We start from the raw sequence: 56,659 nt of genomic DNA on the forward strand, positions 1-56,659 counted from the left end.
ATAGGTGTGTCGAACAACTCGTCACAGCCCCAGACGATACCGAAACGGCTTGCCTTATCCACCACCCCGTGATCTGGCCTTACCCTGTCCCTCAACCTGGCAGAAACTCCATGGCGGTGTATCTCTCGAAAGAGATAACGCCCTTCGCGACCCCGACTTCGACGAGGGCTTCCAATTCCCACACATTCGAGTGCGTCAGCTCGTCAAAGGCGACTAATTCTTTGTGATCGAGTTTATTGGCCATATAGTTAGCTTCATACGAGGGCATCTACCACAGCATAAACAAGGGGCACTACAATACTCACCACGAAATATCCATCTACTCCACTTTGATTTTGGGCTAAAGGGGCGTCTTCTGGATGGGTTCACGGACAGAACACGCACAATTTCATTCAGCGCCGCAGCGTGCAGGTTGTTGGTCGTGGCCGATAACGGTTGGTGTTATGGTATGAGTCTTCATCGACGACAGCACACGAAGTTCGTCCACGGCTGATTTACGCTGCCCACATGAAGGGGCTCTCATTGCGTCCCTTTTTCGAATTTAACTATCATGGGCAGTCTCCTAGTCCAGGTGATTCTAAATCGACGGCGGATTTTCAACGAGAGCGGCAAGCTTCACATATTCGATGCTCGGCCGGACGCCGTAGATTTTGGCGACCCCATCAATCATTTGCGGCGAGTAAAACTTCCGTGCAGCGTCTTCTGACTCCCAGACGTAGAAGTTGAGAGCTTGGCGCTTAGCTGCATCAACGGTAAATGCCTTAGATCGTAGACCTGACATGCCTTGAAACTTGCCGCGAGCACCTTCGGCGATTTGCTGTAGACGCGCCTCGTTGAATTCATTCGCGTACTGGAACCGCACCATGACAGCGATCATAGGAACCTCCCCGGTAGCGAAGTCCGTTGGAATTGCCATATTAGGCCAATGCCCTCCTGGCTCAACGGCTCTCAGACCCACTATTTCAGGAAATCGCGTCTCGCCTTAAAAAGATCGGACAGACCACCTCAACCTGGTAAGACTATTGGATATCAAGAGAATACAGGCGTGAGCGACGAGTTCGAATTGGTCATTCACGGAGAAATGAACGTGCGTCTATGCGCGACGTCACTAAGCCAGTGCGGCCGTTCAATATTGGAGCAAAATGCTTGAGGATACTGTTTAGGGCCATGTTAGCTATCCGTTAGCTAAAAGCGCCTGCAGCATGGGTCACCAATCCAGCACCCCCCCGGCGACTCGAAAAAACGGTCCCTGCAATCGATTTCACGCGGTTTTGAAATTTATACCTTCAGGGTGGGGATGTACCTCCCAGATTAGATGACTATATGACCTGTATGAGAGACCTATTTTGCAGGCCGTGTTCAGAGGCAAGGTTTAAGACGTTGGAAGGGTAGCCTGCGGAGTGGGGCGGTCCCCCTTTTGAAATGAGTGTGCCGGCTCTGCCCCGCCTCAATGATGGTCTGCCGCAAAATGCGGGACTGCCAAACTATTTCGCCTTAATCATTTGTCAGCCTGGCACCGAACGCTATCGCCTCTTGTTCGAAATGGGGCAATCCGTACTCGCTTTATATTGAACTCGGCTCGTACCGCTCGGCGGGTGTCTCCGCATAAGGAACTGAGAAACGTTGACCGCCGTCGGAGATCATCCGGGCAACAGTCGCTGGGCTTCAATCTGTAAAGGCCAGGACTCACCGCCTAGCCACCTGCGTTCTTCTCTTCTTCTTTCTTTTAGAACAAGGCAAGAACGTGACAGCTATGCTCGGACACACCCCGAAAATTTTGCCAGGCTCTGTTTAGAAATAATGCCGACTTCGTAAGGACCTTCGTAGGCAGTTATGTATGCGAAGTAGTCTAGTGACTTGCTTCGGTCCGTGGTAAACACCGTGCTAAGTCGTGCTCTGTAAAGAGGCGGGAAAGCGGTTCTTTCCCTTTTCGCACTGGCGGCGGTCGGGGTTCTACTTGACGTAGACCCGAAGAGAATTGTGCGAATCATCAAGGGCATGAGACTCGGCATTATTCCAATATTCGTGTTGGTTTTTGTGCTGGACTGTGTCACGCCGCTTGGAATCGCAGTGCCAGTTCTGTATGTGGTCCCCGTCCTGATGACTGCTCTAACAGCAAGCCTAGAATGGTCCTTTGGAGCCGCCCTGATTGCGACCATCGTGACCTATTGTGGTTATCTGTACTCGCCTTCGGGAGGTAACGTCGATGAAGGGACTACCAACCGCTTAATTGCATCCGTTCTGATTTGGGCGTGTGTCTTGCTTGGGTGGTTACTGGGCTATGTTCGTGAAGAGATTCAGAGATTCTATAATGAAAATAACCAAACTGACTAACAGCAGATCTGGCCCCTGACATTCCTATCGTCCCTAGACCGTTCTTTTCCTAAAGACACACGCCGCCGCAGCTAGCCCCGTCACAAGGAGCAAGGCTGTCCTTGGCTCAGGAACGGCTGTGAAGCTGCTTGCTATTGATGCACTGGTTACAAACGAGCAACCCCCGAGTGGCACCGGGCTAGGCCGCCCGATGCTACAACCGCCAAGAGGAAGGACATCTACCCTTTCATCAACGTGAAAGAATGAGGCCGAGATATTTTGAGGTTCCGACGAGGACTGACCGGAGTCAGGGAAGAATGTTCTTACAGATTGAGGCCCAGAAGTTAAAAACACGCCAACAGCAGTTACTGAGCGGGGGTCAACAACAGCCCCTTCCATTCGTCTGAGAGTTTGAGAACCTTCAATCGTGACATCGTACCCCAACAGAAGTTGATACCAGAGTTGACTTGGACTTCCCAGCGTGGAAGCAGTGGACCATGAACCGGATAGTTCGATTCCATTGATGATGAACCCTGTGCGTGTACCTGGTTGGATAGTGATGTCAGCTATTGTCGGAAAGCGGCAACAACCTTCGGGGGGAATCAAGCTCGAAGGCGCACGCCCGAACGTTCCAGTAAAGTTTGAGAACGTCACATCGCCTGACGTGACACTGCCTCCATTGTTGATTAGCTCAGCGAGCGAGACTGCGTATGCTTGCCCCATTAGGCTCGCATAGATACAGAAGGCCAAGCAGACTGTCTTCCGGTCGAACATTATTGCCTCCTTCAAGGGGACAGCAAGTGTTGATGTCATGTCCTCGTCACCTCTCTCCTGAAACCCACGCCGCTCCGGCTAAGCCTGTGGCGAGTAGTGAAAAGGTTGATGATGCGTACGAGGTTACTCTACCGGGTACAAACAAGCCATAGGTTCAGCCCTTACGCATTCTCACTTTGAAGTAGGCAGCTACCATCCCTTTGGGATGCCTTCTTAAATGCAGAGACAAGATTAAGAAAGGCGGGATAGATATTGGTGTAAGACAAACTGCTCAGTGGCTTCGACTCGCACGAACTTTACGCCAAAATATTTCCCCTTAATCGTCCAACCTACAACCCCGGCATGGATCTTCACCGGATCAGCGTTATGCGACACATGAAGTTGTAACGTGAGGGACGCACCAAGTGGAGGTGGATTGGTGCAGCCTACCTTACATCCGCCCGGGGAGAGATCATACAGGGTGCCGGTGCCTTTTGCTTCGCCAGAGAAAGCCACGGGGATGTCGGAGACGGCTCTCTGTGCAATGCGGGCATGTCTTCGCCGCTCCATCAACGGTCCTCTTAATTTGATCTAACGTCAGCTAAACACTCATGGCAGAAACGGCGGAACGAAGAGGTTATAATTTACCCATGTCAGTAGCTGCTCTCATCGGGCATACGCCTTTCTACGGCCTGGCTGCTGTGGCGCGTTTTGATGCCGGAGGATGATTGAATCAATCATATTGCCACACGCGAAACAACGCCATGCCCAGAGCCAGCGCAGACCGGAGTCATGCTTCTCTAAGGCAACGCGAACGAGTAAATTGTGACAGCGTGAGCACATCGGGCTAGCTCCGTTTAGCATGATAGCCTCCAGGTTTCGGACAGCGAGCAGTAAATCGACCACCGCGATTATGTAGGATATATAACTACAGTCAAGACACGGAGTATAAGTAGGCATACAGACGTAGTGTTAATAACTACATAGAAGCCTACGAAGAGGCAGGCATTAATACGGCAACGGCTGCTGAAACACTTCGTCCGTCTCCGCGGCGAGCCTTCGCATGAGACAACCCAATTCTAGCCCCGATTCAACCAGCGTTCGCCGCAGCTCAGCAACTTCCTGCCGGAGACGATAGCATTCAATGGCCTGCTGGACGAGCGGAATGAATGTGGCGCGGTTGAGCGGCTTATTGACTAACGTGAATATGCCCAGCCGCAAGCCTTCTATCAGCATGTCGTCTGTGCTGTCTCCCGTCATGAGGATGAATGATGCTTCCGATCCAGCTTCCCGTGCCGCTCGGAGTAAACCGAGACCGTTCATGTCGGGCATATTAAAATCCGACAGCACAACCGCGAAGGATTCACGTTCTAGTTTCAACAGTGCAGAGACCGGGTTCACGCTTGTCTCAAGAGAGAGGGTCGGGAGAAAGTGCCGGAGGGTATGTGAGACCGCTTGTAAGGCGAAAGGATCATCATCGACGAGCAGAAGCCGAACAGTCATCGACGCACCCGCCTAACCGGAACTACGGAGGGACGATTAAGTGCCAGGCCAGATCGGAACCTAGTCCCTTTGGCAGTATTCTGTCAAGTCCGTTAATCCTACGTATCCAGACTTACGCCAGGCTTGGGCGGCGTCGTTTTAGTACATAAAGGCTGGGCGTTCGGTCGCTAAGGAGAGCGAAGAGAGCGATGCGTGTGGTGTAAGGTCCAGGCTTACATAATACCATCGAGGTATCGGTTCACCGATATACACAACTCCATACTGACCCAACGGTAACCCATCCGGCGCTAATCTATGCCAAGCAAAAAATACATATTGACCTATATCTTGTGGTCACGACTTTCAAACCACAATGCCTAAATAATGTGCAAGGTGCTATTTGCATTGAGCGGAGCCTCGTTCAAACACCGAAGGCGATGTTATCCACAGGATATTCCCCAGACCATCTGCATAACCATTCAACAGGCCATGCCTACAAAAAATACGATGACGTCCCTTCTGCTAACGTAGGACGGTCTTCCTATTTGTTTTTGTCGCCTTGACGGAGCTTACGTAACAGTGTAACCAATGGATACATGATTGAACGAGAGAAAATTCGGCAAGGTACTAGGCTCAGACTCCTACGGCAAAGAGATAGCGTAGCGTTTGGCACGCTGGGCCGAGTGGATACGGTACGGGAAGAGAACTGGGGGACAGCGTGGGGCTTCAGCGTATATTGGGAGGATTATCGAAAGAAGAATCGCTACAGCCTCTTCTTTACCGAAGCTGACTTGGATTGCTTTGAGCTGGTCGCAGAGGCTGCTGCTCGTCCTTTCGTTGAACGCCTACGCTTATCCAAGTCTTCCCCCCTGCAATTAGCATTGCCCTTTACAGAGGTAGCACTCTATCGCGGAACGCAAATGATTGGTACCTTTGAGACGCCGATCGATTAAAATGAAGTATCAAGTCGGACCAGAGTCGGACGCTTCCGAGTCAACACTTTCAGCAGGCCTAAATCCTACCTCTTACGGCTTCACTTCAATTTCCCATATTCCCCTTGCTGACTTTCCAACCACTAGATCACGTACCGTTCCCTTAATCTGATACTTACCAGATGGATCAGTCGGTTCGATCATCCAATCTAAGGCGGGATCAGCAAGGATGAAACTCCGTTCCGCTGGGACACTGCGTTTGTGCAACGCCCCAGTCTTTTTGTTGCAATATAATCCGTCTCTTTGAGCCTATGATTTCCACGTCAACCGCGAAATTGACCCCTCGATTTTCCTGTTGCCTATATCCCGTCACGATAAAAGCCCGCGTGTGCTTGTTGATTAAAGCGCAGTTCCCGAAGTCGGCGGATCGTTGGCCCGTGGGATGATGGAGTCGTCAACCATTCCTTTATAAAGGCGGAGACTCAGCGACAAACACGCTTATCGCAAGATTGCCAGGGGCATCAGGTGCGATGGCACTCAGCAGAGATGGCTCAATCAATCTTAGAACTGCGGCTATCGTCAACAATGACAATAACGAGCGGGCAAAAACGTTGAGTTTATTTATTACCTTGTGTTGCTCTTGTACTCATCAGTGAGCACCCTCTAATGCCCGAGACAAAGGACCTATCCTGACCGGCTGCCCGTTGGAGAGCTATATCAGCCCAGATTCTGTAATTCTTGATCTTAGCAATGCAATACCAAGTTCTAGGGCCACTGGAGGCGCATCAGACGGCCAGAAGTGAAGGGCTGGGTTACATACTATCGCCTCTGGAGCCCCCTTATTTCGTCATATGCTCGTTGCCGCGAAACCGAAGCGTCGAGGGATGGCCTACGCCTGATCCGGCATGGACCTGCTCTAGTTCCTGTCTCACGATTCCATAGCATTCACACGCTGCGGACTCTAAGCCGAGGTGGTTTCGAATCCGTATCCTCTTCCGACGTAATTCAATAAACCCCTTTTGTTCGAGACTCGCCAAGACAATAGCGGCTGTCTGGCGCCGCACACCCAATAGATCGGCGAGCGCTTCCTGCGTGATAATTAGATCGTCTGTTGCGGTTCGATCCCGCGTCATCAAAAACCACCTTGCGCACCGCTCTTCCACAGAGTGGAGTCTGTTACACCCTGACGAACGCGCAATGAGAATCAAAAAAGCTTGTGCGTACTTGCGAACACGAGAGAGGAAGGCGGGACGTTGCATCAATTCCCTCTCAAACCCTTCCGCCGACGCACGCCACGCCGATCCCGGGGCGAGCACAACAGCCCGGGCCATGGCTTTTTCCTCCCCTATCAGGCGGCCCACTCCCAATACGCCTTCATTGCCTACCGTGGCCACTTCAACCATCTCGCCTTGACCGGTTACGACCAATAATGAAATCACGGCACTGAAAGGAAAATAGACCCGTGCTATGACGTCCCCCTGTTCATACAGCATTTGGCCCCTATTGAGCTTTACTTTTTCCCAGGAATGAGGAACACAGTCGGTGATGTCTTGGAGCAGTTTGTTCATAATTGTCATAGTCTTGGATCTAACATTACTTAAGACATTTTGGGCATAGGCAGGACTAGAAGCTGATCCCTGAAGCTGTCTGACAGTGCAGAACGGACAAATATATGCCGCAAAGTTCCAGGTACATGGCAGACAAGGCTCCTGATGTCCCGTAGGATTTAGCGGCATGAAGACAGCCAAAATACTCGTCATTGATGATGAACAGGCGGTCTTAGAGGCGCTTCCTGATCTGTTACATCGCCACTTGTATCGCGTCTATGTCGAGGGTGCGGACTCAGGCTATCAGGCTCTTGAAGCCGCTGGGCGCGTGGATTATGACGTCATCCTCAGTGATTTAAGAATTTCTGACGTCAAAGAACTGGAACTGATTCGCCAGCTGCACGACCTGCGACCTCGCACGCCTCTCATTCTTATGACGGGACACCGTGATGACAACGTTGTCCAAGCCGCGATTGCGCTTGGGGTGTTCGCCATTCTTGATAAGCCGCTAGATCGCCACTTACTTCTCCGGGAAGTTAGGGCTGCCCTCAAAGCGCGAATCATGAGCATTACACCAGACCTGCGGGATCACCTCTCCGACTAAAAGTAACCTTACGAGCCATGGTGCTTGTCCCGGGACTTCTCCATTCATGCTGCACGCAGTGTTGTGGCCCATGCATCGAAGGCCGTGTCGGCGAATTCGGGGCCATTGTTTGAGGATCAAGGTGTCTAGCCTCCGTTAGAGTGAAAGCTCAACGACCGCAGAACCTCAAACTAACAAGATTTTGACCTTTTTGTGTTTAGTCCCCACCATCCCTGCCGAAAGCCCGAGAACATAACCCTACAGTATAGGGCTGATCACTTACGGTAAGGACAATCCCCATAACGACGCCATGGGCAGAAATACGATGGCTTGGCAAGGCATGCAGCCTGCCAACACTACGCCTTATCCCTATCTAATCTTTAAGATTGCGCGGTCTGATTAACGGGGGCAGATCATCTGGTTGGCTGGTCTGGTTGACATGTCTCCTTGCGACGAAGAGCTCGAATGTATCAACCAGAGACGTCTTTAAAGTGGCCGGACGCATTCCCACATAAGGTGCCAAAATTATTACCCTCTTCTCGGCGGCAAAGTTTGTGAGATGGCAGGCGGCTTCTTTCTGCGGCGTCCGAATGCGTGTTATCGGTGATGTTCGGGTGCCGTGTTTGATAAGAATTGTTTTCCATGGCAGAGCCTTGTAGACATCACCCCTGCCTCCACCCGTCCGGCACGAGCGCCGGAGGTTTCGTCCATGGCGGCTCCACTAGGGCCTCCTGAAACCACTGCTCACGAAGGTTTGCGTGCTCGGTCACTATTAACTGGAAGCCGGGCGCGTCCTCCTGCGTGAACTTAAGCAGAACCTCAAACAGCCGCCGGACGGCGTTCAGATCGGCGTCGGCCTCTGTTTTTTGGATAGAGCCATCGGCTTCCTTGTAGACCTGCTCGGATGGGAAATAGACTTGCGTTGGCTGATCAATTAACAAGAACCGCGGCATCGGGCGGTTGTTTCTGACCGCGAATAGGTGGAGGGCAAGTAGCGCAGAGATATGGTACGCGAGATGGTTTTCCCCGCCGCCGGTTCGGCTCATGGGGACCGGACGTTCGGGACGATCGAAGGTAATGGTGATGTTGGCCAAGTCGAATCGCGCTGGATAGTCTCGGAACTCGGCCTCAAACTTTCGGATGTACTGCGTCACATGTGCGGAGATTACATTCAGGATGGAATTCAAGCGTTCGCTGCTGTCGTCGGTGCCCATCCGCTCTTCCAGATCCGCGACCCTCAGCTTTAGGCGGCGGTGCTCGGTCTCGAGCATGGCGAGTTTCTCGTTCGGAGAGAGGCTTTCCAAGAACAGGCTGATCCGGCCCACGACACGTGCTGCGGCGTTGTTGCGGGTCCTCATCTGAGCCATTAGATCGTTAGCCGCTATTGCTGCAGCGAGCTCGGCTTCTTTCTCTTTAATGGTGCTGACGATTTCCTGTGCCTTGCGATGCAGATCGGACAGGTATGCGTCGAGCTTGGGGCGCTGACCGGTGGCTATGCGTAGTTCAGTGTCGAGGGATTGAAGCTCGTTGAGCAGAGCTGTGGCGATAGGTGATTCCAGCGCCAGATTCTGCTCGCTAAACGGCCACTGCCACTCGCCAGTTTCCGGATTCCTCGGTAGCGCCCTGATAGAGGCCAACCGGTTCAACTGTTCGGTCGCCTCGGTTTCGTAGCCGCCGGCACGTTTAGAGAACTGCCGGGCCGCGTCAATCCTAGCCTGCGCTTCGCGGCGGTCTTTGCGCAATTGGGCCAGCTCCTCTTCGAGACGGGAAATCCTGCTACCATCGTCTTCGGGAATCTGATCAGGTTCCCAAGAGAGAGCAGCCCTCAAGGCTTCGATGATCCCATCCGCATTGATGTCGTGGGCTGCGCCACCGATCACGCCAACCGCTTTGGCCTCAGAGTAAAGGGTGAGCGCTTTCTCGCGGGAGGTGTCTATGGCATCGCGGGCCTGTTCCAGCAGTTTTGCGTTAAGCCTGAGATCACGCTGTGCAATGCGCAGCTTGGATTCGAGTTCGTAGCGGTTAGAGGAGTAGACGCCGAGCAGGATCGGCAAGGTGTCGCGGATCGCCTGCGGCTGGAACTGCTCGTTCTGGCGATAGAGGAGCTGATCTTTGTTGGCCACCAGCCCTTGCTTCTGGAACAGATAGTAGTACGTGTGCTTGATGGTGGCATCGTAGCTGTCCCGGCTCTGTTCAAGCGGAACATCGGTGCGATTCTCGGGAATACCGAGGAGGCGCGAGAGTAGGTTGACGACTGCTTCATCGTCGGAGTTGACGGCCAGCTCTTTAAACGAAGGCGCCTGCAGGTTCGTGCCCCGACGCAGCATCACAGTGCTGCAGCTGGCTCCGCCGCCGGGCGGCGTGGGTTTGGCAATCAACACCTGCTCCCGATCGAACTGATAGATTATGGCGAACCAAGCCACTTTGTCCCGAATGATGCCTTCCGGAACGTTGAATGAGGAGCGTCCCATCAAGTATTCGACGATCTCTGACAGTGCCGATTTGCCGGTAGAGGACCGGCCAGTAATCACGTTCAGACTGTCTAATTTAAAGTCTAAGTCCCGGCGCTGCTCGTCGTGGCTATAGATGTGAATCGATTTAATTTTCATGGGCGGACCCCGAAAGTCGTATAAACAGTAACTCGGTCGGCAATGCGCGCGAACTCCTTTCCGAGAAAGCGCGCCACGCGCTGACAGGATTTTGTTTCGTCGGTTCCTACGACTGACTTCCGAACCTTGTTCGGGACGGCTCGGAGGCGCCCGTTATCCCCGAGCGAGATGCATTTTCTTTCCATAAGCAGTCCCAAGCCCTCGAAAGCATAGGGAAGCATCGCCGTGGCCCTCTCGGCGAAACCCACCTGTACTTGTGGGTTGCTCTCTGTGATCTTCAGCAAGTAGGTTCGGGTGCTGCCGGCCAACGTTTCGCGTGAATCCTTGTGCAGGCAAAGCGGTAGGATAAGCAGGCAGAGCGAGAACGGCATCCCGCGCAGGTCTTCTTCCTCGTACCCTTGCATGGCACGGAAGAGGACCAAGCCGCAGAAGGCGGGGTTAAACAGGTTCCGTATCTCGAAAGGGCGTTGGTCCCAAGGCTTCACCTAGATACCTCCAAGACCTTACTGAGGCGGTGGAGGAACAAGGGATGCCAGTAGACTCTAGGTTCAGGCGCTGCATCCGCAAGAATGTGGAAGGAGCCGCGGGTGACATAGGGCTCGGTGACGCGTGCCCGGATGCGTAGAGATTCTATATTCCCGCTCTGCTGCTCCGCCCACTTGTATAGTTCCTTGCCAGCCTGCTGCAGCACCTCTTCGGCGCTGTTCTCGTCAAGACCTTCGAATACGACGTCCCTGTAGCGGCTCCATTCGTCGACAAGGCGGGCTTCGTAATCCTCGATCTCTCTAAACAGAAGTAGATTTTCTCGCGCCCATTCCGAGCGCTGTTCAAACGCCCTGTAATAATCCAGGATCGCGTTCCGGATGCGGCTGGACGACACTCCGATCTCTCGCAGTTGCACCACAAAGGCCCGGGGGTCGTTCTCGGTATCGATTTCGGCGGGAGGCTCCTTCCCACGGAAAGTGATGGGAAGATTGTCCAGCTTGTATTCGTCAGATAGAGCCGACAGCTTGTCCGATATCTCGAAGCCGAAAATCCCTTCGCCCCTGATACCGGTCAGCTGCTTGATAACCTCGTCGTTCCACCATCCCTCAAGCCGCTCGAATATGGCGTTGCGATGCTCCCGCCTAATGCTGCGCATGTATCTGTCTTTGATGGTCTTTGGAATGTCTTCAATCCGAGGGCTGCCGTCTAGGATCAGAATGCGGCCTAGGAAATCGTTTTTTTCGTTAGGGGTCAGGTCATTAAATTCCTCCGCGATGTGGCCAATCACATCAGACTTCGACCTGCTGAGAGCTTCTTCCGCGTGTTCAATCAGTGTCTTCGTCTCATCGCTCGAGAAGATCTGGCCTGGCAGGAAATGCTTCAGAAACGATGTGCCTGAGACTGTGCTGGTCGTGAATAATAAGAAGCGTAAGTTAGATGCGCTGCGGCCATCTCGTTTGTACCGCGCCAACCATATGCGAACGGATTTCCAGAAGTCGGTCGACAAGTCGGTCAGGCGGTCGCCGACAGCCTTGTGCTTGAGCGATGCGAGACTTCCTACCGCCCTTGTCCGCGAAATCTAGGTCGTCGTCCTTCTCCAAGATGACCGCAGTGTCCTCAGGAAGCTGAAGCAATTGGAGCAGGGCGACGCGAGGCTGGTAGATGTATCCCAGACCTTGTTCAGAAGCTGAGTATTTATCGTATTTCCGATCTATCGTCGACACGTCCAAATTTAAACCCGATTGCGGTATTCCATGGTCTCGCCGTTGATCAGACAAGACATCTGCCAGCGTTGATCTTCTGTTCTCGATCTTCTCCTGTGTCGCAAGCCCCGCATCCCGCCAATGGTAGCTCCTTACAAGGGCCGATGTGCCTCCACGGTGGTGAGGCAGTTTGCTAGGTAACAATACGACATGTCATCGCTCTGTTCAATTGGTTGCGATTGCCGCACTTTTCTAAAGAGGAATCAAACGTAGATGGAAACCCATGAGAACAGATAGGACCGGATAGTTCTGCCATAGCCTCCGAAGGGGTTCATAGAGAGGGCATCTCGGTTATCACAAGTTGACCCATTTTGAGCACAAAGGCCCGCTGGCTTTCGGCGTTTCGATTGTAAGTCAGCAGGCCTTTGCTGTGATAAACCGTGATAGAAAAGGTCGAAAATCAAAATTGAAAGAACGGGGAAACCGATAACCGATCAAACCCTTGTTGAAATGGACCTGAACGGCCTCTTAATCAGCGGGCCATTGATTCAAAGTACCACCTGAAAAGCGCATCAAACCTCTGACGTTTGCCGGGCTTTACAGATGAAAGGAAAGACGATGAGGCATTCCGTTAGCAAACGGTTAGCAAGAGCTAAGGGAAAGAGGAGAAGTGTTTGATAAGTGAGGCGGGAATAAAAGATGGTGCCGAAGCCGGGATTTGAACCCGGACACCCGTGAGGGCGCTAGACCCTGAATCTAGTGCGTCTGCCAGTTCCGCCACTTCGGCCTGCAGGTTGCTGAAAATGCCCTTCAGCGGTGCTCCCAGTGTTATTAGTCCGGCTCAACGTACCGCGACGTACGCCTCGCCGTCCTGATCCCTTCCAGCCTGGCTGAAGACCATTTTGAGCGACTTGCTTCAGTGAACGGTCGCATTATCCACGATCATTCACTGGCGGGTCAAGATTGAGGCATCGAATTGTGCGGTTTAGCTGAGTGAAGGCTGATAGCTGAGCGTTTTCTGGGGTGCGGGCAGCGGCGAGGCCCACGCATCGGGGCTTGGGATATCTTCTGTGTTGCCACTCAGGATGATTTTTTCGCGGATGAGCGCGGCGGCGGCTAACAGGTACGGGGCGGGGATGAACGGGGCTTCGTCCGCCAGCATCACGTCGAATCGCACTTTGCTAAAGAGCGGGTCCGATACGATGCGGGCTGCCGTTGTGACGACGATTCGCTTGTTCTGAATAAAGGCCTGTCGATTGGTCCCTTCTTCTGCCGCGAGCAACTCTCTGATCTTTTTGGTTCCGCCCAGCCGCGTGACGTCTTCTTTCAGCTCCTGGTACTCGGGCCGCAGCTCTTTGGGAATCGCGGCTTCCGGTTTGAGGTCGGCGATGCGTTGTTGCGCCGTTTCCAACTCCGTCATGAGACCTTGGATGGTGGCGTTATAGATCGTCCGGTATTCTGCCAAAGACTCGACGTTCTTTCCCACTGTTTGCAGGGCCAGTCGTTTCCAAATGGGAATCGCCTGGTATTCAGCGAGCGTCGTATCAATTTCTTTGATCTTGGCCTGTAGATCGCCGACCTGTGTCAGGAGCCGCCACTCTAAGAGTTTCACTTCGTCCAAGTCCCGCTGTTTCTCCGCTTTATAGGCCAATAGCGGCGTGAGCTCCCTGAAACGTTCATATTTCTTACGCAAGGTCGCTTTCTCAGCCCTGGACTTGGCGTAGAACTGGTGCATTTGGGCTTCGAACCCAAGATCACTCAACGGCATTCCGGCTGCCTGTGTCTCGGCCGCCATTTCATAGCGGCTCAGCAAGCTTTTAAACGTTAAACCAGCGGCACGCAGTGTTCGTGCGATCATTCCGGACAGTTCATCTGCAGCGCGATGGCCGGGGCAGATGAGCAGCATCCGCTTATTCGCACGAACGAGTTCGGCTACCGTGGCGGCGACTTTTGCGCGCCGAGCGGTCAGATCGTCTCCCCACAGGGTGGTGAGCACGGCCGAGGAGGTCCGAACTTCCCGTGCGCTCTCGGATTGTTCTTGAGTTAACCATGGCAGCAAACGTTCAGCAGGACCGAGCGAGTAGGTCTCGGATCGGTGGATGATATCGGAGAGCCGGTTCATCACGGTGTCGAAAAACCCTTCGGCATCCGGGACAATCGTGGCGGATGTAACGGTCTTCCCCAGGCTATCGAAGGTTTGAACGATGATAGTTCCCCCTCTGCTGCCTACGACAAAGCCCTCCGTCGGTTCCGTACCATCCGGCAGAAGAATGGTCACAGGCAGATCTTCAAAGGGGACGTGATCGCTCGGAAGACTGGAAGGCAGAGTCAATTCATAGAGATAAAGGGTCCCGACGGTGGCGACAAGCCGCCCGGCTGATGGGGAAATCGGCGTCCCGAGCCCTTGGACGAGAGGACTGTGGCGGACGACCTTGACATAGTCTGCCTGCTGCTGCAGAAGTTTGAGAAGTTTCATGAGCGTGTTTGAACGAGGTATGACTCGGCCGTGCGCCGCTGTAAATTCGGTGTCATCTTAGACAGGTAAGGATGGACTGTCCAGCGGCATGCTGCCTCAATTCCTCGGCCAGATCAATTGACATTTGAGTACGCGGTCAGTATGCTTTTCGCTCTTCAAAGCCCGGATTAGTGCTGATGGCCGGCGAGGCAGGTGATAGGGAACGCCGGGTCTCTTCCTGAGTAAGGGAGCGATGCAGTCGTTGTTGCCGGGCGAGAGGATCGACTGTTGTAGGAGACATTCTCCGATTATCTGGGCTTAAAGGAGTTAAGTGCTATGAAAGTCATTTTACAGGAAAACGTCGAGGGAGTGGGGCATACCGGGGATCTCTTGGACGTTTCCACCGGGTTTGCACGCAACTATCTGCTGCCACGCAAGAAAGCGCTGGAGGCGAATACACGAAATGTGAAAGCCATCGAGCATGCCAAACGCGCGATGGCAGAAAAGGCCAAGAAAGAGCGCGTAGAAATCGAAGGCGTCGCCAAGCAGATGTCGGCTGTTTCCTTAACCATGGAAGTACAGGTCGGCAAAGACGACAAGTTATTTGGATCGGTTACCGCGAAGGACATTGCAGAAGGGTTGGCCGCCAAAGGGTTCACAGTCGACCGTAGAAAAATTCAGCTTGCTCAGCCGATCAAAGAACTCGGAACCGTCGTGGTACCAGTAAAACTGCATCATCAGGTGACGGCAAGTGTGTCTGTCACCTTGGTAAAGAAGCAGGACGCCGCCGCGGAAGAGGGACAAGCTTAACCGCAATCAGCCGTCACCATTCAGGTCCGATCGATTGTACTTTGATAATGCTGAAAGCTGACCGCTGAAGGCCTACCGTTTAACAGCTCATCTGAACAAGGAACCAACCTATGAGTGAAGCCGTTGGATCATTGAAAGCGCTTCGAGCGACCGACCCGGCTGTCTATGCCGCCATTCGAGCCGAGGAAAAACGTCAGCGAGAAAAGCTGCTGCTCATTGCTTCTGAGAACTTTGCCAGTTCTGCGGTCTTAGCGGCGCAGGGTTGCCTGATGACAAATAAGTATGCCGAAGGCTATCCCGGCCGGCGTTATTATGGCGGCTGTCAATTCGTCGACACGGTGGAAGATCTGGCGATTCAACGCGCGAAGCAAATCTTTGGCGCCGAACATGTGAACGTGCAACCCCATTCAGGCTCGCAAGCCAATATGGCGGCCTATCTCTCGGTTCTCAAGCCGGGCGATGTCATTCTCGGTATGGACCTTGCGCAGGGCGGCCATTTGACTCATGGCAGCAAAGTTAATTTTTCAGGCATCCTGTTCCAGGCCTTTAGCTATGGTGTCGATCCCCAGACGGAAGTCATCGACTATGACGCTGTCCAGCGACAAGCCGAAGAGTGCCGTCCCCGGATGATCGTTGTCGGTGCCAGCGCCTATGCCAGGACGCTGGATTTTCCACGATTCCAGGCCATTGCCAAATCCGTCGGCGCCTACCTCATGGTGGACATCGCACATATTGCCGGGCTCATCGCTGCCGGGTTACATCCGAATCCCATTCCCTACGCGGATTTCGTCACGACCACGACCCATAAGACTCTCCGCGGTCCTCGGGGGGGGATTATCATGTGCAAGGCGGAACACCAAAAGGCCGTTGACAAGATTATCTTTCCGGGTCTACAGGGCGGTCCGCTCATGCATGTCATCGCCGCAAAAGCAGTCGCACTCAGTGAAGCGCTGTCTCCGGCATTCAAGGCCTACCAGCAGCAGGTGTTGGCCAATGCCCGAGCGCTTGCTGCCGGACTCATCGAACGCGGCTACAAAGTCGTTTCAGGCGGGACGGATACGCATTTGATGCTGGTGAATCTTTCATCCAAAAATGTGACGGGCAAAGAAGCCGAGACTGCGCTTGATGCGGCGGGCATCACTGTCAACAAAAATGCCGTACCGTTCGACGAGAAGCCGCCAGCCGTCGCGAGTGGCATCCGGCTAGGCACGCCGATTGTCTCGACGCGCGGCATGCAAGAAAAAGAAATGGCTGAGATTGTGGCGCTGCTCGACCGGGTGCTCCAAAAACCGCAAGACAAGCGGGCGCAACGCGAGGTCCGCCAACAGGCCAAAGCCCTCTGCAAACGATTCCCGATGTTTCATACCTACGACGCGTCGCCTACATGACCGGGGGCCTGTGGTGAAATGTCCCTTCTGCGATGACTTAGAAGACAAAGTCGTGGATTCACGTATGGCGAAGGAAGGCCAAGTCATCCGCCGCCGGCGTGAATGCCTCTCCTGCAAACGCCGATACACGACATACGAACGCGTGGAAGAAAGCCTCCCGATGGTCGTGAAGAAGGACGGACGCCGGGAGCCTTTCGATCGCCTGAAGATTCTGGCGGGCATCACAAAGGCCTGTGAAAAGCGGCCGATCAGTGTCTCGACGATCGAAGCGGTTACCGATCGGATCGAAAAACGGATTCAGGAGATGGGCGAGACGGAGCTGTCGAGCAATGCCATCGGGGAAGAAGTGATGAGGGAATTGCACAATATCGATCAAGTAGCGTATGTGCGATTCGCCTCGGTCTATCGCGAGTTCAAAGATATCGATCAGTTTATGGATGAACTCAAAGTCCTGGCACGGGAACGACGAGAGAAATAAGGCTGCTTCCTGTCATTCCGCTTCGATACCGTCCCTCCTATCTCCGTCATGGCCCCTATGGTATCTTCTCGTATCGCTTCTACCGAGCAAACCACGGGTGTCATCATGCCGGCGTCGAAAACTTCAGTCAAAAAAACTCCTGCCTTAAAAAAACAAGCGCCTCCCGCGTCGACGATGGTGGCCATCATCGGGGCGGGCCGCGGCGGTACCGCCTTAATCGAAATTTTTGCCCAGGACCCGCTGGTACAAATCGTGGGCATTGCCGAAGTGAATCCAAAGGCCCCAGGGGTCAAGCTGGCCAAACGTCTCAAGATTCCCATCATGCGCAGCTATCATGACCTGCTCGCGATCGAAAATGTGGACCTCATCATTGACGTTTCAGGCAATCCCAGTGTCGAGCATGCTTTGGAAGATTTTCATCGCATGGGAGTGACGATTATCGGCGGGGCCAGTGCGAAATTCATGTGGCAGTTGATCGAGGCGCGTATTCGGGCGACCGGCGAGATCGAAAAGACGCTGAATAAATACCAATCCCTATACCGGCTTTACGTGAAAGAGTCCGGGGCGGCCGTCACGGAAGAGCGGACGCGCATTGCCTGCGAGATTCACGACGGCCTGGTGCAGAGCCTGGCCGGGGTCAATTTCAAGTTGGATCTCTGCGAGCAACTCATGCTGAAAGACCCACTTGCCTGCCAGGCTATGGTTCGGCAAACACGCGGCGAATTGAAACTCGCCATCCAGGAAGCGCGACAGGTCATCTTTAACCTTCGTCCGCTTCACTACGATCAGCTTGAATTGATTCCGGCTCTCACGAATTACCTCAAGTCGTATGAGACGCAGTCCCATATTAAAACCGAATTCGCCGTGACGGGCGATGAGAAGACGATGCCGCCGAGAACGAAGATATTTCTCTTCCGCATCTTGCAAGAAGCGTTGAGTAATGTGGAGAAGCATGCCAAGGCCGACCTCATCAACGTACACCTGGAGATTGACCGTGACATGCTGACCGCCACCGTGACGGACAACGGCATCGGATTTGATGTCGAAGCCGTCTCGCGCAATCCGGAGAAGTGGGACCATTTCGGACTTCGCGGGATCGTGGAGCGCGCACGACTCGTCGGAGGGCAGGCCAAAATTGAATCGAAAAAAGGACGAGGCACCAAGATCGTGATGCACGTCCCGCTCAAGAAGGAGGCCGGGCGCAATGGAACGAATTAAGGTGCTGATTGTAGACGATCACCGGGTGGTCCGTGAAGGACTCTCTGCAATTTTGCAGAGCAAGGAAAATATTCAGGTGCTTGGTGAGGCGCAAGATGGCCAGGAGGCGGTCGAAAAGGCTCGGTCCTTGCTGCCGGATGTCATCCTCATGGACGTCAGCATGCCGAAAATGACCGGGGTGGAAGCGACCCGCATCATCAAGCGGGAATTCCCCCACATTGGAATTATCGCGCTCACCATGTATGAAGAACAGCAGTACATTTTCGATCTGGTCCGCGGAGGGGCGACCGGTTACTTGTTGAAAGACTCCGACTCTGACCAAATCGTGAGGGCGATCCAATCGGTCTATCGCGGAGAGTCCCTCATCCATCCCGCCGTGGCCAGTAAAATTCTCGCCGAATTTTCTCTGCTGGCCCAGAAAAAGGGGAAGAAATCCGGATGGGTCGAGCACGATCTTACCGAACGAGAGATCACCGTGCTTCGCCTCGTGGCCGATGGCAAGACGAATAAGGAGATTGCCAACAACCTGGATCTGAGCGAGAAAACCGTCAAAAATCACGTCCGCAATATTTTCCACAAGCTGCAAGTTTACGATCGTACTCAAGCGGCGATCCTGGCCATTCGCAAGGGCCTTATCGAGCTTGATCCAAGACCATAGAATGAATGATTCAAGACAAATTAAGGAAACTCGGCTGAAATTAGGGAAACTTTTCCTCTCCGTTGCCTCACTCCTTAAGAGTATGACGATGACGTAAGAAGAGCCTTTCCCCAAACCGTCGTCGTAAAATCCTCTTATTTGGTAACTGCCTGGCAGATTCCAATTGTAGACAAAAATCTACTGACGTTTTGAACGCCTCTTAGATCGCTTGAACGAGAGTCGCCCATGGGCCAATGAATCATTAGCCGCAAAAGTGCGATGGGTGAGGTATCAATAGTTGAGTGTAGAATTTCTGCTCCTCTCCGAGGACCATCAAGTACGGCTAGGACGGTTACTCCATCATCACGTTCAGCTCTCAGGATGTCGACCAACGCTTGAACCGTGAGCGGCGCATTTCCCTCTGGCCGATTGTTGAGCAACATAGGTCGCCCGCTCTTCAGCTACAGCCTGCTTCACGAGAGCAATGGTGTCGGCCCGCATATCGGGCAACTCCCGACGAATCGTGGTTATATGGCTCGGCTCGCTTGACGCTGCTTCATAGAATATTCCCAATGGTGTGAGGAGACGCAGGACCAGAAATCGAGCGGTAAACGTGTTGCCGAGCTTGCAATGCTGATGGGCCAGCGGCGGCATAGGCGTCCAGTCATTATAGAGGTGCTCGGCCCGTGAGCAGTTAGAATGCCCTTGTACTATCACGTCAGGATGAGACGGTTGCGGACTTCAATGGCATAGCGATAGTTTGTAAGTTGGTTGCAAACAATAATACTATGTCGTCACTGCTACCATGCTGCTTGAACTTCAGAGATAACCGTTAAGGCTGATTCCTCTGAAGGCGCTGAGCCTTTTGTAAAACTGACACGATATTCGTATGCCCTAACATTTCTGCAATGTCCGTAGGACTTTTCCGATACCATCTCGGCTCTCTGAACAGAGCGCCCCGTTGTAGGAGAAGCGATATGGTTGCGGAATCTCCATTAAATGCTGCGGCATGCAGTGCCGTCCACCCTGTCAAGTCTTGCGCATCGATATCGGCACCGGCATCCAAAAGAGCGGCGACGGTTTCGACATGCCCCGAGCTGCTGGCGAGTATAAGGGGACGGGTTCCTACAATGGGGAAGGCTTCATTGGCATTATGACCATCCTCCAAAAGCTGTCGTATGCGTGCTGTATCACCTGAGGAGGCAGCACGTAAGAGTGGGACTGCACAAGCAGAGAAGCTGCTGAACAGCACAATTCCTCTGAATACGTGGCTCATGATCTTCAGCCATCTATTTAATCCGGCAACGGGCATTGGAGCATCCGATTAAGTTACATGCCGATGTTAAAAGGGATAGTCGATCCCGACAAAGACGTTTGCCCCATCACGCCCGTAGGCTAAGTCGAACCGGCCCACGACATTGGGCTTGGCCAGCAATCGAATACCAACTCCTGGATTGAGTTGAACGTCCTTGAATAATAAATCAACCAGCTTCACTTCACGGGGTCCTACTCTCCCTATATCGAGAAAAGGAGCAATTTCAAGTTGGATGTCATGGCCGAAGATTCGTTTTTCTAGAAAAGCGATGCGTTCTTCGAGATTCGCCAAAACAGCATAGTAATCAATGTATCGGTTGCGGCCGAAGGCGCGAAGAGTATCCTCTCCGCCGAGCGTAGACTGCTCGTAAAAAGGCACGCCCAAGCTTGTGGCCGCCTTCTCAATTTGACCGAACACGCCGTTGAACATCACGCGAGAGACGAACACCATCCGATCTGACGCATGCGGAATGAGGTGGCGGGCGTCTACGTTTACATGTCCCCATTGGTTTTCGTCGTTCGGCTGTAAGTTCTGATTGAACTCGGCCAGAATATTTACATATGTGCCCTTTGTCGGGATTAGTTGGTTATTTCTGGTGTCGTAGCGAAATGTCAAGCCATGTCCCAAGACTTGCGCGCCCTGAATACCCGGAATGCCGGGAAAGATTTGTTTTGTGGGCGCGAGAGACGTCACCACTCCATCATCCACTCGTACAATACGCAAGCGTTCGGTGAACATGAGTGAAATATCCGGCGTCAGATTGATGCCGGCCGTCAGCTTCGTACCAAGCTCGCGCGACGTGAAATTTGTTTCCGCACCTTCTGAAGCTTCGTTGCCGAAGCCGAAGAATCTCGCAAAAGGGTTTTTGAACGCGGTAAGGTCGGCTGCGAGGATGTATCGTCCACCCCCGGCCGCCACGTTCTTGTAGCCCAGGTCCACACCCTCGTTGATTTTTTGCGAGTACCAGACTATGGCGTGGTACTGTTCGTTGTCGGATGGATAGGAAAAATAACTTAGATTGCCGCCGTGTCCGACGAGTGGATTAAACAAGTACTGGGGAGCCCAGATGTCTTCGATGCTTCCCTTTGAATTGGCTTTTAGGATGGGCGCCAGGGCTCCAACCCAGTACCGTTCATTGCGATTGTAAGCCAGGACGGGAAGCGGAATTACGGTGGTGCCGGATTTGGCCGGAAGCGATTTGAGTGCATGTTCTTCCCCCGATGCTTGGTCCTCGATCAGTTCTTTCGGTGTGCCCTTGTCTTTCGCTTCTTTATCTCCGGTAGATGCGTTAGAGTTTTTTGTTTGCGTCGGAGCATACGCCGGCTCTGCACATGCCAGGCTCGGCGCGAGCAAAAGCAGTTGCATCACCAAGATCGATGCCCAATAGATCAGCACCAAGCTATCTAGTTCTCGTCGTATTGGCCGAAATGAGGAGTTAACCGGCCGCAACGGACCGTGAGAATGTAATGGATAGGAGAGAATCACACGAGTTGTCGAGAGGTCAATGCAGAAGAGGTCGAATAACGCACTTTACTCGAGAAGCCCGTTCACTATTTGGAGGAAAATCCGACGGCGACTGCCGGGTCGTTATGAGGCAACATGATCCTCTCCCGAAACCAAATGCGATTCTCTTCAAGAAGGATATTTGATGCCAAATACAAACCGAGCAATGTCCGGCAATCGCTAGACTTCGCTGCTGCCTTACACGACATCCCATCCTTTAAGTGGCCAGCCAGATCAGTCCGATCGAACATCTCTTTTGGGAACGAATACAGCAAAATGCCTTCTCTGCTGACGAGACCAATGAGGTCATCATACACGCTGGTCAGATAAGCCGTATTGTTTTCGAGGCAGTCTCGCACTAATAAGCAGCTTAGATCGTGGCCCACAAACGGCGCAATGGGTCGACTCAAACCGATGATGGATAGGACGGTAGGCGCCACGTCCACCTGGCTGGCAATTGTGCCGATAGCTCTGGGCTGGACCCCCTCCTGATTTCTCCATGCCTCATCCACCCAGATGAACAACGGAGCCAAGAAATGTCCGACTCGTTGTTCCTCATCGTTCGGCTCCAAAGATTCATGGCGGCCATGATCACCTAGCACGATCATCAGAGTATTCTTGAGCAAGCCCTCGCGTTGCAATTCGGTGACAAAGCGTTCAAATTCCACGTCAAAATAGCGCAGCGCCGCCAAGTATGGATCTGTGCCGCGCTTCAACGCTTGAACGTCCGGATGATTGACCGGAAAGATAAATGGATGATGCATGCTTAACGTGAGCGTGGCCAGGAAGACGGGCTGTCCTAGATTCTGTCCTTCTCTCAGACGTTGCTGGATGAAATCGAAAATTGCCGAATCCGTGACTCCAAGTCCCATCCGTTCAGCCTGTGCAGGAAAATCATTGATGTCGTAGAAATGGTCGATCCCATTGCGGGTAAAAAATCTCCTGAGATTGTTGATCGAACCGCCTTGTCCGACTACCATTTCGCTTCGATAACCCATCTCCCGAAGTACCGACGGAAGGCACAAGAAATCCTGAGATGAGCGGGTCTTTATAGCTGCGGCCCCATGCCGGGGGAAATACGAGCACATGGTGGCGAGGAGCCCTCGCGAAGTCTGAACGCCATTTGCGAAGAAATTGTCGAAGTACAGGCTGTCTTGCTTCAACTTATCGAGAAACGGGGTCACTCGGACGGGATGATCGAACGCAACCGTCCGATTGAGGTAACGACGGTCTAGCCCTTCTACAAAAATAATGAGCACATTCATGGGTTCACGAACCCGGAACGTTGACGGACCGGCAGCCGCGCGTGCGAATGGATAGACGGGATTGGAAAACTCGGCATGATGGTCGAAGTAGCGCTGAGAGAGGGAAAGCGCCTCTTCGAGTGAGACAACGTCAGGCGATAGCCTCGGCACCCATTTCCATTGATGGAAGACAGCATCCCGCAACGGACCTTTTAAAGACAGGATAGGATTTTCTGCGATCGTAAAATAAGCGGGTGGCCCTACCCAATGTAGACTCGAGATATTGGGGGAAGAACTGCCTATGACTCCTATGACCAGGACTGCGCCAAAAATGCCTTTTACAATGAACGGACTTGCATGTCTTACATGCCGATGAAAAAAGGTCCACCACCCCAGAATACCAATGGCCTCCAGCAACAAGAACCCGCTGACTAATAATCCCCATCGCTTTGCCTCCTGTAGTTCTCCGGTTGTCTGCTGAACCGCTTGTGACCCGCGTGTTCCCTCGCCGGCAACGTGCCAGAGATCGTCGACATACTCAAAGAACACAAAATCGAGATGGTGGTGACTGAAGCGGTAGTAACCTAGGTCGATGGTCATAAGGACCAGGAGACAAATCGCCATTGCAGACAACGATGCCGTGAACGACTTGATGTACACTGTGCCTGCCGCAGCGAGAGTCCTCGCTCTTGAAAATGGCAAGACACACACACTGACAAGAATCGCAAGCAGGGCCACGCCACCTAATTCCATCATTGACGCACGGAAATCCTGCCAAAATCCGGCAGCAAACGTTTTTACGACAAGATTCACCGTTGGAGTTCCGAGAGCCGATGACATGGAAAACACAAAGATGCGCTCAAGTTGTTGGGCAACGAGGAACAGGCCCCCCGAGAAAACGACAAGATGCACAAGTGACGTGGGTTCACGTCTAGTGATTTGAGTTTCGCGTTGAGTGTCCGACAGATTCACGGCCTACCCGGTTGAGTATTGTGCCGCGATGAGCGCGTCAATACGATGCAGTTCGACACTACATGACTCGTCTCGCATTCATGGGATCGATACCAATCCGACACCCAGACAGACCAGCATGATTCCGGCCCATCGATTAGCGGAGATCGTTTCCCCCAGAATAAATTTGGCCGCTAACGTTCCCACCACATAGACCATCCCCGTCGCGGGAAATACAAAACTTAAATCAGCCCAGGACAGAACAATGAGAAAACCAGCGAAACGTATGGCCGCGCACGCGATGCTGATCAGAACGTGACGATTGGACAGCGCCTTCCCCGCGAAGAGCACTAAGGCCGCGGGATCACGGAGGGACACTTCCCCAATCTGTCTCATGCCCTTCGTCAAGAAGAGGTCGGTCGCCGCATCCGTCACCACCATGATCGCGATCACAACAGCCGTCATCATCATCGGATCTCTTGCCGCAATTTAACTGGCTCATTCGCGACCGCAAATGTTCTTGGCGAGGATCTTAGGACCAGAACGACGCCGATGGAAATCAACACTGCACCGAGCCAGCGCGTGGGGGAGACCGTCTCCTGCAAGAAATATTTCGCGAACGCGACATTCACGACGACTTCGGAGGACACCAAGGGCAGCGCAAAGCTCAGATCCGCACGAGACAGCGTGGTGGCAAACAGGACGAAACTGACTATCACAAACGCGAGACCGAAGAGAATCGACGGACTGCAGCAGAGCAGAAAAACCATCAGCCAATCGCCGGTGACGACCGGATACAGCGTCGCCACCGATTTCATGCCCTGACTCAGGAGCACATTACCGATCGCCTGACTCACGACCGCCATCCCGAGCAAGGCGATAATCTTGTTTCGCTCAGCGCTCTGTAGCAATGTCGGACATCCCTCTGCAGGAGGTTCTATGAATTCAGGCTCCCGAGAGGTCATGGCTCTCGGTTCTGACAAACCGCTTTCGTTGCGCCCGCACCTTAAAAAATTCTATCGCCTCAACATACAGACGATGCCTCTCATGGCTATCGAAAATCGCTCGCCGAAGAATGCGGAAGATGACGCGCGGCCGAAAGTAAAATCGATCGTAGAACTGCTGCACCGCCTGCATGATCTCTTTTCTACTCAGGCCTGGATACTCAAACACCGGAAGTTGATGACCTCCCGCGTCCGTCATCACATCGTCGACAGCATAATTGTGCTTCCTGAGGTAGGCGTCGAACTCGGTCCCGGGATAGGGATGGGACATGGACACTTGAATCGTGTCAGGGTCAAGCTCCATGGCCAATCGTATCGTCTGCTCAATGGTGTCCTTTGTCTCGCCAGGCAAGCCCACTTGGAAATCACCCTGCACGACGATCCCCAGTTCCTTGCAGTGTTTCATGAAGCGCCGAGCCTGCTGAACGGTCGCTCCCTTTTTAATGTTCTTTAAAATTTCATCGTTGCCAGATTCGAATCCCACGATCAGAAGGCGACATCCCGCCTCTTTCATAGCCCTGAGCGTCTCGTAGGCCACTGTCACCCTGGCATTGCACGACCACGTAAACTTTAACGGCTTAAGGGCCTTGCACAACTCGATGGTCCGGTCTTTGGCCCAAGGCAGGGTATCATCATCGAAAAAGATTTCCTTCGATTGCGGGAAATACTCCAGACACCGCCGGACTTCTTGCACGACGTTCGGAATGCTTCGAGTGCGCCACGGATGGCCGCTCGTCGTCTGCGGCCAGAGGCAGAACGTGCACAATGCCGGGCATCCCCGCGACGTGTAAAAGGATACATACGGATATTTCAAGAATGGAATCGTATACCGTGTCATGTCCAAGTCACGCTTGTAGACATCCACGGCAAAGGGCAAGGCGTCGAGATTTTCAATAGAGGGCCGGTCCGGATTATGAATGATATGTCCGTTCTGCCGGTACGTGACGCCAGCGATTTTGTCCAAACGTATCCCCGAAGCATACTCGGCCAACGGATAGTCAAATTCGCGGCGCACCACGAAATCGATCGCCGAAGAAGCTTTGAGGCTCTGTTCCGGCTGAATCGTGACATGAGGGCCGACAAAGGCGATGGTGATGGCGGGATTCATGTCCTTCACCATTTGAGCCAGGCGCACATCGCTCTTAAACCCTGGTGTCGTGGTAAAGAGAGCAAGGAATTCGTAATCTTTGGCAATCGAGACGGTTTCTTGCGGGCTAAGACCATGAGATGGCCCATCGACCAGCCGGCTTTCTTTGATCATGCCGGCGGGATAGGAGAGCCAGACTGGATACCAGAACGATGGAATTTCCCGAGTCGCGGGATATCGAGAACCAGCACCGCCATCGAATCCCTCGAAGGAAGGCGGATTAAGCAGCAGCGTTTTCATCACAGCCTCCTTTGTCGAAGCCAAAGCAATCCCACTTGAAACGGTACGTGTTCGGATGAACTCGTGTCGACTTACTTCACATGTTCATAGCTGACTGAACCCAATCGGCTGAGACCCCGAAGCCGCTATCGCTTGTTTCACGAGGTGACTCGTCAGCGCTTCAAACTCCAGCTCATGCCGATACTCGGGCATCGCGCGGTCAAGTTCCGCACATCGCCGGGTCGCGGGGTGACAATAAATCTCGGTGACGCCCCGCGGGAGTCGCCGAAGGATTTGAAGGAGAATTTCGCGGTCTAAATGCCCTGTATCGCTGAGACCAAAGAGAAAGTCGTTGTAGCGGATCCCAGCCCACTTCAGCCTTGTTTTCAGAAGCGCAATCCACGGAAGAAGAAACGCCCAGCCTCCAATCTTGCGAAAAAGCCCTTTTCGCGAAGCGCGCCAAGCCCACACGGGAGGTTCATAGGGAAGTCGCATCGCACGCAATCCAAAATCTTTTCCAATCTTAAGAATAAACTCCAGGATTCCAGGATGAAGATGAAAATGCATGTGTCCGTTCACGTGGTCGAGACGAAGACCGGTATCGTAGAAGGCTTGAAATTGTGCGCGGATTTCCGCTTCTAGCTGTGGACGCAGCTCTCGTTGGAAGAAATATTTCAAGCCGAGAAGGATGGGGTCCGGAAGAAACTCTCCTTGTTCGTCAACAAGGTCTGGGATATGCGATTTGGGGAGCACCGCCAGACCATGTACCAAAACAAGATGCAACCCCACTCGTAATGAAGGCAATCGTTTGGCACGGTCAACGGCGTCTGCGGCCGACTTGGCTCCGACCATAAGACTGGCCGACGTGAGGATGCCGCTCCGATGAGCTTCCTCGATCGCCTCATTCACCGGGACAGCAAGCCCGAAGTCGTCTCCATTGATGATGAGCTTTCGCACAGAGGTGCCTCCCTGGCAACCATGCGTCCATCTTTGGTCAATAGGAACTGTTTGTTACGCCGCACGACAGTCTTCCGCGTAAGACCAAGAAACAATGACACGACACCGAAAATGTCCCGAAAGGGAAGCAGAAGCAACGTCTGGAGACGTTCCCGATCTCCGAGGCCATATTTCATTATTCCGGCAGCCGTTGACAGGCGCAGTGCGACCGCTCCACCAAGCACAAATAGTCCCAGTGGATCGGCGAGTCGCAGGCCCGCAAAGAGGATCGCGAAGGGAACAGGGCGAAGAATTAATGTTGAGAACAGGGCGATGGGTCTGACGGTGCAGGAGTTCTGATCCCAATAGACTTGGTGATTCCACCACTGGGAGGGAGTTTTTAGATCCACGGTGCATTCGATCACATAGGGAGCAACGGCCGGCTTTTTGCCTTGTTCCCATATGCGGCGCCCCAGTTCATAGTCTTCGACAAAATAGTCTGCCAGACTTTCTAGTCCTCCGATTTGCTGCAAGCTTGAACGTCGAAAGGCGAGAGATGCGCCGATGCAGAATTTTGCCGTCTTGGTGATGTAGGCAAAGACCGTATCTGGGAAAAAGCAGGCATTCATCGTAAGCAGTTCCATTTTTTCAAACCACGACGCCGCTGATGTCGCTTTAAAAAACGTACACACGAAGCCTACCTCTGGATTGCCAAGTGGAGCCACAATCGCCTTGAGATAATCCGATTTTGTATACACATCGCTGTCGCTGATGACCAAGACCTCATGTTTCGCATAGGTCAAGCCACCGAGGAGATTATTGATCTTGCCGTTGGCTCCCACCTCTCGTTCCTCGATAACGACGTTGACCAGATCAGAGCTCAATTCTGCTTTGAGCTGTTTCAATAGAGGAATTGCAGGATCGTTCTTATTTTGCACACAAAAGATCACTTGGTATTGCGGGTAGTCTTGCAGGCAGATGCTGCGGAGATTTTTTTCAAGGTCCTTCTCCAATCCGTGTACAGGTTTCAAAATGGATACGGCCGGCCAGCCGCCGCGGGGAACTTGAGGAGATAGAAAAAGACCGCAAGTGAAAAATGACCACACACATCAGACACACGACATAGTAGATAGACCCAACAATGACTGGGACTAGAGACGCCGATTGGATGAAATCATACGAGTTCATCGCGTGGCACCAGGCGTTATAGGCCGAACCATGGAATCTGCTGCCAGAACCGAACGATGTAGAGCTTTCGTACAGCTTTCGTTTCGATTGACAGCACTCCATTAACCCCTAATTACCTCATGCGGCTGATTCTTTCTTTTGCTCTTTCATTATTCTTCCTGGGGCCCGTTGTCTTTAGCTGATTTTAAGGGCCATGTTGCGCCCTGTCGGGGTTCCGCTTTGAAAGTCAAAACCTTGATGAAGCATCGAATCGTTGTCAGAAAAGACTGTTAACCGTAGCGCTTTCTCAAATAAGAGAAGCCCCAGGTGACATTTCGAGGTCGCGGGCTCGAAACTGAAGACTCAGGAGAGGGGACAAGCAGGCGGAGGACGGGATACCAGCGATGCCGAAGTCAGATAGAGAGTCGGACAGGGCGCGGAACTTGAGAGATTAACCGGAACGTCGGAAAGAGGTGACGAATCACGGTATTCAGCGATAACAACACTGTTCGTGATATCGAAGGCAGGTCCTTGATTATCGATCTGTTCGAAGTCTTCGGTCTCGATAACAATTTCCTGAGCATAGTGACTGGGAGTGAGATCACCGAGAAAGGCGACATCGAGAATATACGGAATAGCAATAAAGGCTAATCCCAAAACAAGGGTGTCAGTCCACCGACGACTCCGCCGGGAATGCTGCCATGATCTTTTCAGAAATATCTTCACAAGAAATATGTCACAACATTGTGTTAACGGGAGTGCCCACGACCCCACGTGTATATAGATAAAATATAAAAACCTTATAATCGGTTAAAGGATACAAGTGACTGTAGGGCCGATAGCGATTTCACTATCGGCAAGGAGCTAACGAATTGTGCGACTCTGCCACCGCGGCTGAATCTAAGGCTCAATGATTGATGTAGACTCGGGGTCTAGGGTGCCCCAATGCCCATCCCCGGGTCCGCCTTACAAGGCAGTGGTGCAGGCCGGAACATGCAGTCGGAAGGTCAGCGGGTGAAGAACATCGAATGCCGCGGAGCGCTCTCGACGCAATTATCGGCCAGGTGTTCTCATAAGGCCCATCCTGATGTCGCCGCTTTTTGTCCCCCGGCTTTGGATCTGGACGCCGTCACGAAGTCGCATGTCAAGTGCGTTGTGGGGCGAAGATCGGCACAATACCCTAAATAGAGTGGAAGATGCTCGCCATTTTAAAAATGCCACACCAGCCCACCGATGATATTCTCCGCTTGGAAGGCCGAGGTGTGCTGACCTGATGCGAACTGAAAGTCGGACATGAGATGCTTAAACTCTGCCAAGACCCCAATGTGATCTGTAAACGTCACCTGAATCCCAACCATCAAGCTTCCCAGAATATTCGTGGAATTGACGGGGCCGAAGCCGGTCTCGCTGGCTGAAAAGTGTACCCCTCCAACCCCTCCTCCGATATACGGCTTCAGATAGGTGCCAGGGTAGCGCATCACGAGGTTTAAGGTCCCGCCCAGCATGCCCAGTCCGGTATGCGGGACCGTCGCGACCACAGACGCCCCGGTCACCGTGTTCATCCCGGTCATTGTTTGCGGTTGGAATGATGGATGCGCATAAAACACATCCGCTTCCAGCCCCACCCATTTGTCATCAAACAGCCCGCCGGCGAGAAAATAGTTGCCGAACTTCAGACCGCCAATCGCACCATTTGAAAACGTGAAATCCGAAAAGAACTGAGTATGGACGGTCCCACTGAGCTGACGAAACCCCGTGTCCTGCGGCATGGTGACGCCACCATAGGCACCAAGATACCATTCGGCCTCCACCGGACGAAGTTGTGGCGCTAGGGACCACAAGCCAAGAAGAGCGACTGTAAGGTGGAGTCGATGATGAGGGCACCGCGGCAGACTTCTTGTGAAAAGCCTTATGACGGCCAGAAGCCGGACCCGAACGACCATAACGTCGCCCATAGCTCCCCATCGCCAATGAGATAGGGCCAATCATGCCGATTTTGCGGATATGCGCTTTACCGTTCGTACGATGCTAGGTCAAGCATTTTCCCACAGGCCGGCTAAGTAACTCGCCATATAGTCAGGCGAAATGACTTGGGTAGTCAAAGTGTTAAGAGCCAGGTTGCATAAAAGAAACTCGATGCAGAAGTGGCCGAGACGGAAGAGGTAAGTCAGCACTTGGGCTACACTTCGTCATCAGAGGAGGGAGGAACGATGAAAGGATTGGCGCTTGGCGATTTCTGATGGCAGGAGTGAAGATGGATGCGTGGTGTAATCGTGGTGGAATATTATTGCTTTCGAAATGGAAAAGTTTCCTTAAATCTTGGAATACAGCAAATGAAGCGATGCCGTTTCATGGGTCTGTGCAAGGGATGCCTCGTGCTGATTGCGCGCCTCATCGATGCAGCAACGGATTTGCAAAATGCATCTCCTGCATCGTCATTGGCAGGGCGTGGGCTGACTGCCCCATTCTGCCTTAACTGTGAAAGCTAGAACTTAATCTGCTATGTCAAAGGTCAAGGTCCCTGAGAAGCCCTCCCAATCTGCTATTCGTGATCGGAACGCCGACCACAGGTCATCAATTCGAGGGATATCGATGAGAAGAAGGAGCATACTGACAGACGCCCCGTCACTGCCGACGAGGCAGATAAAGTCACGCTCCTTCCGTCCTCTGAATCCACAGTTGGCTTCTCGGCGCCATGGACTTACGCAGGGTACGGCTGCCGGAGGATCACCACGCGTCTGGCGTGCAGGAGCAGACGACGGGCCACAGCGACCACAGCGCGCTTCGCACCTGTTCGTAGTTTCAATCGGTCATAAATGGATCGCATCCCGGGATCTTTTGTGAGAAACCGCCACGCGGCTTCTATGAGCGTCCCGCGGAGCGCATTTTTGCCGGACCGGGTAATGCGGCCCATACGGACCTTGTCCGCACTGGAGTGCTGTGAGGGCGTCAGCCCAACATACGCCGCCAATTGATCGCCGTGCCTGAATCGGTGCAGGTCGCCTAATTCTAACAGCAACTCCATCGCCGCAATGAGACCAATGCCCGGAATGGTTCGGAGCCATTGAACCTGCGATCGATAGCGGTCCGTTTCTGCGAGTGATCGGAGCAATTTGGTCTGCTTGACGATCTGACCCGTGAGGAATTCGTACTCCTCTAAGAGCCGTTGAAAACTGTCCTGCAACCACGCGGTAGAGAACCGGAGACGCTGTAAGTTCTGTAGGTAAATACGGGTCCATGGCCCTGTGGGCTCAGGAAGCTCAATGCCGTAGAATCGGAGTTCCGCTTTAATGCGATTTTGCGTGCGAACACGATCGCCAATGAGCTGGCGGCGCCGCCGAATGACCTGTCGGTGCATCCGACCCTCTTCGTCTGGTACCCAGACCTGCTTCAGCAGCCCCTTCGCTAACAGCAGGGCCAGTTTTCGGCTATCCTTCCGATCGGTTTTCACTCGATTGCCCGCCTCCTGAGGAATCAAGCTGGGCGGCGTGACGATACAGGTGGCGCCCACCGCCACCAGCCGATCGTGAAGCCAGTACCCAAAATATCCCGCCTCGTAGACGACGTGCAGCACGGCACGGCGGTAACGACTGAGGAGGGCCTGCAACGCATCCCATCGACCGGGAATCGTGCCGTGGAAGAGTTCTACCTCCGTTGTTCTGACCGTGACATGCCAATTCTTTCGGTGAAGATCAATGCCAACAAAGAGCACTTGCCCCACGTCCTGCTGCTTTTTCTTGGTCGCCATAGAAGCCTCCATCATAATGAGTAGAACGAAGACTTCCAGGAAGTACTGATCCTTCTCACTGCAGGCAATACTCTCTCCAGAGCATAGTGACTGACAGTCAGATAGAGTCCTCGCCTTCAAGAAAGGAGCGAGGACGATGACCACGGAGCAGAAGATCATCAAGACCAAGGTGGGTGTATTGGAACTGGCGAAGCAACTGGGCAACGTCTCCAAGGCCTGCCAGCTGATGGGGTATAGCCGAGATAGCTTCTACCGGTTCAAAGAACTGTACGAGACGGGCGGTGAGGCGGCGTTACAAGAGATCTCCCGGCAGAAACCGCTACTCAAGAATCGCGTCGCCCCGGAGGTGGAGCAGGCCATCGTCCAGATAGCAATTGACCAACCCGCGTGGGGCCAAGTCCGCGTCGCGAACGAACTGCGCCAGCAGGCCCTGACGATTTCACCGGCCGGCGTCCGGGGTATCTGGCTGCGGCATGACCTGGAGACCACGCGGAAACGCCTGAAGGCGTTGGAGGCCAAGGTCGCCCAAGACGGGCGGGTGCTGACGGAAGCCCAGGTGGTGGCCTTGGAGAGGGCAAAGGCGGACAAAGAAGCCCATGGGGAATTTGAGAGCGAATGTCCCGGCTACTGTGGCGCGCAAGACACGTTCTATGTCGGGACCCTCAAGGGCGTGGGCCGGATCTATCAACAGACCTTCATCGACACGTACAGCAAGGTGGGCTTTGCGAAGCTGTACGACCGCAAGACACCGGTGATGGCGGCGGAACTGCTAAATGACCGGGTCTTGCCGTTCTTTGAGCAGCACGACATTCCGCTGAATCGGGTCCTTACCGATCGCGGCACGGAGTATTGTGGCGCACCCGAACGCCATGAGTATGAACTGTACCTGGCAGTGGAGAACATCGATCATACGCGGACTAAGACCCGGCATCCTCAGACCAACGGGATCTGCGAACGGTTCCACAAGACCATGTTGAACGAGTTCTACCGTGTGGTGTTCCGGAAGAAGATCTATCGGACGCTCGACGAACTCCAGGCAGATTTGGACGTGTGGCTGCGGGAGTATAACGAACAGCGGTCCCATCAAGGCCGCTGGTGCTACGGCAAAACGCCGATGCAAACGTTTGGGGACAGTGTGCCGCTGGCGAAGGAGAAGATGTTAGCAGCCTAAACCCGGTGAGGACTTGCTGTCTGTCCGATGAAGTCTTGAGCTATACACCTTAACAGATAAGCCGTCTTGCCACACTGTTTGCTGGCCATTGCTCCTCCGGGAACGCTCCCGCCAAATTAGTAATTCTTAGCTATACTTCATTCGACAGGACTATGAACCGGCTCGTACTCATGGAGAAAACTCGAATTGGTTATGTCCAATGCCCATATCAAATCCTACTCACCGCTTGTCCCTCTTGATGAAGCTTTGAAGCCGCCTCGGGAGACGATTCTGTTAGTGGACGATCATCCATCCATCCGAAAGCTCCTGGGATCTATCTTGAAGAGTGAGGGATATGCGGTTTTAGAAGCCAAAGATGGCCCGCAAGCATTGAAGCTATGTCAGCATCATGGAGACAAAATCCATCTGCTGCTGACCGACATCGTCATGCCTCAGATGAATGGCCATATGCTTGCAGAACAAGTCGTCATACTGCGTCCGGGCATAAAGATTCTCTATATGTCCGGCTACGTCCAGCCCCAGGCCTTCAGGCGGCTCCGCTCCCAGGGTGACGATCACTTTCTCAAGAAACCGTGCGACATTCGAGAGGTGTCGCGCAAGGTCAGGGCGCTTCTGGATCATGGCGCGTCATCTTCAGCCTAACGATTCCATTAGTCCTCTTTTGAGAACTGGAACGACCTAGCTTAAGTTCCAGGGCGTGGCTTCGCATACACCACGAAGATCGTCATGGCTAACATTGACATGGCGGCTCCGAACCAGAATGGTGCAGCGGGACCAATATGATCCCAGAGCAAACCTGCCGCGATGCTGGCCGGTAAAATAGCCAATCCTACGACCATATGGTACAGGCCAAAGCCGGTGGCTTTTCGACCGTCCGGTATCAATGTCGCGAGGTAGGCTCGGTGCACGCCGTCGGTCAACCCCATATAGCATCCATAGAGCACAAATAAGCCGGCCATGTGCCACGGTGCGGTGGAGAGCGCGGCTGCGGCATAGGTACATCCGAACATTCCAAAGCCGGCCACGATGATCGTCCGACTCCCGAGCCGATCCGCCATCAATCCGGCCGGGATCGAGATCAAGGCATACACTGCGTTGAAGGCTAAGTACGCGGCAGAAATCCACCCGCCACTCATCCCCACCTGTTCGGCTTTTAAAATAAGAAAGGCATTACTGGAATTGCCGAGCGAGAAGAGACCGATGACGACGATGAAGGTGATAAAGCCTGTATCGAACTCTTTCAGAGACATCATGAATGGCGCACGAACTGTTGGGGCGTGACCGTCTGCGGAGATGAAGAAGACAATCAGTAAGATGGCGATGATCCCAGGCAGGATCGCAAGCCAGAAAACCATCCGATAATCGCCCGGCCATATCAAGAGTAACAGGAGCGCAAGAGCTGGTCCAACCACCGCTCCGGCGGTATCCATTGCGCGATGAAAACCGAACGCGGATCCGAGCCGTTCGGGCGGAGTGGAGAGCGCGATGATGGCATCCCGAGGCGCCGTCCGAACCCCTTTCCCAACACGGTCAGTCATTCGGCCGGTTAAGACCATTCCCCATCCGCCTGCGAGCGCGAGGAGTGGACGAGACGCCGTGGAAATGCCGTAGCCCACTCCCATCAGCATTTTGTTCTTGCCAAAGCGATCAGCGAGTGCGCCGGACCACAATTTCAGGATACTTGCCGTCGATTCGGCCAGCCCCTCAATCAAACCGATGGTTGATTTATTGACGCCGAGGGTAGACGAGAGAAAGAGAGGGATGAGCGGGTAGACCATCTCGGAACTGACATCCATGAAAAAACTGACCCACCCGGTCACCCATACGTTACGAGGGATATGCCGAATCATCGCGGACGGTCAGAGTTCAAGAATGTCGGGAATCGCACAGGCATGAGGGTAATAGCCGAACTGGCGCGCTCAAAACATTCGCTCGGCAAGGCCGCAGGGAGTGAGGGCTATGAGGCGTAACTATCTCACCCGCCCACCCCAAGCGCGCCAAGACGCGCTCCTTCCCGACGGTACGTCGAGTGGCCCGAACGAGAACGAAGCTGACGGATGTTTTCAGCGGACTAGCCATAGCGATCTTCATCCCAGGGGAATGCCGTATTCGAATAGCCGCGCACTTCCCAGTAGCCCTTACGATCGTCTTCTAGAAACAGAATCTCCTTGATCCACTTCGCGCCTTTCCATGCGTACCGTTTGGGCACGATAAGTCGCACCGGTCCGCCATGCTCAACAGGGAGCGGTTGTCCATTCCACATCCGTACCAATAGAACGTCGGTATCATCACAGGCTTCCAATGGGAGGTTGGTGGTGTAGTTGTCATACGAGGTAAAGTGGACGAAGCGAGCCTCAGGACGAAGCTTCGCCGTTTGCATGATGTGCCGAAAGCTCACGCCTTCCCAGGCATTATCGAACGTGCTCCAGGTCGTCACGCAATGGAAGTCCGAGACGTCGTGTACTTGCGGTTGTGCTAAAAACTGGTCCCACGTCCACGTGAAAGGAGTGTCTACCAGCCCATTGACAGAGAGACGCCAGTCGGTCAGTGGAATTGCCGGATGGATACCGAGATCCAGTACCGGCCATCCCTTGGTGAGATGTTGACCCGGCGGAAGGCGATTCCCACGCGGCCGTCGATCTTGAACCGCCCCTTCTTCGAACGATAGGCCTCGCCTCGCTTTGGCCCATTCTTCTTTCCGAGCAATGAGTTTTTCGTTGAGTTCATCCATGGCGACTCCTTCGCCTTGCGGATTCACGGTTCAGGAATATGATTTCGATTCTGCATAATGGATACATCGTTCTGGCAACGAAGACTGATTCGATCCTCAGAACAGGTTGCCGGACTACTTGTCTTAAGTATACCGGCTTGGTACAGCTTCCGCCCATTCGTTCACTTCCATACGATCACCATTCCACTCAGGAGGACGACATGCGAATACTCTTCATTGCACCTCTACTAGTTATGTTTGTGGGATGTCAAACGAGCCCATCAGGACATTGGACACAGGCTGGGAAAACGGATCAAGACGCGCAAGCCGACTATGCCCATTGCGAGAAAGTGTCGATGCAGGAGGCGAATGGCATGAGGAGCACCGATGTATTCAAAGAAGACATCATCAAAGAAGTCTGCATGAAGCGAATGGGATATCAGTATGTGCAGATTAAGTAATCCTTTCATTGAGATGTTTCCCCTGGCTGAGGTACGGACTCGGATGGAATGGCTCGTAAAGCCAGCCCGGTGATTCATACATATCTTTCCCGACGAAGGTATAAGGCGGCCTTCTGCCAAAAAGCACTTGGTGCCATTTATTATCCCGGCTGAACGGTAAATCGCATCGTTCCCATCAGGCTGATTTCATTCACACGCCAGCCGACATGAACTTCCACTTTATATTGTCCTGGCTTCCAGCCGCCGGGTGGGGCATCCAGCTTGACGTATCCTGACTCATCCTCCAGGGCAATCAACATCACGTCCTGGGCGATGAGCTTGGTCGGATCCAAGTCAGCTACCCGCTCCGGATAGCACAAGCCGAATACCTGAAAGGACTCCAGATGCTGGTGAAGTTTGAAAACCATAAACACCGACGCATCCGGGCGAAAGACATCCGTGGGATTCACCGGCACGATATCGTTGGCACGATGGTAGCCAAGCTCGTCTTCGAAGCCTTCGGCAAATTGAATGGACTGGAACAGACCTTGAGGAGCGGCATCGAAGTTATACGGCTTGGCTTCGTTGGAGATCTGAAATTCAGGGATCGGCACGTTCCGCGTGATGGGCGGCTCTTCAGCCAGACTCGTGCCTGACGGACATAAACCGGCGATGATGAGAAGCACCGCAGCTCGTACTATGATGGCCGGCAAGTACATCCCACTCTGATTGTTACACGGACCTTCCCGGTACTGTCAACGAGGAGCGTGCGGTCGTGATCTTCTACCGGAATGGCCGCCAAGAGCGGTTGCGGCGTCTCTTGAGCTTTTGTTACACTCCCTCGTATGTCAACGACCACCTTCAATAATCCAGATGCCTTGCCGCAACTCATTGGTGAATTTCGCCCTGTCGATGAGTGGCAGGCTCATATCAATGATATCTTCTATGGACTGCGCGGCGGTCGACTCCGCGAGTTCTCTCAAACATTTGCTGCGGCGGATTATCGGATGGCCCACGCCCTTGCGGCGGATTATTACGATCGCGTGCGAAAACGCGATCAGGCAAAAGATCAGAGTCAACCGGCGAGTGGTCACTCGGACAGCCTCATCATTCATGAATGGGGTTGCGGAAACGGCAATCTCGCCGCCTGTTTTCTGACACACCTCAAAGCGGTCGATAAGAACGGCCAGGTCTATCCGAGAGTCCGCTATGTGTTGGTGGATACACAGGAGGCTGCTCTCAGCTCCGCGATGGCCCATCCGGATCTCGTCCAGCATCAGGACCGTATCGAGTCCTTGTGTGCACATATCGAAAACCTCAGCACCGTGAAGGAGGGCTCGGTTGACCGCATAATATGCAATGAACTGTGGAACGACCTGCCGACGAAGCTCATGCTTCGAAAGGATGGTGACGTCGAGGAAGAATTCCTCAGGCCGAACCTGAGCGAAGCTCGGCACGCTGAAATCGCGGACTGGTCAGGATTCGTCCATGCCTTCGACGCGAAGGACATCAAAGCGCTTGAGGCATTCCCGGCCTTTCTCGAGGACATTGTCTGGGAAAAAGAATATCGCAAGTCGGATTGGAAACTCATTCCCTACCGAAAGACCATCACCGAATTTCTCAAGAAGATCGACGATCACGTCTTGGTACCGGTGAATCTAGGCGCGTATGCCTCGATAAAAGAGGCCAAGCGACTGTTGGCGCCGGGCGCTATTGGGTACAGCAGCTTCGATGCTGGGACGTCCGATCTCGATGTACTCAATGACCCTGAGAAGCCCTGTTATGGACAGTTCGGCGGACAGTACAGTTTCATGGTGAACTTTACCTTAGCCGAGATGGTGGCCAAGCATCTTGGAATGAAAGTGTCCGAGATCGAACCGCAAAAAGAATATGTCGGCCGTTGTCTTACGACGAATGTGATGAGTCTGATGGACCTGCTTGCCACTCACCCGCGTTGCCATGCCTTGAAAGGGTGGGAGCAAGACCGGCTTATTTTGCAGACCATTCGCGCTGTGAATGAGGCCTACTGGAGTCCGTATCAACGCAGCATCGAATTTCCTCTCTCAGGAGAGATCGCGAAGGAAAATCGTGAGACGCTTGAGTCGATCTTGCAGTCCTTGAAGCGCGATGGGATTCCCGATACGATTGCCTATCTCACGGAAGAAGAATTGACGACCGCCCTGCAAGATCTGGAAGCGATTGGCTACGATCGTGACACCATTCAGTCTGCGCTTCAGGCTCCAGCTCAGAATGTGGATTATTACCACCATTTCATGAAGCCATAGCGGCAATTCGCAGAACCGTCTATTTTCTAAAGAAATTTCTTGACTCGACTGGACTTTTTTAGTACGGTGCTCGAGGTTTTAGCGTGCCTTACCCCTTTCGGATTATATCGAAAGGCTAATCGACCAGGGTTATTTGTACACTCGCCCTGGATGACGTAGAGGGAACATGTTCGGTTCATTTGGTTGGATGGAACTTTTGCTGATCTTGATCATCGTGCTGATTATTTTCGGCGCGGGGAAGATCCCCCAATTGGGTGAAGGTTTAGGGAAGGCCATCAAAGGATTTAAAAAATCAGTAAACGAAGCAGATGCCGTCGATGTGACACCGACGGAGGAGCACACGGCGCAAACCCAGCAGATTCCTCAGGCCGGGCAACCGCAGCCCGGTGTCCAGACCCAGGCGCAGCCACACGCCGCGCCGACCGACCAACCCAAACACGGATGAATTGCAGAACGGGGTTTATTCGAGATGTTCGGCTTGGGTGCGGGAGAAATTCTCATCATTTTGGTCATTGCCTTCCTACTGTTTGGTCCCAAACAACTTCCAGAAGTCGGGCGACAAGTCGGCAAGGCCGTCAGGGGGTTCAAGGAAACTGCCGACGATCTTCGCAAATCTGTCGAGCCGGAGATTAATTTGATTCAGCAGGAAGTCAAAATGGTAGAACAGGACTTCCAAGCCTCGATGAAAGAAGCTGAGCAGGAGATCGAGAACATTACCAAGAGTCCGGAATCAGTGTCGGATGCCAATGCGCCGAAGGGTTGATGATCAATTTTCATAAAACTTAGATATAATTACGACGTTTAGCTAGGGCACACGAAGCGTCGAAAGGGGGTGACGGATCGTCACATGAAGTCAACGCCGAGGCATCGGCACAATGCCTCAGCACGATTCAATATATAGGACGACCTCTTCATAGTGGAAGCGGTTGGAGTCACAAGGGTCGTCGGTGGTCGAGCACGGAAGCCATCGGCAGATCGTTATCCAATCAACAGGAGGAACGCTATGAGAAGCATTCAAGGACGAAGAGGGTGGCTTCGCCACTCGATCGCCTTCGCGGCGGCCGTAGTCGTCGCCGCAGTTCAGTTCTTCAGCTCACCAGTCTTCGCCGCCTACGAACTACCACCGGGCGAACGTATTACGAACCTTCCCGCGATCCCGCGGAACATGCCTCAAAAAGAAGCCTACGAAAACTACGATCCGGTGATCGGCCGGAATTTCGATCTTAAGAATCTCTGGATCCGCGGCGACATGCGCGTGAGACCGGAATGGCGGAACGGCGTCTGCTTCGGCGGATCGCCGGTTAATGGGTTTGGCGGTTGTAATGCCGGGGTTCGAGGGTCGGGGACTGGCGGTCAAGGGCCAGGTGCGAACAATTCTTTCGTCCAGCAATGGGCTCGTTTGGGTATCGGCTATGATCTCTCGCCAGATGTCAATTTCTACGTCGAGCTGATTTACTCCCATGACTGGGGTACCACTGCGAACCCGGCGAATGCTGGCCAGGCTGGTGGGCCAGCCTTGAACAACAATTGCGGACAGGCTGGCGCAAACGGTGCTGCTGGTTGTGGACTTGGCGTTCGTGCGGCCTATATGCTCGTCAGAAATCTCGGCGACGTGCAGGGTCTGAGTTTAAAGGCGGGCCGCCAATATTTAGTGTTCGGAAATCACTCCTTGCTTGGTCACTTTGATTGGGCGAACACCGGCTTCTCCCATGACGGGTTCATGTTAAATTACAGCGGCAACAAAAACATCGAAACGTGGTTGGGGTGGTTTCGAGAGGCCGACTTGAACATCGGCGAAGCCGCGTCGACTGGCAGTTTCAATAACTGCGGTGGAGTTGCAAATGTCGCCTGCCAATCCAAGCAACAGGCGCAAATGGTAGTTTTTTACAATCAGATCAAGTCGATCCCTGGTTTTTTAATTGAGCCACACTATATTCTGTGGCAGAGCGGCCTGGCCTCTGCAACAGGAGCCGGACCAGGCCTTGCCGCTGCAGCGACATCGAACGTAGGTGTCTGGGTACCAAAGTCCGCAAATCAGGTTCGGCATACCATCGGTAATCGGACCGAAATGCGGAAAGGCAACTTCGACTTTATTAATGAACTCGAATATCAGTTTGGAACAATGGCGTCAGGGCAAGCCGTCGGAACCAATGGTGCCACCACTCAGGATGTACATATCAATGCCTGGGCCACTCGAAACTGGTTGGGATATACGCACTACCAGTCCAAGTGGAAGCCGCGCTTTGCGGTCGGTTTTGACTACGCGTCTGGAGATGGGAATGCGAACTGTAACGCTCCGGTTGTTGCAGGCACCGGCGCCGCCAATTATCGTTGCACTACCGGCAACACTTTTGAAAACTTGTATCCGACGAACCACATCCACATGGGTTATATGGATGTGATGGCATGGAAAAACATGCTCACGCCTTCGGCCAATATCCAGTTCCGTCCATCGGCGCGCGACCACTTTGAGATCTGGTACAACAATTTCAATCTCGCCAGTGCGCGAGACAACTGGTACCGTGGTTCGCAGACCGTCTATGTCTTCTCGAAGAGCAACAACACCGCAAAGCACATCGGCGACGAAGTGGACTTCACATGGACACGTATGTTCGCCGATGGCAAAGTGGCCTTGCAGACGACCTATGGCTACATGTGGACGGGTGACTACATCAAGCAGAACCTTGGCAACAGTTCCAATCAGCAGTGGGCGTATGTGTCACTCTGGGTGAATTTCTAAGCTACAGAAAGGAGATTTGACTATGGGTAACAAGTTGATGATTCTTGCTGTAGCGGCGGTTGCTGGATTTATCAGCGTGCCGTTTTCAGCTCAAGCCGATGAGGCGACGTCGTTGACGAACCAAGCCATTATCGAATTGACCGATCCACCCGCTTTGGGTGGACGGACGACGGTCGATCCCAACAAGCGTTGGGGATCGGATGTTGGACAGATCGCAAAGGCGACCGCCTTGCTTCAAGAAGCACGAAGCAAATCGAGCGCTGGTGGAGACGCCAATCGTCTCTTAGAAGAGTCCATTGCATATGGACAGGCCAAGCTGCATAAGGAAGCGCGCCTCTCGGCTCAGGGAGCACTCTTTCACCTGTGCAAGGCTGGAGGTGGGGGTGACGGCTGCGATAAGGTTCCGAAGTTCGGTAGCTACGTCGCGCCATAACGGGTAGATAGAAATTCAGGGTCTGGGAATCCCCGCCGAGTATTTTTCGGCGGGGATTCTTTTTTGGGCTGACTTTCAACTTGTCGTATCTGTGGCAGACGTTTATACTCCCACGCGCATGTTCGACTCTCGCCCCGAATCTCCACCTCTCGATCTTCTCCAACACCTTCGCGAGCGCTTCGGATTCGAAGATTTCCGCCATGGTCAGCGTGAAGTAATGGAGGCTGTGCTGAACAGGCGTGACGTACTTGCCGTTATGCCGACAGGGCAAGGAAAATCCTTGTGCTTTCAGCTCCCGGCGACGCTCACAGCAGGCCTGACCGTGGTCATCTCGCCTCTTATCGCCCTGATGAAGGACCAAGTTGACGCGCTCCGGACACGGGGGATCGCCGCCTCTGCCTTTCACTCCGGTCTCCTACCAACCGAGCGGGATCGGGTGATTCAAGACATGCGCCTGGGGAAACTGCGATTGCTCTATCTTGCCCCGGAGCGCATTCAGCATGACTGGTTTATGCGGCATGTACGCATGGCAGGAACATCGTTGCTCGTGGTAGACGAGGCTCATTGTATTTCTCATTGGGGCCACGATTTTCGTCCCGATTATCTGCGGCTTGGTGAATTGCGGCGACAGCTGGACTTTCCACCTTGCTTGGCGCTGACCGCTACGGCGACGACACGAGTTCAGCAGGATATCCACGAGAAGTTGGAGTTCCGCCAGCCACTGACGGTCATCACCGGCTTTCGGCGCTCGAATCTGCGATTTGCCGTCGAGATCTGTTCGTCTAAGGCGGACAAACACAAGATTTTACAATCCCTCTTGAGCCAGACTCGCACCGGGACGAAGCTGATCTATTGTTCAACCCGTCGCCATGTGGAAGAGCTGGCGCAATGGCTTCGAACCTTGTATCCCGACGTCCACTATTATCATGCGGGTCTCGCAGACGAATTACGTGTGTCTATACACGAACAATTTTCACAAGATCGGATTCGCATCCTTGTCGCTACGAATGCTTTTGGCATGGGAATCGATAAGCCGGATGTGCGGCTGGTGATACATTACGACGTGCCGGGCAGTCTCGAAGCGTATTATCAAGAAGCTGGCCGAGCCGGCCGTGATGGCGATCATGCTCAGTGTGTGTTGCTTTTTCAGCAGAGTGATGTCGCGACGCAGGAATTCTTCATCCAAAAGTTAGGCGAAGGCCTTCCGCAGTCCGGAACTGACGTGTCTCAGCGCCAGGACGCCTGTCGTGAGCTCCTTCGCCGCATGGTGTCCTATGCCTACTCCCAAACCTGTCGTCAGCTCACGTTCTTAAATTATTTTGGGGACGTGGAAGAAACGACACTGGGCCCGTGCGGTGAGTGCGATCTCTGTTCGTCTCCCCCGGTGGCGGCAGAAGCAGACGAGGAGATGCTTCGGCACGCCCGCATGGTGCTGGCGACCGTCGACAAATTCCAGGGCCGTTTCGGAGCCACACGGGTCACGGACGTGCTCTATGGCAGCACGGGGAAAGCCGTCCTGGAGTTGCGTTTACACACGACCGAGTCGTTTGGACGATTGCGAGGTCTTGGCAGAAGCGGCGTTACGCGTCTGATTCGTCGGCTCGCGGCCTCCGGCCACGTTGTCTTTGACGGTCTTGAATTTCCCGTGATGACGTTGAGTGCGAAAGGCATGGCTGTACTGAAAGGGACAGAACGCTTGGTGTGGGGACCCATTGATGGGAAAAGGCCAACGGAGGAACCCCGTCGATCAATCGAGAAGCCCTCACGCGCAGCCCCGCTCCACGACAGTCATCCGGATCGAGGCCTCTTTGAACGGCTTCGCGCCCTCAGAGCGAGGATCGCGGCCGAAGAAGGGGTGGCCTCATTCCTGGTCTTTCACGACAAAACCTTGCGACATATTGCCAGCCTGCGACCTACGTCCATCAGCTTGCTGGAATCGGTTCCGGGAATTGGACCGGCGAAGTTGGAACGCTATGGAAGGCAGGTGTTGCAGGTGGTGAATGAAGACGGCGGCGAGGCCTAGGCGCTCCCCTGTGCTCGCAGAGCGCGCACGCTAAGAAGCATGCTCGCTCGATGCGCGAAGTGGAGGAGCATCTAGGCCTCGTCGCCTATTGCCTCCTGCGTGATGTGGAGGAGGAGTGAAGTCAAGCCGCTAAGGCGGCAGCGGTCCAGCCTTACAAAACTCCGCTTTGAGTTCTGCATATGTGTGCACGACCGGGAATTGCGGAAATTCCTTCGCCACGTTCTGCGGGGGACGAAAGAAGACACCGGCGTCTGCAGCTCCTAACATAGATGTGTCGTTGTACGCGTCGCCGGTTGCTAGAACGCGAAACTGGAGGCTTTTGAGGGCCAGGACCGAGGCTCGCTTCTGATCCGGCTGACGTAACTGGTAGTTGACGATGCGGCCAGCCGTGTCAATTTCGAGGCGATTGCAGAAGATGGTGGGATAGCCCAGTTGCCGCATCAATGGCAGGGCAAACTCGGAAAATGTATCAGAGACGACAATCACTTGGCACCGTTCACGGAGCCAGGCGATGAATTCCCCGGCACCCTCGAGCGGCCGCATCATGGCGATGACTGATTGGATGTCTGCCAGCCGAAGCTTGTGCTCATCTAAGATCCCGAGGCGTCGCTTCATCAGTGCGCCATAGTCGGGCATATCGCGTGTGGTGAGCCGAAGATCAGCAATTCCCGTCTTCTCTGCGACGTTGATCCAAATCTCTGGAATTAACACACCTTCCAAATCGAGGCACGCGAGTACCGGTTTGGTCATAGCTCTCCTCTAGTTTGACACACCATCGAAGATTGATGGACGGCGCATGATAGCCCAAATTCCTTTTATGGACAATCTCCTGTCATCCATTGGACGAGAGGACGCCACGGCTTTCTTCAAATACGGCAATACAGTTTGAGATGGCTATGCATAAGCGCTCAGCACTTTTTCTGGGTGAAGCCTTTTCCGACCGTGGGTCGAGCGAAGGAAGCGCGTGTCGAGTCTGGACCGCCGTATCAAGAGGTCATGTTCAATCGCACGGCTTATCCCTTGCGCACCGCTTACCTCGTCGCCCGGTTGGCGAATTCCTGTTCAAGTATTCGCGATACATTCCCGAGCATGTGTTCTAGTAACTCCGTGCCTTGCCACGTGCCTTGCCCTTCTCTTGCATGCTGCTCTGCCCAATCCAACGCGATCGGCAGTGGGATCAAGGTCGGGGCCGTTCCCCTTAATTGAGACCACAAGAGGGCCAAGACGGTTCCCACACGCATTGGGGCGGGAAGGGGGTGCACCGGATTATTGACGAGGTCATCACAGAGAGCGGCTGGTGTCGTGACCAGCAATTCGCGACACGCAGCCGGCCGGTCTTCATAGATTGAGCAGGTCTCTTCTTCTAAAAACGGGCATGCCATCCTGAGGGCATAGTAGTCCCGGTTAATGGGTTCCATATCTTCATCGGTCAGCGGGCGTTCACTGTCCGCTAATGCAGTGAGCCGGGCAAGGATTCCGGTTTGCTGCAAATGTGTGCGTGCACTACCGAGTCTGTTCAGGAGGGCTTTTCGACGTCCATCAGGCAGCGCATCGACCATAGCTTTCAGGGCGAAGGCTTCAGGAGGCGAGATCGGCACGAGCATGCGACAGCAAGCTGCACATCCTTTTTGGCAGGAGACATGCTGACCTGCATCTTGGCTCTGTGCCTGCTCCAGCGCAGTCGCTTCTTCGCCGAGACGCCGTGTCAACGGAACGATGGCCGTAATGGGTACAAAATTCGCCGGGACATCGACGGCCGTCGAGAGGTCTCCGGCGGGTGTCTTTAGTGAAATGTGGAATCGTTCGGAACGTGCCGCGTCCATGCGATACCATGATGAATGTTGATCCCATCTTAGTGGACGTCTGTCAGAACGGTCAAGGAACGGACTTGAAGCGTGTGATATGTTGCGGGGCGCAGGCCGATTTCAGATAATGAGGGAAGGAAGGGTCTGAGTGGTATGAAGCTATCCGGCCATGTGATCGGCCTGCTGAAAGAATACATGCATGATCTGGTTGAACAAGCTGCCCAGGAGGCGCTGACGCAACAGTCGTTCGGCTTTACCCCCGCTCCCTACCGACCCGATCAGGCTATCTCAGACTTGTTGGCGATCTTAGACGATCGGATTGAATCCGAAGGCATGCAGGTCGGTCTGCCGGATGGCTTTCTTCATGCAATGTGGACGGTCTGCAATGAGGCCCGCACTCACATTCTCAACCAGGTATGGATGGAGTCGAATGCGTCCGGGACGCCCACCAAAGCCTCCACGCGTCAACTGACGTATCAAGCCCTCATTGAATATCTCGAAACAACCGACGGCCCGGCTTCAGCATGAACCGGGGGACAGCCAGTCGGCTGTCCTCAGGACAGCCAGTCCGGCTGTCCTGAGGGTGGCTGTTTCACTTGCTCCATTACAATTTTCCTATTGCGCGATACACCCACATGCCGACTCGCTCGGAAATCGCATTCGTACTGATGAGCAGGACGTCAGCCCGCGGGATCAAGTCGAAGGGTTGGCCTCTCCAAAAATGATCGGAGCGATCTTTCAAGGTGTACCCGCAGGGCGCTGCGGTCACATTCAATCCCTGCATTCGAAAATGCGCCATGGCACGTGGCATATGACTGGCGGACGTGACGAGAAGGAGTTTCTTATCACCCACCAACCGCTTCGTTTCAACGGCACTTTCATACGTGGTCCGCGAGCGATGTTCGGTGAGAATGGCGTCGGGGGAAAGGCCGAGCCGTACGGCGAACCGCTTCATCTCCACAGATTCTTCCGGACCATAGCCGAAGATCGTCGCATCTCCCGCCGACATGATCATGTGATCGGCGATCCCCTGAGCAAAGAGATCTACACCGCAGAGTGTACGAACGAGCGTAAATTCACTCAGGACGGTACGTGGCCGAAGAGTGCCTGTTTCATAGACGCCTCCACCGAGGACCACGATGGCGTCGAAGTGCTGTCCCGTAGCGCCATCAAATGCTGGATACTCTTCTTCCAATGGACCAATCAACTGAGTGGCAATCAGTGGACTGCCGAGTAAGTAGGCGACGGCGAAGCTTATCAAGGCGATGAGGCGAATCCGTCCGAGCCGTTTGGCCGAGTGTGGCCAAAAGACCGAGAGCACCAAGAGCCCTAAGAGCAGAAGCAGCCAGGTGTAAGGGTAGACCCCATATTTGATGAGCTTATACAAGCCGAACCAAAACGGAGACAATTCCATTCCATGCCTTTCTTTTCGACGTTGTGCGAGGTCATCAATTCACGTAGCATGGCTTGGCACGATGTTGAAAAGGGCTTCAGCTTTGTTCTCGCTTCGTTCAAAGCCTCAACGTAGCGCCTCGAGACAAAAGTCTGTCTTGGCAGGGTTAGAGATGGCGGGTGGAAGGGCACGGCTCGGCCTCTCACTCGCTGTGGCCGCGTTGACGCCTTTTTGAACATCCTTCACTGTTGCGTGGCTTCGACCTGCCTATCCCGAACCCCACGGTCGGGCTAGGGCTGGAACGTTCGTTCACGCTCTGTGAGTCGTTGGATGAATGTATGCCGCAAGGAGGATACACGTGGTAAAGGGACGACACAAGAGTAAGAGCCAAGAGACGGCGACGCCGCGCTATTGGTTAATGAAATCAGAGCCGGCTGCCTTTTCAATTCAGGATTTACAAAAGGCACCCGGACGGACAACCTGCTGGGACGGCGTACGAAACTATCAGGCCAGAAACTTCATGCGTGCCATGCACGTCGGCGATGGAATCTTCTTCTATCATAGTAATGCCGATCCACCGGGCATCGTGGGAATTGCCGAAGTCGTGCGTGAAGCATATCCAGATCACTCGGCGTTTGATCGTCACGACGTCCATTTCGATCCAAAAAGCACACCCGAGAAGCCTCTCTGGGACATGGTGGATATCAGGCTGGTCCGGATTTTCCCCCGTCCCATTCCCTTGGAGCAGTTACGACACGACCCTAATCTCAAGCACATGGAGCTCCTTCGTAAGGGATCCCGCCTTTCTGTTCAGCCGGTAGCGTCTGAAGAATGGAAGCATATTCTGTCAATCGCCGACAAATAGGGAACGTAGGACCGGGCAAGTTGATTTTTCTGTGTTCTGGTGTAAGCTTTAAGCCTACGCTTATAAGGCTAGGTAATGGGCTTCCATACGCGTCAGCGAATACGACAAGTGGGAAGTTGGACGTTGCTGTCGATGGTCTCGCTTGCGCTGCTCGGATGCTTCCAACCCTCTGCCCCTTATTATGAGCGGCACGAGCTCAAGAACTTACGAGTGGTCTGGCTTGACCAAGCGAGCTTGCACGACCGGTACGAACGGATGTCGGGTAAGCCTTCGATGGCCCTTTACGGAACCGATTCATCAGCGGGCGTGCAGAGTGTGAAGGGCTTCTTTGACTTCAATACAAATACGATTTATTGTTCGAAAATGGATTTTACGGCATGCGGGCATGAGTTACATCACGCCATTATCGGTCACTTCCATCCGGACTCGCCACTTCGATAGCTGTCGGTATTGTCAGCGAACGCCAAGCCCTCCCTCCCTCCATCCTCAACTCTAACGTCCAATCTCTTTCAGCGGCTCGTCGGTGATCGTCACTGGCCCCCGCGGATTGTGGTCGAAGACGTTGGATTGATTCAACTGTTCGGGGGACGGCGTCGTGTGGCTATCTGGCGTCATGACCAAACCCCAATGATAATTGTCACAAGACGTGTTGTTCAGCAGCATCGCCTCGGCATGATAGAACAGGAGCATGCCGCTGAGCATATTGTCGCGGCATTGGTTGCGCACCAGGTCCGCGCGTGTGCCCGGGTCCCGGCCGGCGATGCCGAAGTGATGGTTCCCGTAGCAGGAGTTTTGCGAGAGGTAGGGCTGGGCGCCCGCGAAGGCGAAAATTCCCGACTCCCGGTTATAACACACCTCGTTTTCAATGAGAGACGGTCGACACTGCGTGCCGTAGATCACCACTCCAGATAAAATGCCTTCGGACGCTCGGCATCGGGTGATCGTGCAGGATGAATCAAGAATATTGATCGCTGAGTGTTGGTCGCTCCCGACGTACCGAAATGTGATGCCGCTGATCCGGCCTCCCGTGACACGCTGAAGATAGAGTGGGCCGCCCCGCCGGCTGAAGATTTCCACCCTGTCTCGCCCGGCCCCCACCAGCAACACCGGCCGTTCGGTCAAAAAGACTTTGTCTTCATACCGGCCGGGCCGAACATACACCTGGTCATCCGCCTCGGCGTCCTTCAGTGCTGCACTGGGACGCGGGTATGCCGAGGGGTCGGCCGCGTCGACCACCAAGGTCCTTCCACCGGCAGGATTGTCCGGAGGATCGTACACTTCCGCCGTCTCATCACGAGATGGCGGAACAGCTTTGTGAGGGTAGTCGCTTGGCATTTTCACCCGCCATCCTGGTACAGGCGGAAGCATTATTCGGGCGCGAAAGGCCGGAAGTCAACCCAAGGAAGACCGGATCTACGGTTGCAGGGGATGATCGGTGAGTGCTTGATAAGCCTGGCTGATTGAACTCACAGGAGACACTTGCATGAGAAACGGAGTATGCCAATCGGCATCTGCGATATCCATTTCCTCAGGGATGACGACACGACGGAGATGGGCCGCATTCGCCGCAGCCACCTTGAGCGGCAACGAGCCTACCGGGGAAATATGACCGTCCGGACTTACAGCGCCGGTGATGACCCGGTCGGCGAGAATCGATTCTCCTTTTGCCATAGCCAGAATGCTGACACTAATCATGGCGGAGAGGCTATCTCCATAGATCGTCACGCCGGGATAGGGAACCGACAGGATCACCGTCCATGAGTCGGGTTTCATTCCCGCCGCACGCGCGGCCCGATAAATGGCTTGCTGAACGGCAGTTTGGGCCATTCTGGAAAATCGGCCCGGAGCATTTCGAAATTGAACGATCAAACCGTCGTAATCGTCCCGCTGCTGGAATGACAGCACGATGTTTGCGACTGTCCCGATCGGTTTGTTCTCCATCGTGATTCCGAGAATGGGAATGAGTTGTTCTTGTGATCCTTTGAATGCCCCCACGTCAGTGATAGCAAGGAAAGACAGAAACATACTTATGACCATGACGCGGATTAAACATCGTTTGTCCCTTGTCAGTCCTGTGTCTTTCTTCATTCGACCTCAGTATCTCTTCGGATTGTGTCCGGTAATCTTGACCGGTCCCTTCAAAGACTAGCAAGCATTAGGCCGCTCCCAGCTGGGTCTCTGGCAGTGGCAGGCTCTTGATTTGTTGAGCGAAACCGGTTGCTCAAGGAAGACGGCATTAACCCGTTCTAATTTAGGTTGGGGCATGTTGTCGCAAGGGTAGGACCGAGAAATGATGGACTCTCATGCTGCAGGCTGACATGGAGCGGGCTGAATGGTTGTCCGCGTATGGGACAGGTCTTCTTGTCCAGGGCTGGTCTGGAAGACTCCGAAAAGGCCTGTCCTGCACTGGATCACTTCAGTTGTTGATTACTGTCACGGGATGACGCCATTAGTGAAAACCCTAGCTTGACCAAGTGCCTCTGAATCTTCTATTACTCGAAGCCTGCGGGGGAGGGGCATATGAAACATATCCGATTACGAACGAGCCCCATAACCATTCTGCTTTCATGCATGTTGACGGTGGCAGTGTTCATTCTTGATCTGTACGCCCCTGCCCCCCTCGCGACCGGTATGCTCTACGTCGCGCCAGTGGCTCTGATTGCCATGTGGTCTCCCCCGAGCCATTATTCCCTTGTCGTGATGATCGCCATCGCCTGCACGGCGTTAACGGTGGCCCGGGTCACGTATTTTTCTGTCGATGCCATTGGCTGGTCGACTGCCACGAACCATGGATTGGCGGTGTGCGCACTCTGGGCCATTGCGTTGCTCTCCCTTCTGCGAAAACGTATGGAGCAAAGAGCGCAGTGGATTGACGTCCTGCCTCGCCTGTAGTTCTTTGTCTTCGTGCCCCGCTTAGCATGGGGCATAGCTTGTCCATGTGAGCACAAGTCGCGCCGGTGAGTTTTGTAAGGTTTTACTAGAGCGTTAGGCCCATACAGCCTCGCTTTCTTGACAATCTGCACCTGATACTATTCGTACGGCGCGCCCCCAAACTCATCAGATGAACGTAAGAAGTCAGAAAACCGTCCATGTTATCATAGGACTCCATACTGAGATGACTGGCCGGAGGCTTGCCTCTCGCCCCTGAGGGGTTGAGAGGTACGACCTTGCAACACAGCCGCTATACCGGCGTTGAGTCCGGGTTGATGACGTAACAGAAGGAGGCGAGATGAGAAGTACACGTTCTCTCGTGAGCCTGGTCACTGTCCTTGCGGCACTATCACTGCTGCTGAGTCTTGCTGTTGATGCCAATAGTCAGACACCAGGGCGATCATCGCCAGCCGCCGACATCATCCATGGAGACGTGCTCAACATCGAAGGCGACACCTATACCATTAAGGATGTTACCGGCCACGAAGTCTATCTAAAAGTCGACGGGCAGACACAGCATGAAGATCGTATTAAGGTAGGGGATAAGGTCGAAGCGCAGGTCTCTGCAGATGGCCATGCCGTGACGATTCGGATTGCCATCCCTAATGATATGCCAAGACATTCTTCCCCTTAGGGACGTTGAAAACCTTGCTCGCTTGACCTTCCAGAGCAATGCATACGCCGTTTGATGCTGTTTTGACTGCCACGGTTAGTGCAGCGGTTCGCGGGAGGGGGGTACGATGAGATCATTTTGAGCTTCTCAAATACACGGCGGTGGCTTGCGATCGACGTGTCACATGTAGTTTGTCATACACATTCGCCAGGTAGTTTTTCACAGTTTTATCACTGAGCCCCATCACCGCCGCAATTTCCTTATTGGTCTTTCCATCGGCGACCAGCTTGAGCACTCGTTCTTCCTGGGGTGAGAGTGAATAGGGCTTTGCCTTGGGATCGCCGCTGTAGCGAGCTCTCAGAATTGACAATGCCTGTGTGGTGACCTTGGGGTCCAACAAGGATTGCCCCGTGCCTATAGTCCGAAGCGCCTCGATCAGGATGGATGTGCTGGCGTCCTTTAAGACATAGCCTTGAGCTCCCGATACGACGGCAGACAGAATAGTTTCATCATCCGCATAACTGGTCAAAAACAGTACCCGTGTATCTGGGCATTCAGCAAGAATGTCCCGGCAAACTTCGACGCCGCTACGGTCTGACAGTCTAATGTCCAAGAGCACGATATCCGGTTTCAGACGGACGGCTTCCCTGACCGCCTCCACTCCCGTCGCGCATTCACCGACCACATGCATTCCGGAGACCATATTCAGAACAGTCCGAAGTCCGATCCGGACAATCTCATGATCGTCGACGATGAGCAAGGACAGCGTTTTTGCTTTTTCTGCAGCCATCGTCATTGTCTCGGCAACTCGAGGATGATTCGAGTCCCTTGCCAAGGATGTGAGGCAATGTCGACCCGACCACCCAATGTCGAAGCCCTCGCGGTGAGGCTCCGTAGCCCCAGCCCTCGACGAGGCGGATGATTGGGCGTGAACCCGATTCCGTCATCACTAATCTGGAGCCATGGTATGCCGTTTTTTATCGTAAGTGATATCTCAACCGTAGCGGCCTGTGCATGGCGAAGGCAATTGCTGAGGGCCTCGCGGGCGAACTGTAGGACGTCTTTTCGTTGCTCCTTGCGAATGCTTGCGACCGCAGCAGGGTCGATGATGAGCTTACAATCGACGGACGACAGGCCGGTCATGGCCTCAACTAGTCCACGCAAGGCCCCGTCAAGATCTTCCCCGCCCTCGACATCCTTTCCAAGATCGTGTTTGAGAAATGAGCGGAGCTCTCGCAGAGCCTGATCCAACTGCACAGTGGCTCGCTTCAATTGTTCCGCGACCTGCGAAGGGGCATTGTGAAGAAGGAGCGTGCATGATTCCAGTCCCAATCCTACCGCATACAGCGACTGCAGGACGCCATCATGCAGGTCACATTTAATCCGGTCACGATCCTTTTCCAATTCCTGTATGCGCCGTTGACTGACGAGAAGCGCCTGTTGCAGTCGCACACGGTCCATACGGCCGGGCAGCAAGTCAATATGACCCAACGGCTTCTCCGCTGAGTCAAAGGCCGTGGCGGTCAAACTATTATCAGAGAGCTGGCACGTTCGTTTCCGGCGCGATTGGCTCGGGGTATGTGAGAGATTCATAGATTCATCCTTTTTCCGGTTCTGTACCGTTTTTGTCTGCAAGTCGTTTTGCATTACAGACTTCATACGCGTACAAATGTGGAACCTCAACAGAAATATAAGATTCTTTTGGTAGTTGGTGCACCTGGCGGATACGCCAGGTCAGGGGAGTGGTTCGCTAGAGGTCTTAGATAGTTGGATGGACGCTGGCAGTCTGGATCTCTTGGCCTGGAATGGCGTCGAGTCGTGGTATTACCCATAGGCAGGGGTCGGGTGTACAGAAAAACCGGCCTTTTTGAAAAAGTGTCGCTTTAAAAGTTCAGTCGTAAGTTAAGTGAGGCCACATGGAAATGAGTGAGATAGGTGCCGTCAATCGCGCCAGGGATGGCGACCGGATTTTGACTGCCGATGACGGTTCGAGGTTCGTAGAGAATGAACTGATAACTTACGTCAAACCCAATCGCCTTTGGACTGAACCAGGGTTGCCCGCCGCACGGGACTACGCCTAAAAACCGCCCCCCGGATTTACAGAGGGTCCCCAAGCCGACAGCAAAGAGATGTTGATCAGCATCAGGCACGGCCGGATTATAGGAGCGATCGGGTACCGCGGCTTGAGCATGCCAATACCCACCTCGAAGGGCAACCTCCCATGCGGGTAAGGACGGCACCTGGAGCCATTTCCATTCTGTGCCTAACATCGTGGTATAGGATCCACGCCAATTCTGAGGGAAGGGAATCACCGCTCCGGTCCCAAATCGCACATCAGTGTTACGAAAAGCTTTCCAGTCTGTATAATCTACATCAAGCTCGAGCTTCCACTCATGGGCAGAGGTTCGTATCGGCCAAATCGCGATCCCTCCCGTAAAGGTCTGTGGTAAAACGGCGGTCGTTGAGGCGGTCGTGACGCGCGTGCCATTCGCAAGAAAGTCACCGTTCAAATGCAACGTCACCTGGCTTCGGTAGACGAATCCCACATTGACAAGTGGCTTACCCTCGGTATTTCGAAAGGGCGTGTACATCAGGCTGGCGTTAAAGCCTGCGGCCGTATCCGTGCCGTTCACCTCCAACTGAGAGCCGGCAGGTGGAAGTCCGGTTCCACCGGAGGAGATGAGTTGCTGGATAAAAGCATGCGAGCTACCGAGCAGACCGCTAAAAGTGTAGATGTCGGCACCTAGTCCTACAGAGAGTTGCTCTGTGATGTGATAGGCGATGGTCGGTTTAATATCGACCATCGGCAGTTTTTCCTTCGTCACGGCGGTGGCGAATGGACTGGTTGCAGGGTAGCTGTACACTAAGCCGAAGGGCGTCGTGACACCGAGTCCAACCACGACGCCCCTAAGCCTTTCTCGCCATATATCGCCGAGGTTTGCTGTCGCATAGAAATTGAAGGGAGCCGGCGAAGCGATACTCCCGTCAAATCCACCATGAACGCTGGTGCCCATGGGACTTGTAAATGACGTGCCTCCACCTACGAGCACAGATCCACCAGAGAGCTGGATACCGTGTAATTGTGTCAGCCCGGCCGGATTGTAATGGATGGCTGAAGGGTCATCAGCTTGCGCAGTAAAGGCATTCGCCTGTCCTGCCGCTGCTGCGCCTTGATCGTAGATTCGAAAACCGGCCGCGTGAGCGCCAGAAATAGAACAGGCCACGAAAAGGAAAAGAAAGAGGCTGAGCAAGAACGGTTTCAGCATAGACGCTACATTGTTCACTGACACGACCATTCCGCAAATGGGGCGCATCCTATCATGAATATTTTTCGCCGGTAAGGAGCATTGGCCCCGGTATGGTCGCATAGCCGACGGCGTTTAGGTCAGAGATGGGGGCGGGAGGTGCGGCGGTGAAGCGGTGTGGATAGGGTCTATGCAAACCAACGAGTAGAATGAAAAGGAAGCTCAGGTTGAAGTCCCGATGTGCGGAGTTCGGATCATCGTCATATGATTATTTTCTTACCAAGACGATGTCGAACGAGTAGTTAGCCCACGAGCGTGCCAACCGTCCTTACGAGACATCTTCCAACTCTTCATAATACGCGGGCCCGGTTCTATGGTCAAAAAATGACAGGAATATGGCTCGATAGTAATCAATTGGCATCGATTCGGAGCTGCGCTCTTTCTCAACAGAGTGCGCCCGTCGGGCCAAGGCCTCAATAGCGGCGCATTCGATCAATTTGCGACATATCTCACATGCCGCCCATCCTTCGAATCCGTCGGGACCTGAATCGAAGCAGTCATCTAAGACCGGGAACCAGGCCTCTGTGGCGACCTCTTCCTTGTCGGCTAAGGCGAAGGATCGACAAGGATAAAAGGCCACCATTGACCCTTCACGGCAGAAATCACATAGTAATGTGATCATCTCTTGTTCCTTAAGTAGCAAGGAAAATAAAGAGTTACTGTCAGCCTTCAGTCTGTCGGGTGCTCCATTTGTTTGTCAAGAATGGCCATATAGCCCCTCTGCCCTGTCTAATGCGGAGGCTTCAATTTGTATTCGAGTAGGGCCAAATATCCCTATCGCTAAATAAAAAAAACATGCGTATATTTAGGCGGGTTGTTCGTAGTTCGTTGTTCTGCTGAAGCTCGCCAGCCTCGGGTTCACGTTGGAGGACACAGCAATGAATGAGACATCGACTTTCCCTGCTGAAACGTTTCAGCTCTTTGGCAAGAAACAGCTTCAAGACTTTCTGGAAATCTCGCATTATACCAGCCGTCTCCGCACTCCAGACGATGTCAACGTCGTCTTGGAAAAGATTCAAAAGCTACTACCCTTCGGTCACATTATCGGCGGGCTTGCCCAGCTCAATCGTGAGGGTCGGTTTGAACAATATACGAGGGTTTACAATGTCAGCTATCCCAACGACTGGCTATATGTCTATGCCAAAAATGGATACGCGGAAGTGGACCCTGTTTTTCTATCTCTCATGCGCCAGTCAGGCGGTCAAATATGGAAAAATACCTATGAAGGCGTGAAGCAGCGCAAGCAACAGTCCTTCATCGAGGAAGCACGGGCTTTTGGGCTCTCCAATGGCGTCACGGTGAGTCAGCATGCGGAGAACTTTGTCAGCTTCTTTTCGTTTGCCGGTGAGTCTGAAGAGGACAACCGGCGCTTTTTGCCGGTCATTCAATACCTATTGGAACATGTCCATGAAGTACTGTTTGAGCATAGGCCTGTAGCGGGCGCTCCGCTCACTGCTGCTCTCTCCCCTCGGGAGATTACTGTGTTAAATTGGATGAAGCTGGGGAAGACAAATGGTGAAATTGCGATGATCATAGGCATCAGCGAGCGCACAGTACGTTTTCACGCCGAGCGGATTTACGTCAAGCTCGATGTCACGTCACGCGCACAAGCCGTTGCCTGTGCTATGGAACAAGGCCTCTTGTCTACCGATCGTCTTTAGGCGCTCACCGACTCTACTGCTGAACGTGTGGGGCTGGTGTAGCTTGTGCATGAGCTCTTTCGAAGTACCCGATTGGTTTCCGTCATCCACTCCAAGAAGTCAGGCCGCTGCAAGGTACCCTCCAACCGGAATAGATCCAAATCAAGTAGAGCGGCCC

At 53.6% G+C, this 56,659-nt stretch carries 57 protein-coding genes, 1 tRNA gene and 1 pseudogene (2 of these 59 cut by a window edge); 24 read left to right on the top strand and 35 right to left on the bottom strand.

Features of this window, described 5'->3' with window-relative positions; all coding sequences use genetic code 11:
• Positions 1–72 carry the end of an ATP-binding protein gene (locus tag ACWHYZ_RS02500; protein ID WP_447985719.1) on the top strand. The gene continues 1,662 nt to the left of window position 1, outside the view, so the window shows 72 of its 1,734 coding nt (coding positions 1,663–1,734); the start codon falls outside the window, past its left edge; the stop codon is at positions 70–72.
• A 19-nt stretch (positions 73–91) separates the two neighbouring features.
• Here the strand turns inward: ACWHYZ_RS02500 and ACWHYZ_RS02505 are convergent, their stop codons facing one another.
• Both ACWHYZ_RS02505 and ACWHYZ_RS02510 read right to left on the bottom strand, forming a co-directional pair.
• Entirely contained in the window at positions 92–244 is a 153-nt protein-coding gene (locus ACWHYZ_RS02505; RefSeq protein ID WP_447985720.1) for a hypothetical protein, read from the bottom strand.
• A 333-nt stretch (positions 245–577) separates the two neighbouring features.
• Complete coding sequence (locus ACWHYZ_RS02510) at positions 578–877, bottom strand: hypothetical protein (RefSeq protein WP_447985721.1); 300 nt, start codon at positions 875–877, stop codon at positions 578–580.
• 1,103 nt (positions 878–1,980) lie between these two features.
• Between ACWHYZ_RS02510 and ACWHYZ_RS02515 the strand changes: the two genes are divergently transcribed.
• Positions 1,981–2,334, top strand: a complete 354-nt coding sequence (locus ACWHYZ_RS02515) for a hypothetical protein (protein WP_447985722.1) — start codon at positions 1,981–1,983, stop codon at positions 2,332–2,334.
• A gap of 33 nt (positions 2,335–2,367) precedes the next feature.
• On the opposite strand, the gene ACWHYZ_RS02520 is transcribed toward ACWHYZ_RS02515, so the two are convergent.
• The 3 genes from ACWHYZ_RS02520 to ACWHYZ_RS02530 form a co-directional block, all read right to left on the bottom strand.
• Entirely contained in the window at positions 2,368–3,126 is a 759-nt protein-coding gene (locus tag ACWHYZ_RS02520) for a PEP-CTERM sorting domain-containing protein (RefSeq protein WP_447985723.1), read from the bottom strand.
• 192 nt (positions 3,127–3,318) lie between these two features.
• The gene (locus ACWHYZ_RS02525; protein WP_447985724.1) at positions 3,319–3,636 is read right to left on the bottom strand and encodes a PilZ domain-containing protein; all 318 of its coding nucleotides are present in this window, start codon (positions 3,634–3,636) and stop codon (positions 3,319–3,321) included.
• A 438-nt stretch (positions 3,637–4,074) separates the two neighbouring features.
• A complete protein-coding gene (locus tag ACWHYZ_RS02530; RefSeq protein ID WP_447985725.1) occupies positions 4,075–4,569 on the bottom strand; it encodes a response regulator in 495 nt (164 codons plus the stop codon).
• 575 nt (positions 4,570–5,144) lie between these two features.
• On the opposite strand from ACWHYZ_RS02530, the gene ACWHYZ_RS02535 reads away from it, so the two are divergent.
• On the top strand, positions 5,145–5,501 hold the full coding sequence (locus ACWHYZ_RS02535) for a hypothetical protein (RefSeq protein WP_447985726.1): 357 nt from the start codon (positions 5,145–5,147) through the stop codon (positions 5,499–5,501).
• 818 nt (positions 5,502–6,319) lie between these two features.
• Here the strand turns inward: ACWHYZ_RS02535 and ACWHYZ_RS02540 are convergent.
• Entirely contained in the window at positions 6,320–7,048 is a 729-nt protein-coding gene (locus ACWHYZ_RS02540) for a Crp/Fnr family transcriptional regulator (protein WP_447985727.1), read from the bottom strand.
• A 166-nt stretch (positions 7,049–7,214) separates the two neighbouring features.
• Here ACWHYZ_RS02540 and ACWHYZ_RS02545 point away from each other — a divergent pair, with 166 nt between their 5' ends.
• Complete coding sequence (locus ACWHYZ_RS02545) at positions 7,215–7,631, top strand: response regulator (protein ID WP_447985728.1); 417 nt, start codon at positions 7,215–7,217, stop codon at positions 7,629–7,631.
• 641 nt (positions 7,632–8,272) lie between these two features.
• Here the strand turns inward: ACWHYZ_RS02545 and ACWHYZ_RS02550 are convergent.
• From ACWHYZ_RS02550 to ACWHYZ_RS02570, 5 genes and pseudogenes are all read right to left on the bottom strand, one after another.
• On the bottom strand, positions 8,273–10,219 hold the full coding sequence (locus ACWHYZ_RS02550; protein ID WP_447985729.1) for a DUF3732 domain-containing protein: 1,947 nt from the start codon (positions 10,217–10,219) through the stop codon (positions 8,273–8,275).
• Positions 10,216–10,704: a three component ABC system middle component gene (locus ACWHYZ_RS02555; protein ID WP_447985730.1), complete on the bottom strand. Its 489-nt coding sequence runs from the start codon at positions 10,702–10,704 to the stop codon at positions 10,216–10,218. The genes ACWHYZ_RS02550 and ACWHYZ_RS02555 overlap by 4 nt, the downstream gene beginning before the upstream one ends.
• A pseudogene (locus ACWHYZ_RS02560) lies at positions 10,701–11,919 on the bottom strand (ABC-three component system protein). Before ACWHYZ_RS02560 ends, ACWHYZ_RS02555 begins: the two are co-directional and overlap by 4 nt.
• A gap of 688 nt (positions 11,920–12,607) precedes the next feature.
• Positions 12,608–12,694, bottom strand: a tRNA-Leu gene (locus tag ACWHYZ_RS02565).
• A gap of 198 nt (positions 12,695–12,892) precedes the next feature.
• Complete coding sequence (locus ACWHYZ_RS02570) at positions 12,893–14,383, bottom strand: hypothetical protein (RefSeq protein ID WP_447985731.1); 1,491 nt, start codon at positions 14,381–14,383, stop codon at positions 12,893–12,895.
• 315 nt (positions 14,384–14,698) lie between these two features.
• Here ACWHYZ_RS02570 and rplI point away from each other — a divergent pair, with 315 nt between their 5' ends.
• The 5 genes from rplI to ACWHYZ_RS02595 all read left to right on the top strand — a co-directional run bounded on the left by rplI (position 14,699) and on the right by ACWHYZ_RS02595 (position 18,914).
• Complete coding sequence (gene rplI / locus ACWHYZ_RS02575; RefSeq protein ID WP_447985732.1) at positions 14,699–15,172, top strand: 50S ribosomal protein L9; 474 nt, start codon at positions 14,699–14,701, stop codon at positions 15,170–15,172.
• Positions 15,173–15,303: 131 nt separating this feature from the next.
• Positions 15,304–16,560: a serine hydroxymethyltransferase gene (locus ACWHYZ_RS02580; protein ID WP_447987506.1), complete on the top strand. Its 1,257-nt coding sequence runs from the start codon at positions 15,304–15,306 to the stop codon at positions 16,558–16,560.
• 13 nt (positions 16,561–16,573) lie between these two features.
• Positions 16,574–17,038: a transcriptional regulator NrdR gene (nrdR, locus tag ACWHYZ_RS02585; RefSeq protein ID WP_447985733.1), complete on the top strand. Its 465-nt coding sequence runs from the start codon at positions 16,574–16,576 to the stop codon at positions 17,036–17,038.
• Between the two features lie 105 nt (positions 17,039–17,143).
• On the top strand, positions 17,144–18,256 hold the full coding sequence (locus tag ACWHYZ_RS02590) for a histidine kinase (RefSeq protein WP_447985734.1): 1,113 nt from the start codon (positions 17,144–17,146) through the stop codon (positions 18,254–18,256).
• On the top strand, positions 18,243–18,914 hold the full coding sequence (locus tag ACWHYZ_RS02595) for a response regulator (protein WP_447985735.1): 672 nt from the start codon (positions 18,243–18,245) through the stop codon (positions 18,912–18,914). Before ACWHYZ_RS02590 ends, ACWHYZ_RS02595 begins: the two co-directional genes overlap by 14 nt.
• A gap of 348 nt (positions 18,915–19,262) precedes the next feature.
• Here the strand turns inward: ACWHYZ_RS02595 and ACWHYZ_RS02600 are convergent, their stop codons facing one another.
• The 11 genes from ACWHYZ_RS02600 to ACWHYZ_RS02650 form a co-directional block, all read right to left on the bottom strand.
• Positions 19,263–19,547: a hypothetical protein gene (locus tag ACWHYZ_RS02600; RefSeq protein ID WP_447985736.1), complete on the bottom strand. Its 285-nt coding sequence runs from the start codon at positions 19,545–19,547 to the stop codon at positions 19,263–19,265.
• Between the two features lie 178 nt (positions 19,548–19,725).
• Positions 19,726–20,205 carry an ankyrin repeat domain-containing protein gene (locus ACWHYZ_RS02605; RefSeq protein ID WP_447985737.1) on the bottom strand — a complete coding sequence of 160 codons (480 nt, stop codon included), beginning with the start codon at positions 20,203–20,205 and terminating at the stop codon, positions 19,726–19,728.
• Between the two features lie 30 nt (positions 20,206–20,235).
• A complete protein-coding gene (locus tag ACWHYZ_RS02610; protein WP_447985738.1) occupies positions 20,236–21,573 on the bottom strand; it encodes a BamA/TamA family outer membrane protein in 1,338 nt (445 codons plus the stop codon).
• Positions 21,574–21,758: 185 nt separating this feature from the next.
• The gene (locus ACWHYZ_RS02615; protein ID WP_447985739.1) at positions 21,759–23,795 is read right to left on the bottom strand and encodes an LTA synthase family protein; all 2,037 of its coding nucleotides are present in this window, start codon (positions 23,793–23,795) and stop codon (positions 21,759–21,761) included.
• Positions 23,796–24,005: 210 nt separating this feature from the next.
• The gene (locus ACWHYZ_RS02620; protein ID WP_447985740.1) at positions 24,006–24,377 is read right to left on the bottom strand and encodes an EamA family transporter; all 372 of its coding nucleotides are present in this window, start codon (positions 24,375–24,377) and stop codon (positions 24,006–24,008) included.
• The gene (locus ACWHYZ_RS02625; protein ID WP_447985741.1) at positions 24,374–24,871 is read right to left on the bottom strand and encodes an EamA family transporter; all 498 of its coding nucleotides are present in this window, start codon (positions 24,869–24,871) and stop codon (positions 24,374–24,376) included. Before ACWHYZ_RS02625 ends, ACWHYZ_RS02620 begins: the two co-directional genes overlap by 4 nt.
• Entirely contained in the window at positions 24,852–26,297 is a 1,446-nt protein-coding gene (gene hpnJ, locus ACWHYZ_RS02630; protein ID WP_447985742.1) for a hopanoid biosynthesis associated radical SAM protein HpnJ, read from the bottom strand. The genes ACWHYZ_RS02625 and hpnJ overlap by 20 nt, the downstream gene beginning before the upstream one ends.
• 84 nt (positions 26,298–26,381) lie before the next feature.
• Entirely contained in the window at positions 26,382–27,233 is an 852-nt protein-coding gene (gene hpnK, locus ACWHYZ_RS02635) for a hopanoid biosynthesis-associated protein HpnK (RefSeq protein WP_447985743.1), read from the bottom strand.
• Positions 27,182–28,243, bottom strand: a complete 1,062-nt coding sequence (locus ACWHYZ_RS02640) for a glycosyltransferase (protein WP_447985744.1) — start codon at positions 28,241–28,243, stop codon at positions 27,182–27,184. The genes hpnK and ACWHYZ_RS02640 overlap by 52 nt, the downstream gene beginning before the upstream one ends.
• A 1,344-nt stretch (positions 28,244–29,587) precedes the next feature.
• Positions 29,588–30,334, bottom strand: coding sequence for an outer membrane beta-barrel protein (locus ACWHYZ_RS02645; RefSeq protein ID WP_447985745.1), 747 nt, complete (start codon positions 30,332–30,334; stop codon positions 29,588–29,590).
• A 746-nt stretch (positions 30,335–31,080) separates the two neighbouring features.
• Positions 31,081–32,127, bottom strand: a complete 1,047-nt coding sequence (locus ACWHYZ_RS02650; protein WP_447982971.1) for an IS110 family transposase — start codon at positions 32,125–32,127, stop codon at positions 31,081–31,083.
• 136 nt (positions 32,128–32,263) lie between these two features.
• Between ACWHYZ_RS02650 and ACWHYZ_RS02655 the strand changes: the two genes are divergently transcribed.
• On the top strand, positions 32,264–33,298 hold the full coding sequence (locus tag ACWHYZ_RS02655; protein ID WP_447982970.1) for an IS481 family transposase: 1,035 nt from the start codon (positions 32,264–32,266) through the stop codon (positions 33,296–33,298).
• Positions 33,299–33,490: 192 nt separating this feature from the next.
• On the top strand, positions 33,491–33,940 hold the full coding sequence (locus ACWHYZ_RS02660; RefSeq protein ID WP_447985746.1) for a response regulator: 450 nt from the start codon (positions 33,491–33,493) through the stop codon (positions 33,938–33,940).
• Positions 33,941–33,981: 41 nt separating this feature from the next.
• On the opposite strand, the gene ACWHYZ_RS02665 is transcribed toward ACWHYZ_RS02660, so the two are convergent.
• Entirely contained in the window at positions 33,982–35,148 is a 1,167-nt protein-coding gene (locus ACWHYZ_RS02665) for an MFS transporter (protein WP_447985747.1), read from the bottom strand.
• Between the two features lie 221 nt (positions 35,149–35,369).
• Positions 35,370–36,029, bottom strand: a complete 660-nt coding sequence (locus ACWHYZ_RS02670) for a sulfite oxidase-like oxidoreductase (protein WP_447985748.1) — start codon at positions 36,027–36,029, stop codon at positions 35,370–35,372.
• A gap of 200 nt (positions 36,030–36,229) precedes the next feature.
• On the opposite strand from ACWHYZ_RS02670, the gene ACWHYZ_RS02675 reads away from it, so the two are divergent.
• Positions 36,230–36,469 (top strand): hypothetical protein, encoded by a 240-nt coding sequence (locus ACWHYZ_RS02675; protein WP_447985749.1) that lies wholly within the window; start codon positions 36,230–36,232, stop codon positions 36,467–36,469.
• Positions 36,470–36,609: 140 nt separating this feature from the next.
• On the opposite strand, the gene ACWHYZ_RS02680 is transcribed toward ACWHYZ_RS02675, so the two are convergent.
• Entirely contained in the window at positions 36,610–37,161 is a 552-nt protein-coding gene (locus tag ACWHYZ_RS02680; protein ID WP_447985750.1) for a hypothetical protein, read from the bottom strand.
• 132 nt (positions 37,162–37,293) lie between these two features.
• Between ACWHYZ_RS02680 and ACWHYZ_RS02685 the strand changes: the two genes are divergently transcribed.
• From ACWHYZ_RS02685 to ACWHYZ_RS02710, 6 genes are all read left to right on the top strand, one after another.
• Complete coding sequence (locus ACWHYZ_RS02685; RefSeq protein WP_447985751.1) at positions 37,294–38,733, top strand: class I SAM-dependent methyltransferase; 1,440 nt, start codon at positions 37,294–37,296, stop codon at positions 38,731–38,733.
• Positions 38,734–38,899: 166 nt separating this feature from the next.
• Positions 38,900–39,178, top strand: a complete 279-nt coding sequence (gene tatA, locus ACWHYZ_RS02690) for a twin-arginine translocase TatA/TatE family subunit (RefSeq protein WP_447985752.1) — start codon at positions 38,900–38,902, stop codon at positions 39,176–39,178.
• 24 nt (positions 39,179–39,202) lie between these two features.
• A complete protein-coding gene (tatA, locus tag ACWHYZ_RS02695) occupies positions 39,203–39,496 on the top strand; it encodes a twin-arginine translocase TatA/TatE family subunit (RefSeq protein WP_447985753.1) in 294 nt (97 codons plus the stop codon).
• A gap of 240 nt (positions 39,497–39,736) precedes the next feature.
• Entirely contained in the window at positions 39,737–41,473 is a 1,737-nt protein-coding gene (locus ACWHYZ_RS02700) for an alginate export family protein (protein ID WP_447985754.1), read from the top strand.
• A 22-nt stretch (positions 41,474–41,495) separates the two neighbouring features.
• A complete protein-coding gene (locus ACWHYZ_RS02705) occupies positions 41,496–41,906 on the top strand; it encodes a hypothetical protein (RefSeq protein WP_447985755.1) in 411 nt (136 codons plus the stop codon).
• A 91-nt stretch (positions 41,907–41,997) separates the two neighbouring features.
• Positions 41,998–43,929 carry a RecQ family ATP-dependent DNA helicase gene (locus ACWHYZ_RS02710; RefSeq protein WP_447985756.1) on the top strand — a complete coding sequence of 644 codons (1,932 nt, stop codon included), beginning with the start codon at positions 41,998–42,000 and terminating at the stop codon, positions 43,927–43,929.
• A 129-nt stretch (positions 43,930–44,058) separates the two neighbouring features.
• Here the strand turns inward: ACWHYZ_RS02710 and thrH are convergent, their stop codons facing one another.
• Together thrH and ACWHYZ_RS02720 are read right to left on the bottom strand one after the other, a co-directional pair.
• Positions 44,059–44,679 carry a bifunctional phosphoserine phosphatase/homoserine phosphotransferase ThrH gene (thrH, locus tag ACWHYZ_RS02715; protein ID WP_447985757.1) on the bottom strand — a complete coding sequence of 207 codons (621 nt, stop codon included), beginning with the start codon at positions 44,677–44,679 and terminating at the stop codon, positions 44,059–44,061.
• 281 nt (positions 44,680–44,960) lie between these two features.
• Positions 44,961–45,752 carry a YkgJ family cysteine cluster protein gene (locus tag ACWHYZ_RS02720; protein ID WP_447985758.1) on the bottom strand — a complete coding sequence of 264 codons (792 nt, stop codon included), beginning with the start codon at positions 45,750–45,752 and terminating at the stop codon, positions 44,961–44,963.
• Positions 45,753–45,887: 135 nt separating this feature from the next.
• On the opposite strand from ACWHYZ_RS02720, the gene ACWHYZ_RS02725 reads away from it, so the two are divergent.
• Positions 45,888–46,262 (top strand): hypothetical protein, encoded by a 375-nt coding sequence (locus ACWHYZ_RS02725; RefSeq protein WP_447985759.1) that lies wholly within the window; start codon positions 45,888–45,890, stop codon positions 46,260–46,262.
• A 76-nt stretch (positions 46,263–46,338) separates the two neighbouring features.
• Here the strand turns inward: ACWHYZ_RS02725 and ACWHYZ_RS02730 are convergent, their stop codons facing one another.
• Positions 46,339–47,148, bottom strand: coding sequence for a YdcF family protein (locus ACWHYZ_RS02730; protein ID WP_447985760.1), 810 nt, complete (start codon positions 47,146–47,148; stop codon positions 46,339–46,341).
• Positions 47,149–47,545: 397 nt separating this feature from the next.
• Between ACWHYZ_RS02730 and ACWHYZ_RS02735 the strand changes: the two genes are divergently transcribed.
• Positions 47,546–47,992, top strand: a complete 447-nt coding sequence (locus ACWHYZ_RS02735) for an EVE domain-containing protein (protein ID WP_447987507.1) — start codon at positions 47,546–47,548, stop codon at positions 47,990–47,992.
• Between the two features lie 75 nt (positions 47,993–48,067).
• On the top strand, positions 48,068–48,433 hold the full coding sequence (locus ACWHYZ_RS02740) for a hypothetical protein (protein ID WP_447985761.1): 366 nt from the start codon (positions 48,068–48,070) through the stop codon (positions 48,431–48,433).
• Between the two features lie 51 nt (positions 48,434–48,484).
• Here the strand turns inward: ACWHYZ_RS02740 and ACWHYZ_RS02745 are convergent, their stop codons facing one another.
• Positions 48,485–49,327: a right-handed parallel beta-helix repeat-containing protein gene (locus ACWHYZ_RS02745; RefSeq protein WP_447987508.1), complete on the bottom strand. Its 843-nt coding sequence runs from the start codon at positions 49,325–49,327 to the stop codon at positions 48,485–48,487.
• 78 nt (positions 49,328–49,405) lie between these two features.
• Positions 49,406–50,080 (bottom strand): S16 family serine protease, encoded by a 675-nt coding sequence (locus ACWHYZ_RS02750; protein WP_447985762.1) that lies wholly within the window; start codon positions 50,078–50,080, stop codon positions 49,406–49,408.
• 432 nt (positions 50,081–50,512) lie between these two features.
• Between ACWHYZ_RS02750 and ACWHYZ_RS02755 the strand changes: the two genes are divergently transcribed.
• Positions 50,513–50,884: a hypothetical protein gene (locus ACWHYZ_RS02755; RefSeq protein WP_447985763.1), complete on the top strand. Its 372-nt coding sequence runs from the start codon at positions 50,513–50,515 to the stop codon at positions 50,882–50,884.
• Between the two features lie 337 nt (positions 50,885–51,221).
• A complete protein-coding gene (locus ACWHYZ_RS02760) occupies positions 51,222–51,557 on the top strand; it encodes a hypothetical protein (protein WP_447985764.1) in 336 nt (111 codons plus the stop codon).
• 112 nt (positions 51,558–51,669) lie between these two features.
• On the opposite strand, the gene ACWHYZ_RS02765 is transcribed toward ACWHYZ_RS02760, so the two are convergent.
• The 4 genes from ACWHYZ_RS02765 to ACWHYZ_RS02780 form a co-directional block, all read right to left on the bottom strand.
• A complete protein-coding gene (locus ACWHYZ_RS02765; protein WP_447985765.1) occupies positions 51,670–52,326 on the bottom strand; it encodes a response regulator transcription factor in 657 nt (218 codons plus the stop codon).
• Between the two features lie 2 nt (positions 52,327–52,328).
• The gene (locus ACWHYZ_RS02770; protein ID WP_447985766.1) at positions 52,329–53,129 is read right to left on the bottom strand and encodes a sensor histidine kinase; all 801 of its coding nucleotides are present in this window, start codon (positions 53,127–53,129) and stop codon (positions 52,329–52,331) included.
• 290 nt (positions 53,130–53,419) lie between these two features.
• Positions 53,420–54,802: an OmpP1/FadL family transporter gene (locus ACWHYZ_RS02775; RefSeq protein ID WP_447985767.1), complete on the bottom strand. Its 1,383-nt coding sequence runs from the start codon at positions 54,800–54,802 to the stop codon at positions 53,420–53,422.
• 307 nt (positions 54,803–55,109) lie between these two features.
• Positions 55,110–55,463, bottom strand: a complete 354-nt coding sequence (locus ACWHYZ_RS02780) for a hypothetical protein (protein ID WP_447985768.1) — start codon at positions 55,461–55,463, stop codon at positions 55,110–55,112.
• 256 nt (positions 55,464–55,719) lie between these two features.
• Here ACWHYZ_RS02780 and ACWHYZ_RS02785 point away from each other — a divergent pair, with 256 nt between their 5' ends.
• Positions 55,720–56,502: a helix-turn-helix transcriptional regulator gene (locus ACWHYZ_RS02785; RefSeq protein ID WP_447985769.1), complete on the top strand. Its 783-nt coding sequence runs from the start codon at positions 55,720–55,722 to the stop codon at positions 56,500–56,502.
• Here the strand turns inward: ACWHYZ_RS02785 and ACWHYZ_RS02790 are convergent.
• Positions 56,499–56,659: the end of an acyl-homoserine-lactone synthase gene (locus tag ACWHYZ_RS02790; protein ID WP_447985770.1), read on the bottom strand. It continues 562 nt past the right edge of the window; only the last 161 of its 723 coding nucleotides appear in the window; its start codon lies off the right edge, out of view; the stop codon is at positions 56,499–56,501. The two genes, ACWHYZ_RS02785 and ACWHYZ_RS02790, sit on opposite strands and share 4 nt — an antisense overlap.

It is taken from the genome of Nitrospira sp. Nam74, from assembly GCF_965152615.1.

Coding starts and splice junctions, on each gene's coding strand:
- ACWHYZ_RS02650 (WP_447982971.1), bottom strand. CDS start 32,127: ATGGCGACCAAGAAAAAGCAGCAGGACGTGGGGCAAGTGCTCTTTGTT.
- ACWHYZ_RS02520 (WP_447985723.1), bottom strand. CDS start 3,126: ATGACATCAACACTTGCTGTCCCCTTGAAGGAGGCAATAATGTTCGAC.
- tatA (WP_447985752.1), top strand. CDS start 38,900: ATGTTCGGTTCATTTGGTTGGATGGAACTTTTGCTGATCTTGATCATC.
- ACWHYZ_RS02785 (WP_447985769.1), top strand. CDS start 55,720: ATGAATGAGACATCGACTTTCCCTGCTGAAACGTTTCAGCTCTTTGGC.
- tatA (WP_447985753.1), top strand. CDS start 39,203: ATGTTCGGCTTGGGTGCGGGAGAAATTCTCATCATTTTGGTCATTGCC.
- ACWHYZ_RS02705 (WP_447985755.1), top strand. CDS start 41,496: ATGGGTAACAAGTTGATGATTCTTGCTGTAGCGGCGGTTGCTGGATTT.
- ACWHYZ_RS02530 (WP_447985725.1), bottom strand. CDS start 4,569: ATGACTGTTCGGCTTCTGCTCGTCGATGATGATCCTTTCGCCTTACAA.
- rplI (WP_447985732.1), top strand. CDS start 14,699: ATGAAAGTCATTTTACAGGAAAACGTCGAGGGAGTGGGGCATACCGGG.
- ACWHYZ_RS02670 (WP_447985748.1), bottom strand. CDS start 36,029: ATGGATGAACTCAACGAAAAACTCATTGCTCGGAAAGAAGAATGGGCC.
- ACWHYZ_RS02740 (WP_447985761.1), top strand. CDS start 48,068: ATGGGCTTCCATACGCGTCAGCGAATACGACAAGTGGGAAGTTGGACG.
- ACWHYZ_RS02725 (WP_447985759.1), top strand. CDS start 45,888: ATGAAGCTATCCGGCCATGTGATCGGCCTGCTGAAAGAATACATGCAT.
- ACWHYZ_RS02545 (WP_447985728.1), top strand. CDS start 7,215: ATGAAGACAGCCAAAATACTCGTCATTGATGATGAACAGGCGGTCTTA.
- ACWHYZ_RS02780 (WP_447985768.1), bottom strand. CDS start 55,463: ATGATCACATTACTATGTGATTTCTGCCGTGAAGGGTCAATGGTGGCC.
- ACWHYZ_RS02605 (WP_447985737.1), bottom strand. CDS start 20,205: ATGCCCGTTGCCGGATTAAATAGATGGCTGAAGATCATGAGCCACGTA.
- ACWHYZ_RS02735 (WP_447987507.1), top strand. CDS start 47,546: ATGAAATCAGAGCCGGCTGCCTTTTCAATTCAGGATTTACAAAAGGCA.
- ACWHYZ_RS02610 (WP_447985738.1), bottom strand. CDS start 21,573: ATGCAACTGCTTTTGCTCGCGCCGAGCCTGGCATGTGCAGAGCCGGCG.
- ACWHYZ_RS02685 (WP_447985751.1), top strand. CDS start 37,294: ATGTCAACGACCACCTTCAATAATCCAGATGCCTTGCCGCAACTCATT.
- ACWHYZ_RS02665 (WP_447985747.1), bottom strand. CDS start 35,148: ATGATTCGGCATATCCCTCGTAACGTATGGGTGACCGGGTGGGTCAGT.
- ACWHYZ_RS02675 (WP_447985749.1), top strand. CDS start 36,230: ATGCGAATACTCTTCATTGCACCTCTACTAGTTATGTTTGTGGGATGT.
- ACWHYZ_RS02755 (WP_447985763.1), top strand. CDS start 50,513: ATGAAACATATCCGATTACGAACGAGCCCCATAACCATTCTGCTTTCA.
- ACWHYZ_RS02525 (WP_447985724.1), bottom strand. CDS start 3,636: ATGGAGCGGCGAAGACATGCCCGCATTGCACAGAGAGCCGTCTCCGAC.
- ACWHYZ_RS02535 (WP_447985726.1), top strand. CDS start 5,145: ATGATTGAACGAGAGAAAATTCGGCAAGGTACTAGGCTCAGACTCCTA.
- ACWHYZ_RS02645 (WP_447985745.1), bottom strand. CDS start 30,334: ATGGGCGACGTTATGGTCGTTCGGGTCCGGCTTCTGGCCGTCATAAGG.
- ACWHYZ_RS02570 (WP_447985731.1), bottom strand. CDS start 14,383: ATGAAACTTCTCAAACTTCTGCAGCAGCAGGCAGACTATGTCAAGGTC.
- ACWHYZ_RS02765 (WP_447985765.1), bottom strand. CDS start 52,326: ATGGCTGCAGAAAAAGCAAAAACGCTGTCCTTGCTCATCGTCGACGAT.
- ACWHYZ_RS02615 (WP_447985739.1), bottom strand. CDS start 23,795: ATGTCATCGGCTCTCGGAACTCCAACGGTGAATCTTGTCGTAAAAACG.
- ACWHYZ_RS02655 (WP_447982970.1), top strand. CDS start 32,264: ATGACCACGGAGCAGAAGATCATCAAGACCAAGGTGGGTGTATTGGAA.
- ACWHYZ_RS02760 (WP_447985764.1), top strand. CDS start 51,222: ATGAGAAGTACACGTTCTCTCGTGAGCCTGGTCACTGTCCTTGCGGCA.
- hpnJ (WP_447985742.1), bottom strand. CDS start 26,297: ATGAAAACGCTGCTGCTTAATCCGCCTTCCTTCGAGGGATTCGATGGC.
- ACWHYZ_RS02600 (WP_447985736.1), bottom strand. CDS start 19,547: ATGCCGCCGCTGGCCCATCAGCATTGCAAGCTCGGCAACACGTTTACC.
- ACWHYZ_RS02700 (WP_447985754.1), top strand. CDS start 39,737: ATGAGAAGCATTCAAGGACGAAGAGGGTGGCTTCGCCACTCGATCGCC.
- ACWHYZ_RS02775 (WP_447985767.1), bottom strand. CDS start 54,802: ATGCTGAAACCGTTCTTGCTCAGCCTCTTTCTTTTCCTTTTCGTGGCC.
- ACWHYZ_RS02550 (WP_447985729.1), bottom strand. CDS start 10,219: ATGAAAATTAAATCGATTCACATCTATAGCCACGACGAGCAGCGCCGG.
- ACWHYZ_RS02770 (WP_447985766.1), bottom strand. CDS start 53,129: ATGAATCTCTCACATACCCCGAGCCAATCGCGCCGGAAACGAACGTGC.
- ACWHYZ_RS02625 (WP_447985741.1), bottom strand. CDS start 24,871: ATGACCTCTCGGGAGCCTGAATTCATAGAACCTCCTGCAGAGGGATGT.
- ACWHYZ_RS02620 (WP_447985740.1), bottom strand. CDS start 24,377: ATGATGATGACGGCTGTTGTGATCGCGATCATGGTGGTGACGGATGCG.
- ACWHYZ_RS02540 (WP_447985727.1), bottom strand. CDS start 7,048: ATGAACAAACTGCTCCAAGACATCACCGACTGTGTTCCTCATTCCTGG.
- ACWHYZ_RS02595 (WP_447985735.1), top strand. CDS start 18,243: ATGGAACGAATTAAGGTGCTGATTGTAGACGATCACCGGGTGGTCCGT.
- ACWHYZ_RS02510 (WP_447985721.1), bottom strand. CDS start 877: ATGATCGCTGTCATGGTGCGGTTCCAGTACGCGAATGAATTCAACGAG.
- ACWHYZ_RS02590 (WP_447985734.1), top strand. CDS start 17,144: ATGCCGGCGTCGAAAACTTCAGTCAAAAAAACTCCTGCCTTAAAAAAA.
- ACWHYZ_RS02745 (WP_447987508.1), bottom strand. CDS start 49,327: ATGCCAAGCGACTACCCTCACAAAGCTGTTCCGCCATCTCGTGATGAG.
- ACWHYZ_RS02720 (WP_447985758.1), bottom strand. CDS start 45,752: ATGGACGCGGCACGTTCCGAACGATTCCACATTTCACTAAAGACACCC.
- ACWHYZ_RS02730 (WP_447985760.1), bottom strand. CDS start 47,148: ATGGAATTGTCTCCGTTTTGGTTCGGCTTGTATAAGCTCATCAAATAT.
- ACWHYZ_RS02505 (WP_447985720.1), bottom strand. CDS start 244: ATGGCCAATAAACTCGATCACAAAGAATTAGTCGCCTTTGACGAGCTG.
- ACWHYZ_RS02660 (WP_447985746.1), top strand. CDS start 33,491: ATGTCCAATGCCCATATCAAATCCTACTCACCGCTTGTCCCTCTTGAT.
- ACWHYZ_RS02750 (WP_447985762.1), bottom strand. CDS start 50,080: ATGAAGAAAGACACAGGACTGACAAGGGACAAACGATGTTTAATCCGC.
- thrH (WP_447985757.1), bottom strand. CDS start 44,679: ATGACCAAACCGGTACTCGCGTGCCTCGATTTGGAAGGTGTGTTAATT.